Here is a 54454-nt window from a genome sequence, read left to right on the forward strand (position 1 = left end):
GCACCGGCGCGCAGCAGATCCTCGGACTCGAGGGTGAGCTCACGTGCCCGGACGCGGGCGCGCGCACCGGCCAGCCCGAGCAGGGCCCGTGCCGTCACGCTCTTGCCGGAGCCGGATTCGCCCACCAGCGCGACACAGCCGCCCCGATCCACGTCGAGGTCGACCGAGCGCACCGCGGCCACCGCACCGAAGTCCACCGACAGCTCGCGCACTCGCAACAACGGTTCGCTCATTCGATGACTCCCTCCGCGCGTTCGCGCAGAGCCCGACCGGCCACGCTGATCGACATCACAGTGAGGGTGACCGCGAGCCCGGGAAACAGCGCCAGTGTCCACGCCGCGCTCAGATAGTTGCGCGACTGCGAGAGCATCGCGCCCCACTCCGGAACCTCGGTATCGGGGCCGAGCCCCAGGAAGCTGAGCGAAGAACCGATGATGATCGCGGTCCCGATATTGATCACCACCAGAACGCTCAACGGCAGCAGCACATTCGGCACGATGTGGCGCATCGTCACCCGCCACCGCGCGGTGCCCAGATCCAGAGCCGCACGGACATAAGCGAATTGGCGCACCAGGTGGGTGCGGACCCGCACCAGCCGGGCGAAACCCGGAGTCAGCGCCACGGTGATGGCCAGCACCACATTGCCGGTGCCCGGCCCGAGCACCGCCACCACCAGCAGCGCCATCAGAATCGTCGGAAACGCCAGCAGCACATCGGCCGCTCGCATACCGATCTGGTCGGCGACCCGTCCGCCCAGGGCGGAGGCCAGGCCCCACAGGGTGCCCGCCACGGTCGCCAGCAGGGTCGAGCCGATGCCCACCAGCAGCGAGGCGCGCGCGCCGTGCACAACCCTCGCGTATTCGTCGCGGCCCAGCCAGTCGGTGCCGAACAGGTGTGCCCCGCCGGGGGGACGCAGGGCGGTGCCGGGGTCGATGAGTTCGGGCGAACCGGCCAGCAGATTCGGCGCGACGACCGCGATCGCCGCCAGCAGCAGGATCAGCGCGGCGGCCACCCGGCCGAACCGCAGGGCGGACAGTCTGTCTCGCAACGAGATTCGCGCGATCGCGAGCCTGAGTGGGGAGCCGGTCATCGTGCCACCTCCCGGATGCGGGGGTCCACGAGCCGGTAGAGCTGATCGAGCACGATCGAGATGACCGCGAACACCGCGGCGGTCAACATCACCGTGCCGGTCACGACCGGATAGTCACGGCCGCGGACCGCGGTCACCAGCAGCTGGCCCAGACCGCGCCGGGCGAAGACGGTTTCGACGACCACGACGCCGCCGAGCAGGTTGCCCAGCATCCACCCCGACAGCGTCAGCACCGGCGCGGCGGCGTGGCGCAGCGCGTGCCGGACCCGCACCCGCAGTTCGGTCGCGCCCCGGGCGCGCACGCTCAGCGCGAACGGCTGCTCCAGCGCCGCTTCGAGCCCGTCGCGGGTGACCTGCGACAGCACCCCGGCCACGGCCACGGCGAGGGTCAGCCAGGGCAGGGTCAGCCCGCGCAGTCCGGTCTCGCCGACCACCGGGAACAGCTGCCAATGGAACGAGAACAGCGCCAGCAGTACGAAACCCACCCAGTAGGTGGGCATGGACAGCGCCGTGAACTCGGCCGCCCGCGCCAGCGCCCGCGTCCGCGGCCGCTGCGCGGTGCAGACCGCTACCGCGACCGAGAGCGCCAGACCGAGCACGAGCCCGCCGACGGCGAGTTCGATGGTGGGGCCCAACTGCTCGGCGATGAGTGCGCGCACCGGGCGGTGCTGCTGATACGAGGTGCCCAGATCCCCGTGCGCCAACCGGCCCAGGAACCGGGCGTACTGCACGTGGACGGGGGAATCGAGTCCGTACTCGGCCCGGATCTGCGCCAGCACCTGCGGCGAGCTGGTCGCGGCGACACCACCGGCGATGGCGCGGGCCGGATCGCCCGGAATCGCCTGCAGCCCGGCGAAAGTCAGGGTGGCGGCGGCCCAGATCACCAGCACCGCCAACGCGATCCGGCCGATCAGCCACCGCAGCGGCTCGGGCAACCGGCTCACGCCGCCAGCCACGCGTCGTAGAAGCGGGGATAGGTTTGCGCGTCGAAGCTCAACTCGTGCACCGACTTCGCGTATCCGGTCAGGCTCACCGGGGTGTAGATGGGGATGATGTACGCCTGCTTCAGAACCTCGTGCTGCACCGAGGAGTAGTCGCCCGCGGCCTGCTTCGGGTCGCTGGTGGCAGCCGCCCCGGTCACCCAGGAGTCGAGCTGCGGTGAATTCACCAGCGCCACATTGCCGCCGGCCTTGGCGTAGGTGTTGGCGGAGAAGAACGCGAAGCGCAGTACATCGGGCGTGGGCCGCGCGAAGCTCACGTCCACCAGGTCGTAGCCGCCGCCGATCAGGTACTTGTCGACATAGGTGCCGGTGTCGACGGTGGGTCGCTGAATATCGATCCCCACCGCGTGCGCCTGTGCCCGGATGCCGTCGGCGACCACGTCACGCTGTTCGCGCGTGCCATCGGGCCAGTACGGCCACACCAGTGACAGGCGTGCGCCGTCCTTGACCCGGATGCCGTCGGAATCGGTGCGATTCCAGCCCGCTTGGTCGAGCAGCCGTTTGGCGTTGTCCGGGCCGTAGCCCGTGAGGTCATTGCGGGCCGAGGCGTCGTACCCTGCGGTGACCTTGCTGATCGGATTGTCGGCGACCGGGAAATGGCCGAAATAGATGCTGTTCACCAGTTTCGCGACATCCACCGAAGCGCTCAGCGCGCGGCGGACCAGCGGATCGGTCAGCGGCCCGCGCGACTGGTTGAGGTAGACGTTGTAGTTCAGGCCCGGGGTCTCGTCCGAATGCAGGGTGAAGTCCTTGCGCTTGGACAGGTCGTCCGCCGAGACGGGCGGGACACCGCCGATGGCCTGGACCTGTCCGCTGGTGAGCGCGCCGTAGCGGGTGGCGTCCTCGTTGATGAACTGGAACACCAGCCTGCCCAGATGCGCGGGCCCGGTGTGCGTCGCGCCGGGGGCGGGCCAGCGGTAGCCGTCGAATCGGGTCAGCGTTTCGGCCTTGCCCTGCTCCCAGCTGTCGAAAGCGAAGGGGCCGGTGCCCACCGGCCGGTAGGTCGCCTCGGTGAGGGCCTTGGGGCTCTGAATGCCCAGGCTCGGCGTCGAGAGCGCTTGCAGGAACGGTGTGAACGGTTGTTTGAGAACGACTTCCACGGTGTGCGGGTCGATGATCCGCGTCTCCTGATAAGCGCTGATCAACGAGGCCGCGTACGCCGACTTGGTCTTCGGGTCCACCACGTGGTCGAGGCTGGCGCGCACCGCGTCGGCGGTGAACGGGGTGCCGTCGTGGAAGGTGACCCCGTCGCGCAGGGCGAACCGGTAGGTCTTGCCGTCGTCGGACACGGTCCAGGAGGTCGCCAGCCACGGCCCGAAGGTATCCGGACCGGTCTGCGCCACCAGGGAATCGAAGATATTGCGGTTGACCAGGCTGGTCACCGCGGTCGCCGCGACCGCCGGGTCCAGCGAGACCTGGGTGCCCGCCACCCCGTACACCAGCGTGCCGTTCTCGGCGACCGCGCCGCCGCCCGAGTCCTTGCCGGGGACCCCGGCGAACACTCCCGCCGCCACGGCCACTCCGGCCAGTACCCCGACAGTGATCCACCCGGTGCGCCGCCGGCGCGAACGGATCCGGGGCCGCGCCGCCGGACGATCGGTCTCTTCGTGAGTAGACATTTCACCCGTTCTTCGAAAGTGAGAGTTGGGCCGGAATCGACACCCCGCCGACCGATGAAAACTCAACACGCCGAATGTGTTCGGGTCAATCCTTTTGCGATCGCCTGAATTCAATTCGATCGATCGAATTCGACCATCGAAAAGGATCGGAATTTCTGATCGGACGGGCCCGGTGCGGGGCTTGCGGGCAGCAGCGCCAGTACGGTGTCGAGGCCAGCCAGTTCCAGGCCGCCGCCGCGCCGGGCGGCCAGTCTGAGCAGGCGTTGCACGGCCATGTCGAGCGGCGCGCGGATGCCGTGTTCTCTTGCCACCACGGCGATTTCACCGTTGAGGTAGTCGATCTCGTTGGAGGCCGCACCCCGGGCGAAGCTCTGCCAGGTCGACTGGCGGGCGTCCACGGGCCGGTAGTCGCCGACCGGCCCGGCCTCGGCGGTCAGGGCTGTCAAGGGATGAAACGGAATTCCGGCCGCGGTGAGCACGGCGCGTGCCTCTGCGATCAAAGCCGAACCGGCTCTGGCCTTGTCGGCTCGGTCCCCGGCGAGGACCTCGAGCGCGTTGGTGACGCTGTAGACGAGTTTGGTGGCTTTGTAAGCGGAAATATCGGCGACCTGCTCGGCCCGGAAGTTCGCGTCTCGCAGGTCTTCGGTGAGAGTCTTCGCCACGGCCTCCCCGAGGCCCGCGGCATCGGTGGCCGTCGCGGCGAACACCGCGCCGGTCTCCGCCACCGTGCCCGCACGGATTTCACCCCAATCGATTCGACTACCTGTGCGCGACGCCATGCTATGAGTCGGGTGCGGGGGAAAGAAGAGTTCGAATCAGGGGAACGAATTAGTTCTCGGATAACGATCGATAGCCGGAAACAGGGGTCGAATTCGGGTCCCGGAGATCGGAAAGGTTGTCAGAACACCTTGCCGGGATTGAACAATCCGCCCGGATCTACTGCCTGCCGGATCGTTCGCTGCAACCGCAGCGCGTCGGGTCCCAGCTCACGGGCCAGCCAGTCCCGCTTCAACAGTCCGACCCCGTGCTCGCCGGTGATCGTGCCACCCAATTCCAGTGCGGTCGCGAAGATCTCGGCGGCCGCGCCCTGTGCGCGCGCACCGGCGTCGTCATCGTCGGGGGGAATGACGATGATGGGGTGCAGGTTGCCGTCACCGGCGTGACCGAAGGTGAAGATCGTGCTGTCGTGGTCCCGGGCGATCGCGGAGATGCGGCGCACGGCCCGCGCGATCCGTGAACGCGGCACCGCGATGTCCTCGATCAGCACGCGGCCGTGCCGCTCCAACGCGGGCAAGGCGGCACGGCGCACCGCCAGCAGCGCCTCCGCGGCAGCCGGATCCTCCTCGACCGACACCCGCGAGGTGAACCGCGCGAAGCAGGCCCGCACCGCGGCGGCCTCGGCGTCCGCACCGAAACCGTCGGTCTGGGCCACCACGAACGCGCCGGCGTCGCGGCCCCGCACGCGCAATAGATCCTGAGCCTCTCGCAAGGAGCCGGCGTCGAGCAGCTCGAGCATGGCAGGCCGGACCCGGGCTGCCAGCACCGCGGCCGAAGCCGCAGCGGCGGTCTCCACTTCGTCGAAGTAGGCCGCGATCGTCACCGTCCGCACCGGGATCGGTTGCAGGCGCACCGTCGCCGAGACGATGACGCCCAGGGTGCCCTCCGACCCGGTGAACAGGCTGGTCAGATCCAGTCCCGCAACACCTTTCGCGGTTCTGCGGCCGGTGTGCACGAGGGTGCCGTCGGCCAGGACCACGCTCAGCCCCAGCACCGCGTCGCTGGTCACCCCGTATTTCACACAGCGCAGCCCGCCGGCGTTGGTCGCGATATTGCCGCCGATGGTCGAGATCGCCGCGCTCGCCGGGTCCGGAGCGTACCGCAGCCCCACCTCGGACGCGGCGGCATCCAGCGTCGTGGCCGCGACTCCGGGTTCGACCACCGCCAGCTCGTCGTCCGCGGACAGTTCCACGATCCGGTTCAATCCGCTGACGTCGAGCACCAGCGCGCCCGCGCCCGCCGCGGCCCCGCCCGCGAGCCCGGTTCCGGCACCGCGGACCACCACCGAAAGGCGTTCCCGCGCCGCGAGTCTCACCGCGTGGCGAACGTCGTCGACATCCGCGGCCCTGATCAGCAGGGCGGGATCACCGGCGACCACGTGACCGGATCTGTCTTGCGTGGCCCCGGCCGGAATATCGGGGGTGTGCAGAATCGCGCCGGTGAACGATTGCGCCGCGTGGGAAGCCACGGTCATCCCGGATTCCTCCGATTCGATGGCATGCGCCCGTCCTGATCGCGGGCGAGCCTCCATGATCTCCGGCGGCCCGCCCGGATGGCGGCGTGCAACGATCGCGATTCCGGATGCGTACCGATCGCGAATCTAGGGATGCGGGTGGATCGGGTCCACCCAGTGCACGGCTTCGGGGGCCTCCACCGGCTTGATATCGAGATTGACGACGACCGCTTCGCTGTCGCTGCGGACCAGCACGCATTCCAGCGGCTCGTCGGTGCTGGCGTTGATCTCCTGATGCGGAACGTAGGGCGGCACGAAGATGAAGTCGCCGGGCTCGGCCTCGGCGACGAACTCGAGCCGTTCGCCCCACCGCATGCGGGCGCGCCCGCGTACCACGTAGATGACGCTCTCCAGCGCACCATGGTGGTGTGCGCCGGTTTTCGCGTCCGGATGGATGGTGACCGTGCCGGCCCAGATCCGCTGTGCGCCCACCCGAGCCGCGTCGATCGCGGCAGCCCGGTCCATGCCGGGGGTCTGAGCCGTATTCGGATCGAGCTGCCCGGCCTTCACGACACGGACTCCGTGCTCACGCCATTCGGAGGTCGCGGCATCCGAATCATCCTGCTGCCCAGGCGTTGTCATAGATTGTCCTCCCTATGGGCTGGGGGTTGTGATCGGCGATGGTACGCCCGCCCTCGCTATTCTGTGCACCGCGAAGAGCCGAGTCCCGCTGCGCTGCGAGAAGTTGGGATTGCCGTGATTTCAAGGATTCATCCGGCTGGCTCGGTGGGGTTGGCTCGGACCGGAGAGGAGTCCGTGATGACCGCGATGTGGAATTGTTGGGCATCGACGGTTTGTGTCGGGACTTATCGAGGATGCGTTCATGCAAGTAGATGGCAGAACTGCCTCTGATCAGGTGTCCCCAAAAACCCACCCGAGATTATGAAGGAGATCATCGGGCGCAGCTTGAAACTGTCCTGATCGAGGGCGGTTTCCCGGCTCGACTGGCGGCCGCTGTCCCGAGACACGGTCGTCAGCGGAAAGTCGCCGCCCGGCGGCGGACCGGCGATTCCGAGGTCCGGGGCTGGTGATCGATCACTGAGGGACCAAGGACCCTCATGACCGGCGACCACCGGATCTGCCGTGCGGCGGTCGCGGCTGTGAGGCTGGAGGCACCTGTTCCAGGAGGTTCCGATGTTCTTCGAGGATCGTGCCGAGGCGGGCCGACGGCTCGCCGAACAGTTGGCTGCGCTGCGCGGCACGGATTTCGTCGTGCTGGGGCTGCCCCGGGGCGGAGTCCCGGTCGCATTCGAGGTCGCTCGCTCGCTGGATGTACCGCTGGACGTCATCGTGGTGCGCAAACTCGGTGTTCCCCACCAGCCCGAACTCGCCTTCGGTGCCATTGGTGAGGACGGGGCCCGGGTGATCAACGCCACCGTGGTGGATCGGGCGGAGCTGACCCGCGAGGAGATGTCGCGGGTGGAGCAGCGGGAGCGCACGGAACTGGAGCGTCGCGTAGTCCGCTTCCGTGCCGGGCGCTCGCGCGTCCCGCTGACCGGCCGTACCGCTGTGATCGTGGACGATGGCGTCGCGACCGGCGCCACCGCCCGTGCCGCCTGCCAGGTCGCTCGCGCGCAGGGCGCCGCGCGGGTCGTGCTGGCCGTGCCGGTCGCGTCGCGCGACGCGCTGCACATATTGCAGCGGGAGGCCGACGAGGTGATCTGCCTCGAGCAGCCGATGTTCTTCTACGCGGTCGGGCAGTGGTATCACCACTTCGGACAGACCACCGATGAGGAGGTCGTCGAATTGCTGACCCGCGCCGCTGCCGGGGCGACGCCGCAACCGGTGTCGGCCGCGGATCCGCCGCTGCGTGACGACGAGGTCCGCGTGCGAGCCGGAGATGTCGAGCTGGCAGGGCATCTCACCATTCCCGAGCATCCGATCGGTGTGGTCTTGTTCGCGCACGGCAGCGGCAGCAGCCGCCACAGTCCCCGCAACCGCTATGTCGCCGAGGTCCTGCAACAGGCCGGATTGGGCACGCTGTTGTTCGATCTGCTCACCCGCGAGGAGGAGATCAACCGTGCCAACGTGTTCGACATCGGCCTGCTCGCCGGGCGACTGGTCGATGTGACCGAATGGCTGGCCCAGCAGCAGTACGCCGCGGATCTGCCGGTCGGGTACTTCGGGGCGAGCACGGGTGCCGCCGCGGCTCTGTGTGCGGCAGCCGATCCGCGCGTGCATGTGGGTGCCGTGGTTTCGCGCGGCGGGCGACCCGATCTGGCGGGCCGCGCGCTGTCCGCGGTGCGGGCGCCGACGCTGCTCATTGTGGGCGGGCACGACTACGCGGTGATGGAATTGAATCGCCAAGCGGCCAAGGCGATGTCATGTGAAATCGCGCTTGCCGAGGTGCCCGGCGCGACTCACCTGTTCGAGGAACCGGGCACCCTGCGCAAGGCGGCGGAACTCGCGCGGGACTGGTTCACTACCCGACTGCCCGCGACCGAGTCGGCGGGCCCGGCATGACCGAGCCGACAGCCGGATACCGATATATCCCCCATCCGGCCGATCTGTGTGTCGAAGCGTGGGCCCCGACACAGAAGCAGTGCCTGGTCCAAGTGGTGGATGCGCTGGTGGACAGTTTCATCGAGCGCCCACGACCGCGAGCATCGGAGGCGATCGAGTGGGTGCTGCCCGACGACCAGACGGAGAATCTGCTCGGCACACTCCTGGAGGAGGTCATCTATCAGTTGGAGGTTCACTCCCGCATCCCGGTCGCGACGGCGATCGAGCGGGAGGAAAACGGCTGGCGCGTGCGGTTCGAGATGGCCGATCTCGACCAGGCCACGCCGTGTGGTGCGGTGCCGAAAGCGGTCTCGTTGCACGGCATGCGGTTGCGGCCCGAGGGGAACCGTTGGCGATGTGTGGTGACGATCGATGTATGAAGTGCAATCCCTGGGCGAGTTGATCGAGGAGACCCCGTTCCGGTTTCGTATTCCGCGACATGGCCGGATGCGAGTGCCCGGTGTGGTGTTCGCGTCTCGCGCCCTGCTGCCGGAGGCCGCGGGCGATAAGGCGCTCGAGCAGGTCGTGAATGTGGCCACGCTGCCCGGAATCGTGCGCGCCTCCTACGCGATGCCGGATGTGCACTGGGGCTACGGGTTTCCCATCGGGGGAGTCGCCGCCACCGACGTGGAGGCCGGCGGGGTGGTATCGCCGGGCGGGGTGGGATTCGACATCTCCTGCGGGGTGCGGCTGCTCGCCGCCGACCTCGACGGCGTGGCGCTGGCCCCGCACCTGACCGCCGTGATGGACGATCTCGACGTCGCCATTCCACGCGGCTTCCGGCACGGCGGGATCTGGCCGGTCCCGCGCGGCGTATTGCATGAGATCCTGGCGGGCGGAGCGGTTTACGCGGTAGGCCGCGGCCACGGAGTAGCCCGGGATCTGGAGCGCTGCGAGGACGGCGGCGCGGTCGCCGGAGCCGGTCCCGGCCTGGTCTCCGATCGCGCGCTCGAACGCGGTCTGGGGCAGGTGGGCAGTCTCGGATCAGGCAATCACTTCCTGGAATTGCAGACCGTCGCCGAGGTCTACGACGAGCACGCCGCGGCGGTCTTCGGGCTGCGCCACGGTCAGGTGTGCGTGATGATCCATTGCGGCTCACGCGGTCTGGGCCATCAAGTGTGCGGCGATTATGTGCGCATGATGGAAGCTGCCATGACTCGCTATGGGATCGAGGTTCCCGACCGCCAGCTCGCCTGCGCGCCCGTGGAATCGCGGCCGGGCCGGGAGTATCTGGCGGCCATGGCGGCGGCCACGAACTACGCTCGCGCCAACCGGCAACTGCTGACCGAGGCCGTCCGGAGAATCTTCGACTCCCACACCGGATCCCGCCTGGACCTGGTGTACGACGTTTCGCACAACCTCGCTGCCCTCGAGACCCACGAGATCGACGGCCGCCCACGCCGACTGTGCGTGCACCGTAAGGGCGCCACCCGCGCCCTGCCGCCCGGGCACCCGGATCTGCCCGCCGATCTGGCACCGGTCGGTCAGCCCACACTGATCCCTGGCACGATGGGCACCGCCTCCTATGTGTTGACCGGAGTCGCTCCCGGACACGCTTTCCACTCCACCTGCCACGGCGCGGGCCGCGTGTGGAGCCGCCATGCCGCAGTTCGCCAAATCAGCGGCAGGGCCCTGCAATCCGAGCTGGAACAGCACCACATCGCGGTCCGTGGCGCGTCCTGGAAAGGTCTCGCCGAGGAGGCACCGGCAGCCTACAAGGACATCACCGCGGTCATCGCCGCCAGCGAAGGCGCGGGACTGTGCCGCAAGGTGGCCCGTCTCGTACCAATCGGCGTTGTCAAAGGGTGACGGGGGTGGACGACGCGGTCCGGGTCGATGTGCGCGTTCGCCGACGGCATCCCGCGCCAAGGTCTCCTGGCCCGTATCCGTCGTTTCCTGTCGCTGTCCGCCCCTGCGGATTTGTGGGGCATCGGCGGGGGACGTGATACCGTTCATGCAGGTAGAAGGCATGAAGACCGCCTCCTGTCAGGCGGTCTCAAACTTACCTGGGATCATGAGGGAGACCATTGGCCGCAGCCTGAAGCCGGCCTGAGACAGTCGAATTCGATATCCGGTCGATGGCGCACGCGTCATCGACCGGATGTGGTTGAGGGAAGGTATTTCTCATGAGCGCTGAGCTCGTCATCCGTACGGTCGAGGACGGCATCGCCACCCTGACCCTGAATCGCCCCGAGAAGCTGAACGCGTTGACGGCGGCCTCGTTCGAGGAGCTGCGGGCGCATCTGGACGCCTTGGCCGGCGAGGATGTCCGATGCCTGATCCTGACCGGCGCGGGCCGATCCTTCTGCGCCGGGCACGATCTGGAGGCCCTCGCCGGCGGCGACGCCCTGGCCTCCCGTCATGCCGAGGCGGAAACCATCGCCCAGCTCGAGGCGTTCGCGGCCCCGGTGATCGGCAAGGTCCGCGGGCACTGCTTCACCGGTGGACTCGAATTGGCCTTGGCCTGCGACATTCTGGTCGCCGGGGAGAACGCGCAATTCGGTGATACGCACAGTCAGTGGGGTCTGGTTCCGTTGTGGGGCATGTCTGTTCGCCTGCCCGAGCGTGTGGGCATGGCCCGGGCCAAGGAGCTCAGCTTCACCGCGCGCCGGTTCAGCGGTGTCGAGGCCGCGGACATGGGACTGGTGAATCACGCCGTACCCGATGAGGGCCTGGACGAATTCGTGGCCCACCTGGCCGCCCAGATCAGCGCCAATTCCAGTGGGTCGAATCGAATCTACAAATCGCTCTACGCGAATTCGCGTGCGCTCGGCCGCGCCGAGGCGCTGCGGGCGGAGACGGATATGCCGTTCGGCATGCCGGGGGACGCCCTGGAGCGGCTGACCCGGCGCTGAGCTCGCCGCACCGAGTCGTCCCCGGCCGGGGTTGGGTCCGCCGGGTCAGTCTCGGTGGGGCGCCTCGGCGCGGGCGATGAGGAACTCGCGCTCGGTGTCATTGCGGGCGCGGGCGATCGCGGCGTGGTAAGCCCGCGCGGCTTCGGTATTCCGGCCGAGGCGGCGCAGGAGATCGGCGCGGACGGCGTGGAAGAGGTGCTGGGCGTCGAGGTCGAGCCGGTCCAGTTCGGCCGGCGCGGCCTCGGGCGTCCTGCACCGCGTCTTCGGCGATATCGATATCGCCGAAGACGCGAATCAGGGAGGCGACGGCGCGGCCGTAGTGCTCGGCGAAGACGGCAGCGACTTCGACTGTGCCGGAAGGCATATCACGCGATCTGGATCGGCCGCACCTCGATCGGCAGCCCGATGACGCGCGGTTTTCGCCAGCTCGCTCATGATCTCGTCGAGATCCGGGTTCATCCACTACACGAACGGGTGGTCGCGATCACGACACCGCCGCGGAGAATGTTCGCCGTGTCAGATCTCGAGGTTCTCCTCGATGTCGCGGAGCCGATGCCGGGCGAGTGCCAGATTGCCGCGCGTACGGTCCAGCGCGACGTACAGGAACAGTCCACGCGAGCGCCGTCCGTGCAGTGGCCGCACCAGGTGGTACTGACTGTTGAGGGTGATGAGCACGTCCTCGATCTCCTCGTTGAGCCCGAGTTGCTCGATGGTGCGCAGCTTGGCCCGCACCACCTCGGTATTGCCGGCCGCGGCGATCTCCAGGTCCAGGCTCTTCGAGCCGCCGAGCACGCCCAGGGGCATACCGCTGTTGTAGTCGACGACGGCGGCGCCGATGGCGCCGTCCAGCATCATCAGGTCCTTCAGGGCAACTTCCAAGTCCGCCATGGATTTTCCTCTCGTACGCCGTGACGGGTTGTCGCGTGCCGTGACGCTACGCCCGCACGGGATCGGCGGGAGGTGGTTTGCTGAAGAATTCCGCAAGGTATGCAATTAACAACTTACGCAATCAGATAGCGCTGTTTCGCCAAGGAAAAACAACGGGCGCAGCCATTTCCGGCGGCGCCCGCAGTCTCCCTATGCCACCCGCTCAGCCGCACAGGCTCCCCGGCGCGGTGGCCGCGTCGAGGAACAATACGGCCTCCTCCTTCTCCGCCGCCCCACCCGGAAGCTGTTCGGACAGCTGCGCCTTGGTCAGCCCCGTCGCGAGGGCATTGCAGTCGGCCTTGCCGACATCGATGGCCGCGAGCTGCTGATCCTGATCGGTCAGGAGCTCCCCGTGTGCCTGCAGGTAACTCACGAACACCTGCTCCGGTGCGGTCAGCGCCCGCTCAGCCCCGGCCACCCCCGTGGCCGCCCCCAGCAACGCGACCCCTGCAGCCACCACTCCGAAACCCGAAGCGAGACGGCTCTTTTTACCCACGAACTCTCCTTCAACATCGAACGAACCCGGCGAGCCTACCCCGCCCGCCCGTCGGTCCGCCCCGAAGCGGGCATGAGGCCACCGGAGCGCCCGGAGCGCCCGGGGCGGGCGGGGCTGGGGTCAGTCGCGTTCGAGGATGCTGGTCACCAGCATGGTGTGGTCCTCGAGCCGCCGCCGCACGGTCCAGCCGAGCTCGGCGAAGGCCTGTTCGTACTCCTGCCGTGTCCACAGCCGCACGCCGGTGACGGCGTGATAGATCTCGTAGGTGGGCGAGAACCACGGCTGCTGCGCCCAATACGGGGCCTCGAGAAGGTAGCCGTCGCCGATCACGAGGCGCCGCAGGTTGGGGAACCAGTCCATCCAGCCACGCAGGACCGCGGCGATGCCGTCGCCGTCGCTGGCCAACTGGTGCAGCAGGAAGAACGACATGGCGGTGGTGACGGCGCCGCGGTCGACGGTGGCCAGCCAGGCGGGCGGTTCCGGTTCGGGCTGCACGGATCCGGCGAGCAGGCTGATGCGGTCGTCCAGCCCTCGCTCAGCGAGTTCGGCTGCGGCCGTGGCGATCACGCCGTCCTCGATGTCCACGCCGAGGAAGCGTTCCTGCTCGGCTATCCCGGCCAGCGCCATCACCCGTCCCGCATCCGCGCAGCCGAGATCGACGGTGCAGCCCGGTGCCCCGGTCGCGAGGGCGCGCCCGATGGCCTCGAGGATCTCCGGCCGTCGCCGCGCGATATCGGTGCAGCCTCGGGCGACCTCGCCGGGTTCGGTCGCGGCGGGAATGTATTCGCGGTGCGGGCTGTCCGACAACTGCCGGAAGGTGGGCTCCCAGCCGCGCACCGCGACCCGCACGAAGCCGCGGTTCTTGCCGACGTCGTGGCCGGTGTGGGTGAGCTGATAGCGGTGCCCGCGCCGGATGAGGAAGCCGGCGCGCACCAGCCCCTCGGCGACGGTCTGCGCGATGCCGGTGGTGGGTGCGATGGTGTCGCCGCTCAGCAAGGTGGCCCACCAGCCCCAATCGTCGGCGGCGACGATGAGCTGGCCGGCGGTCTGGCCCTCGATGACATCTCGGATAGTGAAATCGCCGAGGCCGGAATGCTGCGGCACGAGTGGGGTGACTGCGGTCATGATCGATCTTCCTGAGTGGTGGCGACGGCGATCGCCTGGATTTCGATGAGCAGCCCGTCGATGGGCAGGGTGGTGACGGTGGTGATCCGCGCCGGTGCGGCCGTCGGGAAGTGCGTGCGGAAGGCGGAGTTCCAGCCGGGGAACCAGCGGCGGTCGGACAGGTGGCAGTCCAGCCTCAGGACCTGTGCGCGGCTGCTGCCTGCGGCGGCGAGGGCGGCGTCGAGCTGCCGGAACACCTCGGTGGTCTGACCCTCGAAGGACTCGGTGGTGACGGTGAGGGTTTCCGGATCGACGGCGGCCAGGCCGGAGGTGAACACAAGACCGGAAGCGCTGCGGGCCAGCGGGAACGGGCTCATGCGGCGGCCCGCGTGATTCGGGTGGCGTCGATCTCGGCGAGGGTCGCCGCACCGGACAGGATCATGAGCGTGCGCAGCTCCTCGGTGAGCAGCTCCAGCACCCGGTCCACGCCGGATTCCCCGGCCGCGGCCAGCCCGTAGATGGCCGCGCGGCCGAGGACGACCGCGTCCGCACCCAGCGCGAGCGCCAGGTACACATCACTGCCGGTGCGAATGCCGCTGTCCAGCAGGATGGGTATCTCCGGGCCCACGGCGGCGCGAATGCGCGGCAGCATGTCCAGGCTGGCCGGGGCCGGATCCACTTGGCGGCCACCGTGATTGGAGACGACCAATGCGCTCGCGCCGATGGCCAGCGCGCGCTCGGCCGCCGCCGGGGTGAGCACGCCCTTGGCGATCCACGGCAGCCCGAAACCGGCGGCGGCGGCCGCCAGCTCGGACCAATCCCACACCATGCCGCCGCGTTTGAGCAGCTGCCCGAAGACCTCCGCCACCCCGGGCGCACCGTCCTCGCCGGTCAGATTGCCCGCGAAATGCCGCTGGTCGGGATCGAAGCGATTGGCCATATTGCGGGTGCGGAACCCGCCGACCGGGCAGTCGAGGGTCACGCACAGCGCCTCGTACCCCAGCCGCGCCACCCGCGCGGCGACGGTGGCGGCATGCCCGAAGGGATGCACCTGCGCGATCCGCGCGGCGCGCGGTGCGGCCGCGCGCACCCGCTGGTAGGAGAAGCTGCCCGCCTCCGGCACGACGGACAGCGCTCCCCGGGCCTGTGCGGCCCGGGCCACGGCCGGATGCCCGTCCGGATGGAACAGCGCGTCGCCGCCGAAGGGTGCGGTGAGCAGCGGTGTCTGCAAGGGCATTCCGAGGAATTCGGTGCGGGTGGACGGTGTGCCCACTCCGCTCATGGGGGTGGGCAGGATGCGCCAGCGGTCGAAGGCGAGCAGGTTCTCCCGCAGGGTGATCTCCTTGCCCGCACCTCCTTCCACGAAGTCCAGGACCTCGGCGGGCAGTACGGCCGCGGCGGCGCGGTGGATCTCGTCGAGGGTGCCGAAGTCGACGCGAGTGGGATAGAAGCTGTCCAGCTGCGCGGTCACGCGACACCTCCGGCACTCAGGTCGGCCGGGGCTGCGACGGCCGTGCCGTGGCCGCGCCCGTAGAACAGATACAGCGCCAGTCCGGCGGCACTCCAGATCACGAACCGCAGCCAGGTCAGCGCCTCGAACGTGGTTGCCAGCCAGACACATCCGGCTATCGCGCACACCGCCACCACGGGCAGGAAAGGCGTGCGGAACGGGCGCGGGCGGTCGGGTGCGGTACGGCGCAGGACGAGCACGCCGATCGACACGATCACGAAGGCGAACAGCGCCCCGATATTGACCAGCTCGGCCACCGTGCCGATGGGCAGCAGACCGGCCACCGCCGCGATCACGACGCCCAGCACCAGGCTCAACCGGACCGGCGCGCCCCGGGAATTGGTGCGGCACAGCGTCTTCGGCAGCATTCCGTCCCTGCTCATGGCGAAGACCAGGCGGGTCTGGCCGTAGCACACCATGAGCAGGCCCTTGGTGAGTGCCACGACGGAGGCCACCAGGATCACCTTGCCGATCCAGCCCGCTCCGACGGCGGCCAGCGCGGTCGCCACCGGCGCGGCGTTGTTCAGGCTGGAATAGGGTGCGACACCGGTCAATACGCCGCTCACGGCCACGTAGAGCGCGGTGGCGAGGACGACCGACCCGATGATTCCCCAGGGCAGATTCCGGCGCGGATCGCGGGTCTCCTCGGCCGAGGTGGCCACGATATCGAAGCCGAGATACGCGAAGAAGGCCAAGGCCGCCCCGGCCGCGATGCCGTGCACTCCGAACGGCAGGAACGGCGACCAATTGCCCGGATGCAGATGCGGCGCACCGACCGCGATCACCAGCGCCAAGACGCCGATGGTCAGCGCCACCAGGGTTTTCACCACGGCGGCGGCAATCCTTACTTCGAAAATCAGGACGCCCACCAGTGCGGCGACGATGAGGACCGCCGGCAAATTGACGACACCGCCGTCACTGGGCCCGGCGGAGATCGCGTGCGGCAGCGTCGCTCCGAACAATGAATCGAGCATGGCCGAGAACAAACCCGACCATCCGATGGCGATCGCCGACGCCGCCACCGCGTATTCGAGCAGCAGATTCCAGCCGACCAGGAACGCGGGCGCCGCACCGAGCGTGTCACGGGTATAGGTATAGGCGCTGCCCGACACGGGCGTCATCGACGCGAGTTCGCTGTAGCACAGCGCCACCAGCACGCAGATGGCTCCGGCCAGGACGAACGACAGGACGATGGCCGGGCCTGCCTTGGTGGCCGCGGCAATGCCGGTGGTGACGAAAATGCCCGCGCCCACAATGGATCCGACGCCCATGGCGACGAGATCCAGGCGACCGAGACTGCGGTGGAGGGTGCCGTCGGTGACCGCCGGGATGACCGGTGCCGCGCTGACCCGAGTTGGTGCTGCCATTTCTGGAATCCATTCGGAGAGAATGTCTTTGAGGAGGATGCATTCCAGTGAAGCGACCGGAGTTTATGTGCCGGTGAACTCGAGTAACTACTTTGTTTCGCCGATTTGGAGAAATTGCTCGCGCAATGAACTGCGGACATGCGGAATTGCACACGATCTGAATTCGTGCGCGAAGAATTCCGCCGATGGATTCGAATCATCGAATATGGCGGCCGGGAAAGTTATGCGATTGTCGGGATCTGTGGAACGGGAACGGAGTCCGCGGCGTGCGCCATTGCGCGCCGGCGGACGACGGCGGTGGCCACGGCCACCAGGATCAGAACCGCCGCGGCCGCGAGCACCGCGTCGCGCATGGACGCCACCGTGGCGACGGCGCCCAAGCCGACCGTCGTGATCGCGGCGCATGCGTAGGCCACACCGGCGAATCGTGCGGCGGCCCGCGCATGCTGATCGGGGGGCGTTGCGGCGCTGACGATTCGGAGCCCGGCGCGATAGGCGATGCCCTGCCCGGATCCGGCCACCACACCCCCGCACAGCAGCAGCGCCAGGCTGGGCGTCCACGCCATCGCCGCCGCCAGGGCGACCCCGGCGATGATGATCCACTGTGCCGAAACCGGTTCGGCGGCAAGCCTGTTGGGCGCGATCAGGCGCTGCGCCAGCCAGGCGCTCACCAGATACAGCGTCACCGGCAGGGCCAGCAGGGCGAGGTTCGTCGTGCCCAGCAGCTCCGCGCCGTAACTCGGCAGCAGCGCGACGACCAGTCCCGCCGACACCCAGGCGGCAATGCCGCTGAGGTAGCCGGTGATTCGTGATTCGGCAGCGGCCGCGGTCGCGGATGTCGGATCGGCGATCGCCGCCGGGCGTACGGCTCGATCGCTCACCACCGCCATCGCGATGACCCCGAGCAGCACTGCGTGTCCGAGGTACACGGTCACCCCCGGCGCGGGTAGATACTCCGCCACGACCGCGGCCGCGAGGGTCCCCAGCGCCGAGCCGAGGACGGTCGCCACCGCCATGGCCGTGCGCCCGCGTTCGCCGGTGCGCTCCAGGATCAATCCGGCCAGTGATCCGGTCACCAGCCCCACCGACAATCCGGCGCAGATCCGTGCCACGACCACCGGTTCCGGCGAATCCGCCACGGCCATGGCGAGATCCGCGACGATGCCGAACCCGCTGCCCACCCCGATGCGCCACCACCAGGCCCGCCGGGTGGGCGGCGTGCCCACCAGCGATAGCGCCGGGGTCAGCGCGAACAGGTAGGCGGCGAAGATCGCGGTGATGAGCAGCGGCGCCAGCGTCCATGCGTGGCGGTAGTACGGCATCATGCCGGTCGCCATATTCGGCTGCGCCATGATCAGCATGAGCAGCGCACCCGGTGCGGCTGTCCGCATCCCGGCCTCCTAATTGAGGAGATCTTCTCTATTGCAGAATACGAAACTGAGAAGAACTTCTCTACTCGAGCGCCGCGCCGCGATTTCCGGCCGTACTCGCGCAGGATGGGAGGCGTGCCCGTGAACACCCGCAGTGACGCCCAGCGCAGCCGAGTGCTGCTGGTCGACGCGGTCCAGAGCCTGCTGGAAGCCGGCCGGATCGGCTTCTCCATCCCGGAACTCGCCGCCGCGGCCGGCGTTGGCGTGGCCACCGCGTACCGGCATTTCCCGACCCCGCAGGACGCGCTGCAGGCCTTCCATCGCCGTGCCATCGAGCATCTGGTGGAGGCGCTGGCCGCCGTCGACGCCGGACCCGATCCGGTGGACCGCTTTCACCGCTGCTGCCGCACCTGGGTCGACCAGGCCGTGCAGTGGGGTCCGGCCGTGCGCTACATCCGCAGCTCCAAGGGCTTCATCGAACGGCTCGCCGCGGGAGACGAATCCATCACCGCCCTGCACGACATGCTCGCCGAAGTGCTCAACGCCCTTGCGCTGCAGGGCAAGACCGCCGAATACGATGTCACCTACGCGGTGCTGCTGTGGATCACCATCTTCGACGAACGCGTGGTCTACGACCTCACCGAGCATCGCCGGTGGAGTACCGCCGAGGTGACCGATCACCTCACCGGCGCCGTCGCCGGGGCGCTGGGCATCACTGTCTGACGCCTCAGCCGACCGGCCGGCCCGCCAGGGCCGCCGCCACTCCGCACCACCGGGCCGGGTGTGATCTGGCCGAGTGCAACGGCATTCAGGAATTGCGCACCGGTCATCCAGCAGTAGCGGTCGACGGCGTCGGCCTGCGTGAGCGGAATGATCACGAAGCCGCCACCGTGGGACAGGGCGCCCACCTTCAAGGCCACCCAGGACAGGGCGGGTACGCGGGTCGTCGACAGGCCGCCGCGTACCCCGACCTCCAGCAGACCGGACCCGATCAGAACCAGCACGAGCCATGGCCCGAACAGTGCGGCCAAGGCGACTCCCAGGGCGGCATAGGCGATTCAACGGGCCCGCGCTGCCCGGATGTCCCCGGCGCGCGCCCAGCTCGCCGGAATCAGGCCGGTGGCCGCGTGCGCGGCGACGGCCGCGACCGCCGCGCCCGCGCCGGCCGCCGCTCCGTGCACCCACCGGGGGCTGCCCGCCGCCAGCGTCGCCGCCGGGGTCAGTGCAGGGTGGCGTGCAGCAGGGCCACCCCGGCCGTGAGCGCCGCGCCCGCTACCGACCAGCTGGTGCCCGCGGGCTGCGTGGACAGCACCACCACCGCGTACCGGTACGGCTGATCGGGGGAGGGTCCGACCAGACCGGTGGTGTCCAGCGTGATCGAGGAATCCAGGTCCATCCAGCCCTGTTTGACCGCCCAGTTCGCGCCGGCGAGGGCGTCGGGAATGCCGAAGTACTGATCGGTGCCGTCCGCGGCGGTCTCGGAGGTGTCGTGCAGCGCGCCGAGGATCAGGTCGCGGGCCGAGGCCGGGACCGCGGTGGTGATGTAGTGAAAGATGGAGACGACATCCCTTGGCGTGGTGAGGGTTTCGCCCCACTGGGCGATGTCGTCGGGCGCGGTGGTCGCCGACAGTCCGATGGTGGAGACCATGCGGTCGATGATGGCGTTGTTCCCGCCCGCGTCCCAGAGCCCGTCGGCGATATCGTCATCGCTGGTGGACAGCATCTGGGTGATCTCCGCGGCGGTGTCCGGGTCCGGTTGCCAGCCCTGCGTTTTCAGCTGGTCCAGGGCGATGAGCAGTTTCACCACCGAGGCCGTGTAGAACTGCTGATCGGCGTTGAGGCTGGCGATGGCCGCCCCGGTGGTGGTGTCCACCACGTCGATGCCGACGGTACTGCCGGGCGAGGCCGCCTGGATGGCGGTCTGCATCTGCTGCGCGATGGCCGTTACCGAGATCGGGTGCGCGGCGATGACAGTCGTGCTGGGAGCCGTGGTCTCGGGGACCTGGCCGACACCGACCTGATCGTGAGACGTGGCGAGCGCTTCGGGCGCGCTGAGGGCTGCCAGGGAGATCACGGCGACGATACTGCCGGCCGCGATCCAGAACCACCGTGCGCGCGGTGAACCGGCCTGAATCGAGGTCATAGTCCATTACATCGACACGAACCCCGAGACATTTCCAGTCGAAACCTGTCAATTTCCTGTCAACTGTGGATGATCCGATCCCGGTTCGGGGGGCGGTTGGGGTCAGCTATTTGACCGCGAACTAAGATCGTGGTCGGGCGGGGGCCCATCCCCAGTGGAGACAGCAATGGGTGCAAGTCGTGAGATCATCCGAAATGTCCTTGTAAAAAGCCTCGTTCCCCTCGGGCTCGGGGTGCTGGTGACGTTCGTCCCAATGCCCGCTCATGCTGACGCGGACTACGGAACGGGCTGTGTCCTGTTCTCTGACAACACATCAGCAACCGTGGCCTCCTTGCGGTTCAGATGCTCGCCCGGTCAGTTGGACGCCCTCTACCGCGCCGCCCCGCGCGGCGACGTGCCCGTCGGCGTGAAGAACGGCTGGGTCGCCTCGCCCCGGGAGATGCAGTCTTGGGTGCCTCTGGTGTGGAGTGGCAAGGACTTCTATACCGGCCCCGAGGGCGGATACCTGATGAACCGTCTCACCACAGCCGGATTGGAGGCCTGGCCCGCCAACGTCTATGCCGGTCCGTCCGTGGTGGACGGTAAACCGACCTGGGTCCTCGACTACACGCCGTCGCCGACCCCGCGGCTCTACGACGAGATTCGCGAAGTCACGCCCGGTGTCTGGTTCGGCTACTCATGGTGGCGCGAGGACGACGAACTCATCCAGGAAGCGAGTTTCATCCTGAGCTGAGCGCACCGGAGTCGTTGCGCTCGTGGGTGGCCGGGCGGCGGCGGGGTGAGAGACCCTGCCGCCCGGCTGTTCTCATGCCCAGCGACCGCCGCCGTCGACGTGCAGGGTGGTGCCGGTCAAGAACGGATTGGTCAGCGCCAGCAGGGCCGCGGACGAGATGTCCTCCGGCGCGCCGACGCGACGCGCCGGATTCTTCGCGGCCACACCGGCGAGGAAGTCCGCCTTGCCCGGCCCGTCCCATGCGCCCGAATCCACGATTCCCGGTGAAATGGCATTCACCCGAATGGGAGCCAGCTCCACGGCGAGCGCGGCGGCCAGCGTGGCGGCGGCGGCATTGGCGGCGGCCATGACCGCGCGGCCGGGCGCGGGCCGCCAAGCGGCCACGCCGGAGAACACCAGCAGGGCACCGTCCGGGCGGAAGCGCGGCGCGAAATGCTTGGCCAGCAGCAGTGGGCCGATCACCTTGGCGTCGAAGGCCCGGTGCACGGCGGCGCGGTCGAGTTCGGTCACCGGGCCATTGGCCGGATCGGAGGCCAGCGTGACCAGGTAGTCGAGTTCGCCGACCCGCTCGGCCAGGGCCGCGATGGTGGACTCATCGGTCAGATCGACCTCCGGCCTACCCACCGAGAGCACCTGCGCGCCTGCCGCTTCCGCATCGGCCGCCAGCTGCCGTCCGATGCCGGAACCGGCCCCGATGATCACCAGTTTCTTGTTCTGCATAGTCGTCATGCCACAGGTGAGCGCGCGGAGACGCACCGATCATCCCGTCGCGATCTGAACATTTTGGATTTATTCCATAGAATTCCCGAATGCCTACCCTACGAGCCCTGGAATGCCTGGTCGCCGTGCTCGACGCCGGATCGATCACCGAAGCGGCGGCGGCATTGCATATGTCACAGCCCGCGTTGTCGCATCAACTGGCCGCGCTGGAGAAGGAGATCGGCGCACCGGTGCTGGAACGTCTGCCGCGCGGCGTGCGGGCAACCGTCGTCGGCCGGGCCGTGGCCGTGGATGCTCGCACCGCGCTGGCGGCGGCGCAGCGTGTGGTGACCACGGGCCGGGCCACCGCCCGTGGCGCGGGCGGGCATCTGAGCGTGGCCTGTGCGGAGAGCATGACCGCCGGTCTGCTCGCCCCGGTGCTGCGGACCTGGCTGCGGCGGAATCCCTTGGTGGGCTTGGGCCTCACCGAGGCCGCCAGCGCCGACGAGCTGGCCCGGCTGGTCGAATCGGGGGCGGCGGATGTGGCCATCGGCCCGCGGCCGACCCGCTGGACGGGTGGTGTCGAGGTGATCGGTGTCGAGGAGATCGTCGCGGTACTGCCGCTCGAGCATCCGCTCGCCGCCTATAAGCGAATCGGGTTCGAGCAGTTGCGGGATGAACCGCTCGTGCACTACCACCCCGACAATGGACTGGCCGGTTGGCTCGATGCCGAGGCCGCCCGTCGGGGCGTGACACTCACCGCGGCCGTGCGTACCCGCCAGGCGGTGACGGCAGCCCGATTGGCCGCGGCGGGCATCGGTGTGGCGCTGGTGCCCACGTCCGCCCTGAGCGGCGGATCGGCGGTGGTCCGCCGGTTGCGTCCCGACCTCGCACGGGACGTGGTGTGCCTCATCGGAACTCCGAGCGATGTGCTCGTCGGTCGCTTCGTCGCGGAGGTCGTGCGCCGGGGGATCCCGCTGCCCGCCGCGGTGACGGCCGCACTCGGGTAGCGGTTCGTCGTTCCGGCCGCTACCGAGAGCGCCCCATGCTGGTGGAAAACTCCCGCCTTCACGCAGGAGAGGACCTCAAACGCCGCGATAGACCGTGCGGGCGGCGGTGACCAGCGGGATCTGGAGCGGGAGGCGCAGGAGGGCAATGATTTTCAAGGGCAGGGGCCGGTTGCTACGCAGCCAGTCCCGGGCCATCTGCACATTGCCGGGGAAGACGGCGATGAAGATGAGCGCAGCCAGTCGAGCGCCGAGGCCGCGGGTTCGCGGCAGTGCCAGCAGAGCCCCGGCCGTCAGCTCGGCCGCGCCCGAAATGTGCGTATAGGTGCGGGGTTCGCCGGGAAGCTGGGGTGGGATCAGCGCGTCGAAGAACTTGGGCATGACGAAATGCAAGCTGCCCGCGCCGAGCAGTAGGGCTGTCAGGGCCAGCGCGCGGGCCCGAATTCCATTGGTGCCGACCGGTTGGATTGCCGTTGCGGAGTGCGACAGATCTGCCGTCATCGGTGCAGCATAACCGGCCGGTATGTATTGTCCGGCGGGTGGCCGAGATCCGCGTTTCCGCTCGGTGTGTCGGCACGGCGATTGGCCGATCGCCAAGGGATAACGCACAATTAGGCTGCTGTCCGGCTCGAGCAGGGGAAGTTATGAAGGCGCACAAGGGGCTTGCGATAGTCCTGATGGTCGTGAGTTTGACGGTCGGTTGCTCGAAGGAAGAGGCCAAGCATCCGGCCAACGCACCGGCACAGGCGGTTCCCCAGCCCGCGCCCAAGGAGCAGGAAGGCGCGGTTCCCGTCGGCCCGGGCCCCCAGGGCACCTATACGGTGCAGGCGCAGCCCGCGCCCGGCAGCTGCCATTACGGCAAGACCTCCGATGGGCAGCCGCTGCCCGATCACACCTGCACCCCGGGCGCGACGAATCCCAAAGTGACGGCGGCGAATCTGGCCGACACCATCTGCAGGTCGGGGTACACCGCGTCGATTCGGCCGAACACATCCATCACCGGCCCGGAGAAGACCGCCAATATCAAGTCCTATGACTACACCGGCGACCCCCGCGACGCCGAGTACGACCATCTGATCTCGCTGGAGCTGGGCGGCGACCCCAATGATCCGCGCAACCTGTGGGTCGAGCCGCCGTCGCCGGGCCACCAGTCCGGCGCGGGGCCGAACAATCCCAAGGACGGCGTCGAGTCCAAGCTGCACACCCTGATCTGCAACGGCAAGGTCGCCCTCGTCGACGCCCAGGTGGCCATCGCCGGCGACTGGACCACGGCCTTGGCGAAGGTCGGCTTCCCCAACGGCAACTAGTCCACGACGCACCGGGCGCGCGTCGCGTCCGGCGTGGCGTTCCGAAACCCCTCAGGAGCGGATACCGCGGGCCTACCATCGAACGATGTCAGCGCCGCAGGCCGCCTCGACGATGATCGAGGGCCGGGTCGTGCACGAGGTGAACAACGCTCTGAAGATCACCTTCAGTGCGGGTCCCGGTGATCGGCTGGCGACCGGGGTGCAGGGGGCGGGCAACAGTCTCGGGGCCAAGGCCGCCATCCTGCTCGGCTTCAAGACCGGCGGCGCCGGCAAGCACCGCATCACCTACGCCGACGGCTCGGTGGTCTGGGTGGAATCCAAGGACGCCGCACCCACCGTACTCAGCCGCGGGGACGGGACCGTCCTGGGCACCGTGCAGCGCGCCGACACCTCCACGGCCGTGGGATCAACGGCGGGAACGCTTTTCCACTTCGTACCCGATCCCGAGGAGGCCCGCACTCCGGAGCTGTTCCGGCTGGTGCTGCTGGACCGCATGGGGGTGCAGGTCGGCCGCCTCGATGTGGTGCGCAAAGTAGGCGGCTGGACCTCGCGCCGGTTCGTCGACGACCTCCACAACGAGCCGTTCTGGTGGGATCAGGCGGGACAGCCGCTCCCGGTCCCGATCCTGGGCACCCGGCTCTGGGTGAAACACCCGCTCGACCCGGTGGAGCGGGATGTCCTGCTGGGCGTGTGCGTGGACATCGGACTCGGCTTGCGGCCCTATATCGCGGTCATGAAGGAGGAGACCGGCTTCCGAAACTCCCGCCTGTTCGCGCGGGAGTCCCGCAAGCCCGGGCTCAGTCGGAGACCTTGATGACCAGCTTGCCCAGATTCTTGCCGGTCAGCAGACCCTGGAACGCCTCGACGGCATGGTCGAGGCCGTCGACGATGTCCTCGAGGTAGGCGAGCTTGCCCTGCGCGATCCACTGCGCCGCCGCCGAATAGAACTCACCGGCCTGATCCGCGAACTCGGAGACGATGAAGCCGCGCACGGTCAGGCTCCGGCGCAGAATGCTCGACATGAGCAGCGGCAGCCGGTCCGGGCCGGGCGGCAGGTCGGTGTCGTTGTAATTGGCGATCAAGCCGCACACCGGAATCCGGGCGAACGGGTTGAGCCGCGGCAGGATCGCGTCGAAGACAGCGCCGCCGACATTCTCGTAGTAGACGTCGATGCCGTCCGGGGTGGCGGCGGCCAGCTGCTCGGCGAAATCGGGGGCGCGGTGGTCGACGGCGGCGTCGAAGCCGAAACGCTCGCGCAGCAGCGCCACCTTCTCCGGGCCGCCCGCGATGCCGACGGCCCGCGCGCCCTTGATCTTCGCGATCTGGCCGACGGTCGCGCCGACCGGTCCGGTGGCGGCGGCGACCACCACCGTCTCACCCGGCTTCGGCTGCCCGATGGTGAGCAGGCCGCTGTACGCGGTGAGGCCTGGCATGCCCAGCACGCCCAGTGCCGTGGTGAGAGGCGCGGCATTCGGGTCCAACTTCCGCAGGGCCCGCACCTTCTCGACGGAATGGGTCTGCCAGCCGCCCCAGCCGAGCACGACATCGCCCGGGCCCAGTGCGGGATCGGTGGATTCGAGGACGCGGGAGATGGTTGCGCCGCACATGGTCTCGTCGATCTGGACCGGCGGGGCGTAGGAGGGCGCGTCGCTCATGCGGCCGCGCATGTACGGATCCAGCGACAGGTACAGCGTCTGCAACAGCGCTTCGCCCGGCTGTGGCGACTCCAACTCGACCGTCTCGGTGCGGAAATTCTCAGGCTCCGGCATGCCGATCGGGCGGGACGCCAGGACTATGCGGGTGGACTTCATCGTCGGAACGACCTTTCGATGGGCGACCCCTTCATTCTGGACATTGTGGACCAGTGTCAGGACAAGTCCACACACCAGGTCGTTACGGGCGGGCGTTCGGACCTGCGAGCGTCGGTTCGAACCAGTGTGTGAAACACCACAAGTCCACTATCTTGCCCGGTTGAGCTGCGCACCGATCCAGCCGCTGGCGGAAATAATCTCGGCCCGTTGCCCTTCCGCCCCTGCGGTGTAACCGTTTCGGCGGGTTTTCGCGGTCCGCCGGGTCTACCGTTGATCGGTATGGCGAGCAGGGACATTGTGGTGACGGTGGGCGAGGGCGACTGGCTCACGTTGAACGATGCCGCCGAGTGTGCGGGGATGAGCGTGGAGGCGTACGTCTCTTGGGGCGTGCGGGTGCTGGCGTTGCAAGCTCGGCCCGGCGGAATGAAGCAGGGTGGGTGCGTGGGTCGCCCGAAGCCGGGCAGGCGTGCGTCCAAGGCCATCGACGAATCCGAGTCGGTCGCCTGGACGGAAACATTCACCGAGCGTCTCTCGCATCGCGCCGACCGTTACCCCGGACGCTGAGCTGCGGCTGACCGGTGAGATTGTCGAATCCGGTTGGGAGACTGGGCAGTTGATTGTGAATGGACGGTGACGGTCTGCGGTGAGTCGGGCGGCTTCTGGCGGCATGAGATGCGGGCGCTGGCCGCTTGCGTGATCGCGGCGTCCACCGCGGTGGCGGGCATGTGGATCACCGTGCCGTTCGCCGTGCAGCTCATCTACGACAATGACTTCCGCGGCGTGGTCCCGCTGCTGCGGGTGGAGGTGTGCATCCTGCTCGCCACCGCCACCACGTCGTTCGTCACCCACCGCCGTCCTGCCGGTCCGGCGGGACACTGTCGGCATCATGATCGACGCGGTGATCGGGACCGCGGTGTCCGCCAACGCCCTGCCTCACCCCGCGCACCCACGGATATGGGGGCGTGGCCGCCGAATTCTGTGTCGCGCTTGGGATCTCGCGCGCACCGGACAGCTCGCGGCCCGCATGCGGCTTCGCCCGGCGCGCGTGAACCGAGGCTGTCACCGGGTGGCAGCTGAGATCGGCCACCCGGTGACGACGTGGGGTTGCGGTGAGGGCTTTACACGACCGCGGGACGCCGGGCGGCGTTTTCGGCGATGGCCTCGACGATTTCGCCGAACAGCGGAGCGGGGATGTCGTGCCCCATCGCCGCCAGCGGCAGGTAGTTCGATCCGGGGATCGCCGCGTGGGTCGCCTCGCCGCCGGCGATCTTGATCAGCGAATCCTCCGCACCGTGGACAACCAGCGTGGGCGTCTGCAAGTGATGAAGCTTCGCCGTGCGGTCGGGGGCGATGAGGGCCGCGGTCACCTGACGAGCCGCCCCCTCGGGATTGCGCGCGCGGTCGTACGCGCGGATCGCGAGCATGTAGCGGCGCTCGAGCTCGCTCTCGGCGTAGGTCTTCGACCCGATGAGGGTGTACAGGGCGACGATCTGCTCGATCGCTTCGTCGCGATCGGGCGGAAGCGGTTTCATCAGCTCTTGGAGCACGTCGCCGTCGGCCATGCCGATGCCGGCGTGCGGGGTGCTCATCATCGAGCACAGCGACTGCACCCGTGCGGCGTGCTCGATCGCGATCAGCTGGGCGACCATGCCGCCCATCGACGCGCCGACGACGTGCGCCCGCTCGATGTCGAGGTGATCGAGCAGCTCCACGCAGTCGCGCGCGATCGCTCTGAGGTAGTACTGGCTCGGAGCGATCTTCCACTCGGTCAGGCCGCTGTCGCGGTTGTCGGGACGGATGACGCGGTAGCCGCGCGCGCCGAGATCATCGACGATTTCCTGAGGCCAGTGGATCAGCTGCGAGTTGAGCCCCATGATCAGCAGCATCGGTTGCCCCGCGGGATCACCCTCGTCGCGGTAGCACATCTTGACCTCAGACAGTTCAGCGAATTGGTCGATCCCATCGCTCATGAGAAACCTCCCGAAGTTGTGGCCGACGATTGCAGACATTGAGCATGCAAGGCGTACTGCACCCGGGTGTTCATGAAACTCTCGACCGCGACAGGCCTGTTCATCGATCCGATGCCGTCGCTCGTTCATGATCTCACAACAGGCTCACCGCGGATCAAGTTCCGCGATAGCTCCACGATGGTCTCGTTCAACTCGGTGCGTGACCGGGCGAAGAACACTTCGGCCGTGGTCCGCGTTCGTGAATGGGATGCCTTCGCCGTGCGTTTCGGGATCGCTGAAGACGCGCACGACGCTCGAGACGATCCGCTACAACGGCCTCGCGCGGGACATGGTGGTCACTCCGCCCGATTCCCCACCCTCGAGGACGCGCGCGGACGTTCGGCGGTTGGGCCGCAAGGTCGGCATCCGTCGATACGCCACAGCCGCAACGAGGAAGGCCCTCTCGCTCAGCAGTTGCGCTGGTGAGAGTGGCCTTCGGAGGTGTTCGATCAGAGCGCGGAGCCCTGAACCCACTGATCCCAGCTCAGCGTCCAGTCGCCGTTCTGCCACACCTCGAGCGGCGCGCCGCCGGTGTTGTGCACCTCCACCACATCTCCGGGTTGCGCGAAGTTGAAGAACCACTGCGCATTCTCGGCATTGAGGTTGAGGCACCCGTGTGAGGTATCGGTATTGCCCTGCGCCCACACCGTGGACTCCAGCTCGTGCAGATAGATGCCATCGGTGCTGATGCGGGTGGCCCAGTTGATGGACTCCTTGTACCCGAGTCGCGAATTGATCGGCAGGCCATAGGAAGAGGAGTCCATGATGACCGGGTTGGCCTTGTCCATGACCGTATACGTGCCCGGCATGGTCCAGAACGTGAACGTCTTGCCCGCGATGGTCTCGCTGCCGCCGCGGCCCATCGAGGTCGGCATGGTGCGGATCAGCTGACCGTTCTCGAAGACCTGCACCTGATGGGTGTTGTCGTCGGCGATGGACACGTGCGACGGGCCGATGACGAAGTTGGCCTTGGAGTCCTCCTGGCCGAACAGGCCGTTGCCGACTTCGACGCCGTAGAGGTTGGCCGCCACGCTCACCTTGGTGCCGGTCTTCCAGTACTCCTTGGGCCGCCAGTGCGCGTTGCGGTTGTCCATCCAGTACCACGCGCCGTCCACTGGCGGATCGGTGGTGACCACCAGACGCTTCTGCGCCGCGGCCCGGTCAGGGATGTCCTCGTCGAAGTGCGCGACGATGACCATGCCCACGCCGTAGCTGTTGCCGTCGACGATCGCCTGCCCGCCGGTGGTGTTCAGATACACCTTGGTCTGATTCTTGGGGGCGATGGTCGTGAAGGTGGATGTGACCGGACCGGTGGGACCGGTCACATCCATCCCGGAGGCTTTCAGCGTGTACGTGCGTCCGTAGCCCAGCTGATCGTTCGGCTTCCAGGCCGTCTTGTCGGGCGTGAAGGTGCCGTCGATGACCCTGCCGTCCTCATTGGTGAGCGACACATCGGTCAGCACACCGCTGGAGGTGCTCACCTTCACCGGAGCCGACGGATCCACCTTGTCCGTGCCCTGGGCCGGGGCGACGGTGATGGTCTGCGCTACCGGAGTGCGCGGACCGACCTTCCCGCTCGGAAGATTGGACGAGCAGGCCGCCAGCACCAGCATTAGCGCGGCCAACACGCTCGCTGCGGCGTTCGTCCGAAAACGGCGGGGTGGCATAGCTTCCCTCCTGTAATCGCCGTGCGCCGCACTGCTGCACAGCATCTTGTTACTGCTCAGCGTAGTAGATTACCCTTCCCTTTCGATCTGCCATCGCCAGGTCATGCTGTCGAAATGACAACGATGTGAGACGAGCGTGCGACACACCGTTCGGCAGTGGTCATTTCAGCGTTTGTTCTTTGATAGCGAGCTGCTGTTGACCCCTCTGATACGTGACCTCGCGAATACCCAAGGCGTCGTGTAACTTGCCCGCGGGCAGCGTCACCGGCTTGGGCGCGGGGCCATCACCCGGCTTGGGTAGCGGGTAGGCGGTGGTGGTGCCGCTGTAGAAGGTCACATTGCCCTCGGTCTTCGTGAACAGCTGGTGCACATGGCCATTGAGGCAGGTGACCGACGAGAACCGCTTCAGGTAGCTCAGCGCTTGGGCGGCATCGTCTGTGCCCCAGCCCCATTGGGGGTACATCGCGAACAGCGGGATGTGGCTGAAAACGATGATCGGTGTGTCACTGGATAATCCGGCCACGTCCTTCTGTACGAAGTCCAACTGGTCCTGCCCGAGATGACCGAGGTCCGCGAGATTGAGCGTATTGACCAGTCCGATCACATGGACGCCCGCGATATCGAAGCTGTACCAGCCGTCCCCGCGGGTGCCGTCACCGAAGGTCGTCCGGTACCGGGAACCGCCGTCATCGCTCGAATCATGTTCTCCCGGAACGGTGAACACGTGCGGAGTCTTCAACCCCCGCATCATCTGCTTGACCTGATCGAACTGCTCGGGCGTGGCCAGATGGGTGAGATCGCCGGTGTGGATGACGAAATCGGGCTCGTAGCCCAGCGAGTTCACCTGTGAGATGGCCTCGGCGAAGGTGTCGGTCACACTGGTGTTGGCGGTGCCGGTGAAGCCGATGTGACTGTCACTGACCTGCGCGAATCGCAGGGTGGGCCGGGCGGGAGCGGCCAGCGCGGTGCCGGCCACGTGCGAGACCACCTCGCCGCCCACCACCGCCAGGCCCACCGCCGCGCCGAACCAGGCGCTGTGCCGCATGAGCTGGCGGCGGGTCATCCGCTGCGGGTCCCGGGCGGCGTCCTCGTCCTCGAAGTCCGCGTACCTATCGTCGGGATTGCGGGTGATCATCGGGTCACCACCACGGTCGCGTGCATGAAGGGATGAATCGAGCAGACGTAGGCGAAGGTGCCCGCCTTGGCGAAGGTGAAGGTATAGGTCGCGTTGTCGCCCAGCGTCGGCGAGCGGAAGCTGCCGTCATCGGCGACCACGGTGTGCGGTTCCTCGTCGTGATTGGTCCAGGTCACCGTGGCGCCGACCTTGACGGTCAGGGAGCTGGGCCCGAAGGCGAAATTGTCGATGGCGACGGCATCGGGTCCGGCCGGTGCCGCGGCCGCCGAGGCGGAGGTGGCCGCCGTCGAGGTCATGCCGGGCATGGCCGGACCCGCGCCGTCCGGCACCATGCCGGGCGTTGCGATGCCGGAAGCGAAGGTGAAGCCGGGAGCGGCAGTGTCCGTGGCTCTGCCGCCGCCGCTCGAGCTGCATGCGCTCGCCGTCAGCAGGGTTGTCGCGGCGACGGTGGCGGCGACGGCTACGCGCCGCCGGCTGCGGGTGGGTCTCATGGGGTCCGGGCCTCCGTCCGGGATGGTTCCGTTCGCTGCCGCGAACCGGTCATCCATGGATAGGGGCAGGGGTTACACGAGACGGAAACCGCTGTGCGCGAAAACTATCGGAAGCTATGCGGGCTCGGTCGGCGCGAAAACCTCGATGGTGCCGTTGTTCTCGCGGACCTGGACGGTGGGCAGCGGCGCGGGCGCCACCGGCAGTTGATGTGTGACCACCTGGCCCTCGATGGAGAAGGAGGTGGAATGGCAGGGGCAGCGCAGCCGTCGGGCCGGAGCGTCCAGCCACAGCTTGCAACCCTGATGCGTGCACACGCCGGAAACCGCGACCGGACTTCCCTTGTCGCGGCGGACGAATCCGTTGACCGCGCCGACATCGAAGGCGATCGTTGCGCCCTCCGGCAGATCCGAGGAGCGGGCGATCGGCAGCCACACACCGGTATTGGGGTTCAGTGGCGCCTGCCGGGCGGCGGGCGGGGAACCCTGCTGCCCGTGGCCGATCAGGGTGCGGTCCACCACCGCGCCGACCGTCGCGGCGGCCGCGGCGGCGGAGGTGCCGATCAGCAGGTTCCGGCGGCGGTAGCCGTTCGCCGGACGGGATTCGGCCGGCTCGTCGTCCATCTCGGCCGCGAGGCGTCGCTGCAGATTGCCGAGGAACTCCTCGCTGGGGGTGTCGCTGCCCAGACGCGCGGCGCGCAGTTCGATGGCCGCGCGCATTTCCTCGGCCTCGGCCTCGTCGGGCCGGAAGCCCGTGGGCTTCTTGCCGGCCAGTAGTTCGTCGACGAACCGCCGCACTTCCCGCCCGCTCACCGCACACCTCGCTCATTCAGCCGGGACGCCATCCGCAACGCCCGATGCTGCAACACCTTCGCATTCGCCACCGTCACACCGAGGCTCTGCGCCGCCTCCCGGACCGAGAGTCCTTGCAGGAAGCGCAGTTCCAGAATGCGCCGGTAGCGGTCGGGGAGTTCGGCCAGCACTTCCTTCGCTCGGGTCTCGGCCCCGGAGTCGTGGAACTCTTCGGGCGGGTCATCGCGGATATCGCCCTCGATGGTGGTGATCTCCCGGCCCATGCGCGCCTTCCAGTGCGCGGCCAGCACCGTGCGCGCGGTGGCGCGTAGGTAGGCCCGCACCTCGGGGGCGCTCGCTGTGATGCGCAGCGGTTTGAGTGCTGCCGTGAACACTTCGGCGGTGAGATCCTCGGCGTCGGGCCGATTGCCGACCTTGCCGAACATCAACCCGTACACCCAGGTGACATTGTCCCGGTACACCGCTTCCCAGCTGGCGTAGCTGTCACCGGGCACCAGCCGCAACTCCCGACCCGAGCTGGAACTCGTGACCGTATGCGCCCGGCGCTCGGATTCGACCCGTCGCACCATGAACCGCCGCTTCCCGCATCCACCGAATACACCGACGCGTGTTCACGTCTGTCAGTAAATAGCGGATGGGGTTACGGTGCGAGCGTTTCGGCGGTTCGGGCGGTCCGCACGGCGCACGCACGTGCAGGTGGGCATACGGACGTTTAAACTGTCTGGGACGTCTCCGAAAGTTGTCGAGAGGTTGACAGGGGATGCGTGCTCAGACCGTCGTCGCCGATGTCGCGGACGAGCTCGCTCGCCGCGTCGCGACGGGCGAGTACCCGCCCGGTGATCTGATGCCGTCGGTCCGCCAGGTCGCCGGCGAATTCGATATGAATCGGGCCACCGCGCAATTGGTGCTGGGTCGCCTGGAGTCCTACGGCTTCGTGGACGCGCATCGCGGTCGCGGATTCACCGTCCGGGATGTGCGCCACGCCGGCGGCGTGGACGTGTACCGGCGGCTGTTCCGGCTGTCCAGGCACGAGCCCGGGGTGGCCTCGGAGATGTTCGGCAATATCGTGGCCGCCGGGCGCGCCATCGTGCTGGAGGCCCTGCTCGACTACACCGCCGCCGAGCGCGGTATCGAGCCAGCGGTGCTCTCCGCCGTGGTCGACGAACTCGAAACCGAGGCCCGCAGTGCCGAACCCGATCACGACCGCATGCTCGCGCTCGAGGTCGGTCTGGTGCGGGCGGTGCTCACCGACCTCGGCCGCACCATGCAGCGCGCGGTGCTGAACTCGGTGGGGGAGATGCTGTTCGAGGTGCCGGAGGCGGTGGCGGCCTACTTCGCGATCTCGGCCGATCGGCACGTGCTGGTGTGGCGGGCACTGCTCGCGGTGTGGGAGTCGACCGCCGGTCCGTCGCAGGCGCAATTGGCCATGTTCGAGGACCTGTTCGCCATGTATCACGAGAAGGTGCGGGCCAGATTCGACGAATTGGTCGGCATGGACGCCGGTTCCGACGTGCGTCGGCACAGTGCGACGGCCTGAATTCGGCGGAGGTGCTGTGCCGTCCACCGATTGGGCAGGTGTCCGAGTCTGTTCGGGTTCCGCGGGATGCCCGGATGCCGAGGGCCGCGTCCTCGGGCTGGTCGAGGAGCGGTCCCCGGCTATCGCGTCGCGGGCGAGACCGCCTGATCAGCCGGCAGCGGCCATGGCCGCCGCCACCAGCGCGCTGATGATGGCCAGCGCCAGCACCGCCAGGATCACCAGGTTGCCCTTGGTGGGCGGCTCGGCGGGTGGGTGATCGGCCATGGTGCTGTCTCCTCATCGGTGTGGATGGTGCTGGTGGGTCATCGTATTCCGGCGGCTCCCAATATGTTTGGGGTCCCCGACATTGGCGCGCAAACTCGGCCACTTCCCGGGTCGCGCCGAGGAACCGGGGGGTCGATAGCGAAACGCACCACCCGCTCCACCTCGGGTCCGCTCGACACCGACATGAGCGCCCGGCTGATGCGGGGGAAGGCACGGGTCGCCGGTAGGCCGCCGGGATTCCATGCGCTACGGCAGTAGGGCGGGCGGCGCAGGCGCCTCGGCCCGCGTGCCCCGCGGAGCGTGCCGAGCCGGATCGAGGACGACGGGGCCCGCGGACCGGAGGGCGGTCAGTAGCGGCCGAACAGCACCGCGGCATTGTGGCCGCCGAAGCCGAACGAATTGTTCATCGCGAACTCGACATCGGTGTGGCGGGGCTTGGTGTGGACCACGTCCAGGTCCACCTCGGGGTCCTGGTTCTCCAGGTTCAGCGTCGGCGGGATCACCTGATCGCGCAGGGTGAGCACGGAGATGATGGCCTCCAGCGCGCCTACCGCGCCCACCGAGTGCCCCAGCGCGGATTTGGGCGCGTATACCGACGGATGCGTGCCGATGGCTGCGGCAATGCCCTTGGCCTCGGCCAGATCTCCGATACTGGTACCGGTGGCATGCGCGTTCACGTGGTCCACCTCGGAGGGACTGACCCCGGCGGATTCGATGGCACGTCGCATGGCGCGGGCACAGCCCAGGCCCTCGGGATCCGGGGCGACCATGTGGTAGCCGTCGGCGGTGAGCCCGGCCCCGAGCAGTCGGGCGAGCGGCTTGGCGCCGCGGGCCCGCGCATGGTCCTCGGACTCGACCATCAGTAGCGCGGCGGCCTCGCCGAAGACGAAGCCGTCGCGGTCGCGGTCGAAGGGCCGGGAGGCGCGCTCGGGTTCATCGAGGCGGGTGCTGAGGGCGCGCGCCATGGAGAATCCAGCGAGGGCAACGGGATTGATGTAGCCCTCGACGCCGCCGGCCACGATCATGTCGGCCTCGCCCAGCACGATGGATCGCCAGGCGTGCACCAGCGCCTCGTTGCCGGACGCGCACGCCGAGACCGGTGTGACCAGGGCGGCGCGCGCCCCGATCTCGAGCCCGACCACGCCGGAGACGCCATTGGGCATGGACATGGGCACCGCGAACGGCGACACCTTGCGGTAACCGTGATCGCGCATCGCGTCATTGGCGTCCACGATGCTGTCCGCGCCGCCGAGGCCGGTGCCGATGCACACACCCAGCCGGTCCTTGTCGACCTCGGGTTCGCCCGCGGTGGCCCACAGTCGTTTTCCCATCACATACGACATCTGCTGCACGTAACACATGCGGCGCTTCTTGATTCGATCGAGTTCGTCGGTCGGATCGGCGGTGAGTTTGCCGCCGATGGTGACCGGGAGATCGAGCCGGGTGATGTCCGGGTCGGTGAGAGTCTTGATGCCGCTGGCTCCGGACAGCAGTCCCTGCCAGGTGCCTTCCGTGTCGGGCGCGATCGAGGTGGTCATCTCGACCGCGGTGACCACGACATTGCGGAATCCGCCGTTGCGGGTGGAGAAGTCTGCGAGGCTATTCACTTTCGTATCCTTCTTTTCGACCAATTGGCAAGTCCTGCAGAGATTTCGCGATCGCTTGCGAGGCTAACCCGAAATTGACGGTAGAACAGGACGACACTCAGGTACGAGACGCCGATCCTCGAGCGCGATCGCGAGAAAAACCGGACGAAGGGCGCTGTCCAGCGCGGTGGCAGGGAGGTCCCGATCCCCGGCCGGATGGCGATTGTCCAGGTCAGCGTGGTGCCGGCGAAGTGTTTCGGCGACCGATGGTCCTCGCGGCGGATTCGACGGCGAATGGAATCGAGATTCTCGTGCCAGCGGCGAGCCGCTTGTCCTCTGCGATTGTGACGACCTTTTCCATATAGGACGACCGCATTCCGTCCAAGGTGCGCGCGGTGCCGTCGCGGCGATAGTCGTCGCGACAGCGGATGCCGTCGATGAGCGGCATCCAGGAGAAGGCGCCGTCGATTTGAAGCGCATTTCAGACTTGGTCGGCGGAAAGGGATTCGCGTCGCCCGTGCGAAATGTCGTGCCCTGCGTGGGAATTCCTACTGCGGCCCGGCCTTCGGGGCCTTCGGGTACCCGTGCCGAGCCCTGCGAAACCCTCTCGCCTACAGCCGATTCCAGGCGCGCCGACTATGGGAGCTCAGCGAGAGACTGACCGGCATCGAACATCGGTGGTCCTGACCACACCTCGCGTTACGACGGGTAGACGGCGATCTCGATGAGATTGCCGTCCAGGTCACGGCAGTAGTGGGAGATCATTTCGCCCAGTGCCCCGATCTTCACCACCGGGCCGTTGACGATATCGACTCCGCACGCGGTCAGATGTTCCGCCACCTCCGTCGGAGTGGCGGTGGTGACGAAGCAAAGGTCCTGCGTTCCGGCCGCTTCGGTGGCCGCGGTGGTCCAGTTCGGGTCGGTGTCGAGGGCGCCGACCGGCCGCAGATTGATCTTCTGAGTGCCGAAGGTGAGCGCGAGCCGACCGGCGGGGCCGAACCGCTCCACGCCCATGCCCAGTACGCGGGCGTACCAGTCGGCCGTCGCTATCGGGTCGTGGCAGTTGATGACCACGTGATCGAATCGCTCCACGGTGAATCCCATGTCCGCATTCTCCGTGGCGAGCAGACCGAGATCAACGTCGGCGCAACAGCATTCCGCGGATGTAGGCAGCCTGGCCGGAGTGCTGGATATCATCGTCGATGACGCTGATCAGGCGGACGCCGAGGGTCACCGGGGGATCCCAGCGAGTGTCGACAATGCGCGGGAGGTCGGCGTCGGTGAGGGCGGTCACGTAGCCGATGGTCTGATCATGGACGGCGTCGAAATAGCCGAGCAGCAGGTCGGCGGAAACACCGTCCAGCTGAGCCACTTCGGCGGAGCTGTGGGCGTATCCGGTGGCGGAGTCGTCGAAGGGCAGCGCGAATCGCTCGGCCCAGCCCTGCGCGGTCCACACCTGGTCGAGGCCCGCCACGTCCGCGATATGGTCGTCCTGGACGCGGGTGAGGTGCCAGATCAGCCAGGCGATGGAGTTGGAATCCCCGTCGGGTCGCGTCGTGAGCTCCGCCTGGGTGAGCCCGGCCACCGCGCCGTGCACGTTCTCCTTGATTCGTCCGAAGGCGTCCACCAGCAAGTCAGCGCTCGTCATGCCTCCATCCAATCATCGGTGACCCGAGGTTATTCCGAGGCGCGCCACCGATCCGGAGTCCAGGCGCCGGTTCGGTGAAGGAGAGCCTCGAGATGCCTGTGACGAGCGCGTTTCGTACAACATCCGGTTGTGGCTCGCGGGCGGTCCGGTTGTTTGATCCCGTCGTCGGCGGTCTGCTTCGATCTGGCGGAACAACGGTGATGGACGACAAGAGGCGGACGGGTATGGCGGGCAGAACGTCGCTGGGGCGAGAATTCGGTTGGTTGTGGGCGGCCTTCGCGGTCAGCACCGCGGGTACGTGGCTGGCCTTCGATGCCGTTCCCCTGATCGCCGTGCTCGTTCTGCATACGGGTCCAGGCCAGGTGTCGCTGCTGGCCGCCGCCGGGCTGGCGGTGGGTGCGGTGGTGGCGGTGCCGCTGGGGCCGTGGATGGAATTCCGGCGCAAGCGGCCGGTCATGATCGCCACCGATGTGCTGCGATTCGCGGTGGTGCTGAGCGTGCCACTGGCTTTCGTGGCGGGTGTCCTGAGTTTCCCGCAGCTACTGGTGGTTTCGGTGGTCGTGGCGGCGTCGGACCTCGCGTTCAAGGCCGCCTCGGGGGCATATCTGAAATCGCTGGTGGCCAAGGAGGATCTGCTCCTCGCGAACGGGCGGTTCGAGTCGACGATGTGGACGGCCGCGGTGCTGGGGCCTCCGCTCGGGGGTGCGGCGATCGGGATATTCGGGCCGGTGACCACGGTCGCGGCGAACGCGGTCAGTTTTCTGCTGTCCGCGTTGGGCATTCGGGCGATCGGCGGCAAGGAGGAGCGTCCCGAGCCGAGCAGGAGCAGCGGATTCCGGATGAGCGACATGGTGGAGGGCTGGCGATACATCCTGACCCACCGCGAGCTGCGCCCCTTGTTCTTCAACTCCATTCTGGTCAATGCGCTGATCATGGCGACCTCGCCATTGCTCGCCGTCATCATGCTGGGTGAACTCGGTTTCACGCCGTGGCAATACGGCTTGGCGTTCGGAATCCCTTGTCTCGGTGGCCTGATCGGCTCGCGGCTGGCCGCGCCCCTGGCAACTCGATTCGGTCAGCGCAGGGCGCTGGTCGCAGCCGGTGTCGCACGGGTCTGCTGGGTGCCCGCCCTGGCGTTCATCGGCCCCGGCTTCGGCGGCCTGCTCCTGGTGATCCTGGTGGAATTCGGCCTCATCACCTGCTGCGGCGTGTTCAACCCGGTATACGCCACATTCCGCCTGGAACACACCGCACCCGACCGCATCACCCGCACCCTGTCCGCTTGGTCGATCACCAGCAACGCGAACACCGCCGCCCTCACAGCCCTGTGGGGCCTGCTCGCCGCTTTCACCGGCCCCCGCACAGCCATCGGCCTGGCCGGGCTCCTCATGCTCGCGACCATTCCTTTATTGCGCTCGAACCGTTTGCCCGAGCCCGAATACACCGAAGAGCTGGCCTCCGCGAATCCGAGCTGAATATCGGCGACAGTCCCGGGCCCTTTCTATTTCCCCAGGCTGAATGCGATCGCGCGCAGGACCAGTACCGCGATGAATACGACGGTGAAGGCGAGGTCGATGGAGACGCCGCCGAGCCGAACCGGCTTCAGCACTTTTCGGACGGGTGCGATCACGGGTTCGGTGAGGCGATGGACGACGTCTCGCGCTCTGCGCAACGCGGGCGGGGTATCTCCGAGCACACCGATCCAGTCGATGATCAGGCGCGCGAGCAGCAGCAGCATGAACAACGTCAGGGCGAGCCCGAGCAGAGAACCGAGGAATGACATGGCGAACTCCTTCGTCGTGGCCGCCTTACGCAGATCAACGCTTCAACGCCGGCGAAAGTGCCTGACGCTCGACCATGGTCGCCAGGTTGGGCGGCGGGCTCGCCCTGGCCGTGCGAGAATTTGGGCTGCTGTTCGCCCAGCTCACCCCGAGATCGCACAAGGAGTCGTCGTGAGCAAGAAGTATCTGGTCGGCCTGCCTCTGGCCGTCTTCGCGATGTCACCGGCGCTGGCGGCTGTCGGTGCGCCTGCTCGAGCCTCCGTACCGACCTATACCTGCAATGCGCAGACGTGGGCCGGGGAGCGGTTGCCGACGCTCACCATCGAGGCCAAGCACGGGAAGAGTCAGGCGCAGGGCGTCGCGCAGACCACCTGGGGTGGAGTCGCCAAGTTCGCGACCATCGATTGCACGCTCAACAAGTGATTCCGGAACGGCCGCGCGCTCAGATCGCGCGGCGGTGGTTCAGGTAGGCGAAGGAGGCGAGGCCCAGCGGGATCTGGCACCAGAAGGTGAGGAGCCGGAATCCCAGGGCCGCGCCGATCGCCACCCCGCCGGTCAGGCCCGCGACAGCGGTGAGCCCCGCCGCGATGGTGATCTCCTTGGTGGCGACCCCATTGGGGGAGGGCAGTAGCGGGGCCAGGGCCACGGTCACCAGTTCGACGACGAACGTATCGGGGAGACTCAGGTTCGCCCCGACCGCGTGTAGCACCGCCCACAGGGCTACCACCATGAGCAGCGGCTGAATCAGGGCGCAGATCCACAGGGCGGCCGCGCGACGTGGACGGACGGCGGTCGCGGCCACCGATTTCCAGGCCAGCTCGGCATCGGAGCGTGCGTGCCGCAGGCGCGCGGGGAGATGCCGCCACCCGCCGTGCGCGCCTACCCTGCGGTGCAGGATCCGGCCGCAGACGACGATGACCGAGCCGCCCACGAAAAGCGCGACAGTCACGATTCCGGCTGTGCGCCAAGGGTTCTCGCCGATGAGGTGATGCCACCAGCCCGAAGTGCGGGCCCCGAGGTCGTGCCACGGCGGTTGCGCGCCATTGCGGCTCATCAGGCCGGGCGCGGCGAGCGCGGCGATCACCACCAGCGGAACCCGCACCATGAGCGCGGCGAATCCCATCAGGGCCATGGACGCGACCGCGCCGGTGTGGCTGAGCCCGGTGCGGCGCAGGAAACGCAGCCGCAGCAGCAGCGAGGCCGCGGGCACCAAACCGATCGCCGGCACGGCGAGCTGGAGCGCGAAGAGCTGCCGGGCAGAGGTCTCGGCCGGGATCGAACCGCGCAGCATGTACACCGAGGTGGGCCAGAGTGCGAGGGTGGCGAGCCCGGCCACGACCAGCCAGCGCGGGTCGGCTCCGGCGAGGGCGTGGACTCCGGTCAGCACCGCATCCCGTTGCCATACGGCCGCGGCCGCCACCAGGACGGTGAAAACTACGGTGGGTAGTGCCTTTCTCGCAGATGCGGGAACGGCCGCCATCCGCCCTCCTCAGGTATCGCAGATATTTTCCCGGGTGAATCGCTTACGCGCAGATCGCCATTGATGCGATCGGACGTGCGTCGACCCACGTTGCCCGAAGAGTCCTGTGGGCATACGCCTGGCGTCCCGCCTCTTGATCCGGACCGCGGCGCGGGACCAATCGTAGATTCGAGCCGATGGCTATGGGATTGCCGGGTTCATTCAACACGATGTGAAGATCGAAATCGAGTGGCGTGCCGAACACGGGCAACTCGCCTACCATATCTGCCCCATATCTGCCCCATATCTGCCGCCGTATCCGGGGCGAAGCAGCCGGCTGCCGACTGTGAGGCGGCCGACGCCGGCGCTCGCGAGCCGTCGGCTGCCCGACCTGGGGGTCGCTCGGCCAGATCAGCATCGGTCGGCCCTCTCGGGTGCGCGAGCGGCGTCGGGGCGGCCGCTCCGGTCCTTCGGCGAGGTCGCGGTGAATCGTCGAGGGCGTCCGAATATTCGAGGATCGTTAGTACCGACAGGTCTTCGTGTGCCGCGAATGAATTTCCATCGATTTCGTATTCAGCCCCGCTCGATTCGGGATTGCAATCGTTTCGCCCATTGCGGCGCCCACCAGTAGTGGTCACCCGGGAATTCGCATAACGAGGACCGGATTCGAAAGTCCGAATGCTTCGACACCATGATCGATACCAATGCCGTCGCGATAATGGTCCCGCGGTGCCGCACCGAATTACCTGCGGCCCGCGCCGCCCGTGACCCACGGCTGTGTCTCGCGGGTTCGTTCTGGGGCCGCCGCCGCGGCTACGGAACGGTCGTCTTCCAAGAGCGGCACGGCGACTCGCCGGATATCCGGGTAGGCTCGCGGACGGATGGCGGCCGGAGACGGCCATGATCGAGGCAAGTCGTCATCAGGGGAACACGTGGCGAAATCCATGACTCCAACAGCATTGCTGGCAGCACTCGAACCGGTCGCGGAAGCGAATCTGGACCGGCACCTCTCACTGGCCAAGGAATGGCACCCGCACGATTACGTGCCCTGGGACGAGGGCCGCAACTTCGCGGCCATGGGCGGAATCGACTGGGCGCCCGGACAGTCCCGGCTCGGTGAGGTGGCGCGGGCCGCCATGGTCACCAACCTCCTCACCGAGGACAACCTGCCCTCCTATCACCGGCTCATCTCCGAATCGTTCTCGCGCGACGGCGCCTGGGGCACCTGGGTGGACCGCTGGACTGCCGAGGAGAACCGGCACGGCATCGCCATGCGCGACTACCTGGTGGTCACCCGCGGCGTCGACCCGGTGGCGCTGGAGCGGGCCCGCATGATCTGCGTCGGCCAGGGCGTCGACGACCCCACCGGCACCGGCGATCACGCCGTCCTGCACGGCGTCGCGTACGTGACCTTCCAGGAACTGGCCACCCGTGTCTCCCACCGCAATACCGGCAAGGTCTGCCAGGACCCGGTCGCCGACCGGATGCTCGCCCGCATCGCCGCCGACGAGAACCTGCACATGGTCTTCTACCGCAATATCTGCGGCGCGGCTTTGGATCTGGTTCCCGACGATGCTCTGGAAGCCATCGTCGCGGTCATCGAGAACTTCCGCATGCCCGGCGCCGGCATGCCCGACTTCCGCCGCAACAGCGTCCTCCTCGCCAAACACGGCATCTACGATCTGCGCCAGCACCTCGACGAGGTCATCCTCCCGGTACTGCGCAAGTGGAATATCTTCGACCGCACGGACTTCACGCCGCGGGGTGAGCGGATCCGCGAGAACCTCGCGACCTTCCTGGAGAAGCTCGGCAAGGACGTGGTCCGCTTCGAAGAACACCGCGACCGTGCCCTGGCACGCGAGACCGCGCGCCGCGGCTGACCACCGCCTCACCCACATGTGAACACCCATCGAACTGTCCACACGCCCCGATTTCTCGCCGAGCCCCCGCGCTCCACCCTCGCTAGGGTGTGGAGCACGACGAAGGGGGAGGCATGTCAGACATGTTGCGCGCCGACATCATGGCGCTCCGAATCATGGCGGCGGGCATCCGCGCCGAAGCCGACGCCATCACCGCGATCGACCCGATCGACCTCATTGCGAAAGTCGGCCGGGCCATGCCCAATTCGGCCATCGGCGCCGCCGCCGTCACGGTCGGCGAACCTCTGTTGACGGTCGTGCGCCGCCTGGCCACCCACCTTCGAACCTTCGCCGACACCACCGACCATGGCGTGACCACCTACGAGGCCACCGAACTAGCCCTGAGAACCCAGTTGGACGGCTATCTGCACAGCACGTCCTGACGTCGGCGTGATTGCGCGCCGACTTCCCGAGGTGTGCACCACGACGCGAGGGAGGGCCGATGGCGCGAGCGAGATTCTCGCAGGTGCGAGGGTGGGATCCCGGGACCGCGACCCGGGCCGGTTCGGCTGTGGCAGCGGCTGATTCGGCCTTCTCGGCGGCGATGGCGCGGGTGGGGCGTGCGGTCGACACGGCGGTTTCGGGATGGCGGGGAGCGGCCGGAACAGCGGCGGCACTGCGGGCGCTCGAATCGCAACTGGCAGCCAACCACATCGGCGCGGCACTGCTGGATATCGCGGACGCGTTCGCCGAGGCGGGGGCGCTCGAGCGAGTGCGCGTGCTGGTCGGGCAGATCGGGGACGAGGCTCGCGCCAGCGGCTGCCGGATCGCGGAGGACGGTACGGTGTCCGCGCCGCGCTCGGATACCGGGAACCTGGCGCTGGACTTGATCTTTCAGGCGGGATTCGACGCGAAGGCGAAGGAGCTGCAGGCGCGGCTGGTGCCGCTGCTCGATTCGGCTGGGGAGATCGACGAGCGGGCCGGGGCGCGGCTCGACGCGGCTGTGCGCGCCCTGGCCGGGTTGAACGCGGACCCGACCGGTGGTGGTCCGAGTTTTCGGGTCGCAGGGTTGCTCGACGGGACCGCGCTCTTGCCGGAGGATCCGAAAGCTCTTTGTGCACTGTGGAAATCGCTGCCACCCGCGGATCAGGACGCGCTGTTCGCGGCCGACCCCTTGATCGGGGATCACGACGGGATACCCGTCCTCGCCCGGGATCACTACAACCGACTCGCGATGCGACGCTTGCGGGCCGACGCCGCCGCGGACGATCAGCGGCTGGCCGATCAGCACCGCGATTGGCTGCGAGGTGAGAACCTTCCGGCCACCGGCGACGGCTGGGTTCGGCTGCGGGCGTGGGAAGCCGCCCGAGGCGAGGCACTGACGCGGGCTGCCGGGTATGCGGCGCTGGAGGAACAGGCCGGGGACGCGGCCGCTGGGCGGTTGTTGCTGGCGGTGGACGGGAATGGGCATGGCGCTGTCGCGCTGAATAATCCGGACACCGCCGTCAATGTCGCGACCTTCGTTCCGGGCACGGGCTCGTCGCTCACCGACATCGGGCGCGGGATGGATCGGGCCGCCGCGCTGCTCGCCGCGGCGGAGCGGGCCGATCCGGGCGCGCGGACATCGGTCATCGCCTGGTACGGATACGACGCGCCGCCGAATCTGGCCGAGGCCGCGCGGGATCGGCGAGCCCGGGCGGGAGCGCCCGCACTGGACCGGTTCGAGTCCGGGCTGCGGGCCACGCACCCGGGGCCGGCGGCCCATCAGACGGTCATCGGGCACAGCTACGGGAGCACGCTGATCGGAGCGGCGGCCAGCGGAGCGAACTCTCTCGAGGCAGACGATGTGGTGTTCGTGGGAAGCCCGGGAGTGGATGTTCGCGACGTTTCGGAATTGCGGTTGTCGGGTATTCCTGCGGGCCACAACGGTGCGCATGTCTTCGCGACCGCCGACCCCGCGGATCCCGTCCCGAGGTTCGGTCAGTTTCTGCACGGGGTCGATCCGGTCGATCGCGAATTTTCCGCAACGGTTTTCACATCTTCGGGCGACAGTATCGGGCTTCCGGTGTTGAGCGCCATGCCGTTCGACGTCTCGTCTCACGGAAACTACTGGGAACCTGGCAATCCGGGCCTGTGGCATCAGGGCGAAATCATCGCCGGACGCTATGTCAGATGATGCCGAACGGGCGGTTCGTTGCGTCGTGATAGCCGTAACCGCTGGTAGCGGATTCGTTGCTGAAGCTCACGTGCCGCTACCCTGAGCGGCCGACCAAACTGGTTTGAAACGGTCTGGTTCATGCTAGGGTGCCGTGAGGTTGGATTGGGAAGTCGGAGACAAATGCGCACTGAGAACATCAATAGGAAGTTCAAACTGCATGACGAGCGCAGGATTGCCGCCCAACTTCCAGAGCAACTTCATGGTTTGGATGTCATCGGTTTTGGGAAGTTAGAAGAGTTTCCGGGTGAGTTGCTGAACTCCTTCGGGGAATTCGCGAACGGCTCGGTGTCTCCGCGCTCGCGCATCTATCGCAATGCTCAGCCGAACCTGATCGACGCCTGGCTGCTGGAGTTGTTGCGCGGCGCGCGCATCGGCGACCGCTTCTACCTACGTACCGGGCTCGAGTACTTCCCCTGGGCGGACTGCCGGGTCCTCGACCACCGCTGGCTGGAGTCCCTGCGCCGCGTGATGGGCACGAACCAGGGTTACATCGCGCACGACAAGAATTCGGCCGTCATGACCCTCGGCACACAGTACGAGGTGCTCGGCTTCGTCACCGGCTCCGATCTGCCGAGCGCGTCCGACCTCGCGCCGGTCGAGGAGACCCCCACCCGCCGCATCGTCCACGCTCCCGCCGGATCGCCCGATCAGGTGACCACCGTGCTGAGCGACGACCTGCGGGCCCGTCGCCTGGCGTCCCTGACCTCGGACGCGCCCGCTGCCCGCGATCAGAACCCGGCCTCGGCGCCGATGTCCATGCCGGACCCGCCCGCGACCCCCTCCCAGGACGGATCGGCCCCCGAGATCGTCGAGGTGCGCCCGGCTCCAGAGCCGGACGCGGCCACCGCTCCCGAGGACTCGACGCCGGAGCCTGCCGTGCCGGAGACCGCCGAGCCCGTCGCCGCGGAACCGGTGGCCCTGGCCGACGAGGCGCCCACCCAGCTGATCACCCGCATCAAGGACTGACTGTCGCGCCACCCATGACCGTCCAGCGAACTCGCCGAACGATCGTGGGTCCAGAGCGAACCGGCAGGGCCCGGCCTACGTTGTTCTGATACGCCGGGCTTCGTTCGCCGAGTTCGAAAGAGCCGATATGTCGACATTCAATGGGCTGCCCGCCCATGTCCTACTCGTGCACGTGATTGTCGTGCTGGTCCCGCTGACCGCGGCACTGCTGATCCTGTGCGCATTGTGGCCCGCGGCCCGCGGCCGGTTGATCTGGCCCGTGGTCGGGCTGGCGGTGCTGGTCACGGCCCTGACGCCGGTGACCGTGGAGGCGGGGGAGTGGTTCCAGCGTCAGCTCGGCATGCCGCCGGTGGTGGACGAGCACGCCAGGCTCGGGCATCAGATGCTGTATTTCGTTCCGCCGCTGCTGATTTCGGCTGTGGTACTCGCGTTCGCGCATCTGCGGCAGGAGCGCGGGAAAGCGGTGGGCCGGGCGGCGGTGGCGGTGATCGCGCTGCTGGCGATCGCGACCGGTGCGGCGGCCGTGTGGCAGACCTACCGGGTCGGGGATTCAGGAGCGCACGCGGTCTGGAACGGCGTACTCAACCACTAGCGACGATGACTGTCGTGACCCGGCGGCCGGTCTGCGGGGCGGTCGCCGGGTCACGACAGCGCGGGCACGGTCAGATCTTGCGGATGACCGTGACGACCTTGCCGAGAATCTGGGCGTCATTGCCCGGAATCGGCTCGAACAGGGGATTGTGCGGCATCAGCCACACCTGGGAACCGGTGCGCTTGAAGGTCTTCACGGTGGCCTCGCCCTCGATCATGGCGGCCACGATGTCACCGTTGTCGGCCACGTTCTGCTGGCGCACGACCACCCAGTCGCCGTCGCAGATGGCGGCGTCGATCATGGACTGACCGACGACCTTCAGTAGGAAAAGCGAACCCTCGCCGACCAGTTCACGCGGCAGCGGGAAGACATCCTCGACGGCCTGCTCGGCCAGGATCGGACCACCGGCGGCGATCCGGCCCAGCACCGGAACATAGGTCGGGATGGGGTGCTCGTCGGAGGACTCGGTCTCGGCATTGACCGCGCGCAGCTGCGACACCCCGGCGGTGGCGCGCACCGCCGTCTCGTCCAGACCCCGGACGTCCACGGCGCGTGGACGATTCGGGTCGCGGCGTAGATAACCCTTGCGCTCGAGCGCTCGGAGCTGGTGCGCCACCGAGGAAGTCGAGGTGAGGCCGACGGCATCACCGATTTCGCGGATGCTGGGCGGATAGCCACGATCGTGCACCGAGGTGCGGATGACCTCCAGCACCTTGCGTTGGCGCACGGTCAGATCGGCGCCGGCGCCGGATGATTCGGACAGGGGGTCGTCACCGTCGGGACCAAGGGGTCCGTTCTCACCGTCCACGCCGCCGTGTTCGCTCACCGCCGCCGTCCTCCGTTCACTGCTGTCGCTCACCGGAATTCGTTCCCGAACACGGTCGGTCGTGCGTCCGGGGAACTCGTGTCTCGACTGTAGTCCGTGTGACGCGTGTGATCAAACATCTGTTCGACGCATGTCGGGGAAATCAGTGACATTGTCGGTGCGTCGTGGTAGAACTTCGAACATCAGTTCTTCGAACACATGATCGAGTCAGTCGTCCAGCATCATTCGGTCCGCCCTACCTTGGAGGTTTCTTCGATGCGCGCCGTGGTCAGCGAAATCGACACTCTCGGAAGTGATCTGGGATTCGACAGCATCCCCTGGGGGCTGCGTTCCGACCGGTCTCCGGACCGCATGACGGAGGTCGCGACACATCCCGTGGCGGACCGCCGCCCCTGTCGCGCCCGGGTGCGGCCCACGGCTCGCCAGAGTGTTCGGCCCGACCACCTCGTGGCGCGACACGCCGCCCGGCGCGCCCGGGGCATGCATCCACTGGAGCGGGTGCGGCGCGCCCAGATCGGCCTCGCGGCGCTGGCCGTTTCCGCGCTGGTGAGCGCGCTGGCCGTGGCCGCCCTGATCGGCCTGGCGCAACTGCGTTCCGGCGACTTCGATTCGCAGACCGCTCCGCCCTCGGTGCGGATGGTCCAGGCGCCGGCGCGGTAGCGGCGCCGATGCTCCACTGGTTGCCGCGTCGTAACCATTGTGCGAGATAGGGATCAACGGTCATCGTCGTGGCCGAAAATGCAGATTGAAAACTGAGACGCGTTGCTAGCCTCCCCCTGAATGTGACGCAGGCTACATCCGCGCGGATCGGCATCCGACCCGCGCGCACAGCGACAGGGGGCGTGATGCCGAGAGTTCGGGGGCTGGTTCGGGTGGCCGGTGTCCTCATCGGCCTGATGATCGGGCTGGTGACCACACCGGCGGCACACGGGGAATCCGCCTATGCCGCGTATCTTGACCTGCCGTCGGTCAATGGTGACGGTGCGGGCGGCGGCGGATTGAATCCCGCCTTGCCCCTCGAACCGGACACGCTGCGCGCCGCGCTCGACGAGGCGCGTGCCGCGGGTGTCGAGCCGCGGCATTATGCGACGCTGTTGCACCAGTACTGGCTCGTGACCGCCACCCGTAATGCCGATATCGATCTGGCCGGGTGGGATCCCGCGCGCGGCGTCGCGGCCAATACCCGCACCTTCACCCAGGTGTACGTGAATTACCTGCGGCTCAACAATGCTCATCCGGACTACTGGTGGACCGGGCTGGCCGGACTGGCGGGCGGTTCGTTCGCCTCGGGGTTTTTCGATATGGGCGATGCGTCGGCCATCGTCAGCGTGCCGGGCGTCCATCAACTCGGCGGTGGTGTGGCCGATCTGCTGCGCGACACCCCGCCGCAGCTGCTGGACCAGCTGCCGGGCGACATCCGAACCCTCGTCACCGAGGGCGAGCGGCTCACCGCCGAGGATCTGTCGTGGTATCAGACCCGGCTGATGATCATGCAGAAGCACATTTTCATCGATCAGGTGCCCATGCACGAGGCGTACGCGGCCGCGGGCCTGGCCGGGGTCGAGGAGATGTACCGGGCCGGCGTGCTCGATGAGAATGCCATCACGGCTTGGCGGGAGATCGACGCGGGCACCGCCGACGGGCTGGCCGATGCCGCGTTGCGCATGACCGACCGGGAACAGAACCAGATCATCGCCGACCAGTGGGACCTCACCTCGCAGGGGCGCGGGTCCATGGGCCGGGTCATGACCTATGTGAGCACCATCGCCGGCAAGGCCGCCGTCCCCGGCGTGCGTGCGCCGGGCGTCTTCGCACCCACCACGCTCACCTCGGGCACGATGTCGCTGCGCGCCCCGCTGCCGGACTTCAACTGGGCCGACCGCGACACGCGGTGGAACTACATCGTCCATGATCTGCTGCCGCGCTATCTGGAGCTGTGCGCGAATCCGGCCGCCGCGAGACCGGTTCTGGCCGTACCGTTCTCGGTCATGCTGGCCAAGGGCAGGCTGATGCAGCGGCTGCCGGACCTGCTCGCGGACATGACCGCGCAATGGCAGCTGACCACCTGATCGGGGCCTGGTGACACGGGCGGACGCCGCCGACCGCATCCGCCACGGTATCCTCGAGATTGCTCGAGGTTGCTGTGGAGCCCAGGCATCGACGAAGGATCCCGGATGCATTGCCCGTACTGTCGTCATCCCGATTCGAGGGTGGTCGACTCGCGTGAAGCCGAGGAAGGCACCGCCATCAGGAGGCGACGTGCCTGTCCGGAGTGTGGGCGCAGGTTCACCACCGTCGAGACCGCGATCCTGTCGGTGGTGAAGCGCAGCGGCGTCACCGAGCCGTTCAGCCGTGAGAAGGTCATCCGCGGCGTCAGCCGCGCCTGTCAGGGCCGCGAGGTCGACTCCGATGCCCTGAACCTCCTGGCCCAGCAGGTGGAGGATGCCGTGCGCGCCAAGGGTTCCCCCGAGGTGCCCAGCCATGAGGTCGGCCTCGCCATCCTCGGCCCGCTGCGCGACCTCGACGAGGTCGCCTACCTCCGCTTCGCCTCGGTCTACCGTTCCTTCAGCTCCGCCGAGGATTTCGAACGCGAGATCGCGGACCTGCGCAAGCACCGCGCCGAGCACGCGGTCGGCGCGGTCACGAAGTAATCCCGGCGACCGCTACCAATGGTCACCACCCAGATCGATTACGGTCCGGCCCTGAGTAATTAGGAGCCGGACCGCTTCATGTCCGTCCGTCGTATGCCCTGTCCGATGCTCGGATGTCCTCGGCCGCGTTCGGTCGAAATCGGCCGGGTGCCGCGGTGCGCGGCGCGGACAAATCCAGCCGGGCGTCATTCGCCGCCGATCGGACGATCCGCGCTCAGAGGTGACGCAACGCCGGGCAAGCAGGTGCACAGTGCATGCTCATGAGGTCCAGCGGCCGGTATCGGGCCGCGATCGGGTGCGCGCCGGTCAACGCCGCTGCTGAGGCGGGCGGCGGGCGGTGTCGATGGCCCTCTCGATGCGTTTGGCCGAGACAGGGTAGGGGGTGCCGAGTTGCTGGGCGAACAGGCTCACCCGGAGTTCTTCGATCATCCACCAGATTTCGACGATGTCGCGGCCGCCCCGGCGGGATTCGGGGAGGCTGCTGACGAGGCGGTCGTAGGCGGCGTGAACGCGATCGAGGTCGGCCATGCCCGCGCGGTCGCGATTGGCGGAGGCGGGTAGCGCTTCCAGGCGGAGGCGGGCGGCCTCCAGATAGCGTGGGAGTTCCCGCAAGCGGGCGCTGCCCCATTCGGAGATGAAGCCGGGGAAGATCAGGTCGTCGAGTTGGTGGGCGACATCGTCGGTCGCGTCGGGGTCGCGGGACTCGGCGAGGACGGCGCGCAGGCGATGCGCCTCGGCGAGGACCGGGACCACTGAGCGGACGATTGTCGCTACGGCCGTGGTGAATTGCGGGCGCACCTTTTCCACCAACGCCCGGAACTGCTCCGGACTCCGCACCGGTCCGCCATGGGCGGCGATGAGTTCGTCGGCGGCGCAGGCGCGGCAGTCCTCGACCAGGGCGTCGAGGGAGCCGTACGGATTCTGGCTCAGTGCAAGCCGATCGGTGGGTGGCAAGCCAGCGGTGACCGCACGGGTATTGGTGGTGATCGCGCCCAGCAGCAGGGCACGGGTGCCGGTGCGCATGGCGGTGGCCTGGGCGGCGGGTGAGCTGAGCACGCGCACCGCCACGCCCTCCGGCTCGGCGACCAGCGCCGGGTATCCGGTAATGGTCTGGCCGCCGACCTGGCGCTTCACCGCGGGCGGCAGGGTGCCCAGCGATTCCGAGGTCCACACCGTGGACGGGGCTCGCTCGGCGGCGGTATTGGCGCGGGCCACCGACTTCGAGACCTGATCGGCCAGCGTGGTTTTCAACTCGGCCAGGCTCTTGTTGCGGGCGACGATCCGGCCCGACGGATCCGTGGCCGCGAAGGTCATGCGCAGGTGGTCGGGCAGGCCCGCCGGATCCAGATTGGCGGCGGCGATGGTCACCGAACCGAGCTGGGACAACTCCCGGGCCAAGCCGGTGCGCAGTGGTTCGGCGCGCGGGGTGAGGCGGTCGAGTGCCGCCTTGGCGAAGTCCGGGGCCGGAACCACGGTGCGGCGCAACTGTTTCGGTAGCGTCTTGATGAACGCGGCCGCCAGCTCCTCGCGCATGCCGGGGACCAGCCAGTCGAAGCCGACCGAGCGCACATGCGCCAGCTGAGCGATCGGAATGTGCACGGTGACACCGTCATCGGCCTGACCTGGCTCGAACTGGTAGGTGAGCGGGAAGGTCAGCTCCCCCTGCCGCCAGCTGTCGGGGTAGGCGGTCGGATCGAGCAGCGCCGCATCCTCGTTCACCACCGTCGACGCGGTGAAGTCCAGCAGGTTGGGGTCCTTGCGCTGGGTCTTGCGCCACCAGCTGTCGAAGTGCCGCACCGACACGATGTCGGACGGAATTCGCTGATCGTAGAAGTCGAACAGCACCTGATCGTCGACCAGGATGTCGCGCCGCCGCGCCCGATGCTCCAGATCCGCGACGTCGTCGAGCAGTTCGCGATTCCGCGCGAAGAAATCGTGCTTGGTCTGCCACTCGCCCTGCACCAGCGCGTGCCGGATGAACAGCTCCCGCGACAGCTCCGGATCGATCCGCCCGAAGTCCACCCGTCGCTGCGTCACCAGCGGAACGCCATAGAGCGTGACCCGCTCGTAGGCCGCCGCCGCACCCCGCTTGGCCGACCAATGTGGTTCGGAGTAGGTGCGTTTCACCAGGTCGCCCGCCAGTCGCTCGGCCCACTCCGGCTCGATCCGCGCCGCCGTCCGGCCCCACAACCGTGAGGTCTCCACCAACTCCGCCGCCATCACCCATCGTGGCGGCTTCTTGGCCAGCGACGACCCCGGGAAGATCATGAACCTGGCATTGCGAGCGCCCAGGAATTCCCGAGTCTCGGCCTCCCGCAGCCCGATGTGCGACAGCATGCCCGCCAGCAGCGCCTGATGAATCGACGTCACATCCCAAGGCAGCGAATCTCTGTCCTGTCCCGCCTTCGCCGCGAGCGATTCGGCGAGCCCGGACGCACCGCCGGAACGGGCGCCACGCCCGGATCCCGTGCCACGCCGCGCCGATGACCCGCGACCCGCGTCGCCGCCGCGGCCCGGCTGCCCAGCGACATTGGTGCGGCCCGTGTCACCCGCGGTCGGACCGCGGCGGTTACGACCGCTGGCACCGCCGTCGGAAGTCGCCGCGGTGCGGTCGAATTGGGCGTCGGAGCCCCCGGTGTTCCAGCCGAGGCCGCGGGTGATGGTGCGGAGTTGGCCGTGCAGGTCCTGCCATTCGCGAATGCGGAGGTAATGAAGGAATTCGTCGCGGCACAGGCGGCGGAACTGGTTGGAGGACAGGGCGTTCCGCTGTTCGCGGAGGTAATCCCAGAGGCGCAGGTAGGCCAGGAAGTCGGAGCCCTCGACGGTGAAGCGCGCGTGTTTGGCGTCGGCGGCCTGCTGGTGTTCGACGGGGCGTTCGCGGACGTCCTGAATGGACAGCGCCGCGACGATGATGAGGACCTCGGCGAGGCAGCCGCCGCGATTGGCCTCGACCAGCATGCGCGCCATGCGGGGATCGACCGGAATCTGTGCCATTTCGCGGCCGATGGGGGTCAGGATCAGGCCGGCGTCGGGGAGGTCGCCGCGCACATCGGCTGCGGCACGGCCCAGCGCGCCGAGCTCCTCGAGCAGTGCGATGCCGTCGCGAATGGCGCGATTGTCGGGCGCCTCCACGAACGGGAAGCTCTCGATATCCCCGAGCCCGAGCGCCGTCATCTGGAGAATGACCGCGGCCAGATTGGTGCGCAGGATCTCCGGTTCGGTGAACTGCGGCCGGGATTCGAAGTCGTCCTCGGAGTACAGCCGGATGGCGATGCCGTCCGCCACCCGGCCACAGCGGCCCGACCGCTGCCGCGCCGACGCCTGCGAGATGGACTCGATGGGCAGTCGTTGCACCTTGGTGCGCATGGAGTAGCGCGAAATGCGTGCGGTACCAGGGTCGATCACGTACCGGATGCCCGGCACCGTCAACGAGGTCTCGGCCACGTTGGTGGCCAGCACCACGCGTCGCCCGGTGTGCGATTCGAAGACTCTGTGCTGCTCGGCCGCCGACAGCCGCGCGTACAGCGGAAGGATCTCGGTGCGCGGCAGGCGCATATCCCGCAGCGAGTCGGCGGTGTCGCGGATCTCGCGTTCACCGGACAGGAAGACCAGGATGTCGCCGTCGCCCTCGGCCTGCAGTTCCCGCACCGCGTCGCCGATGGCGTCGGTGGGGTCGCGGTCGACGATCTCGGTGTCCTCGTCGTCGGGATCCTCGGAGGTGACCGGCAGCTCCAGTGACAGTGGCCGATACCGGACCTCCACCGGATACGAGCGACCCGACACCTCGACAATCGGTGCGGGCGTGCCGTTCTCGTCGCTGAAGTGCCGCGCGAACAGCTCTGGATCGATGGTCGCCGAGGTGATGACGATCTTCAGATCCGGTCGCGCGGGCAGCAGTTGCTTGAGATAACCCAGCAGGAAGTCGATATTGAGGCTGCGCTCGTGCGCCTCGTCGATGATGATCGTGTCGTAGCGGCGCAGCAGCCGGTCGCGTTGGATCTCGGCGAGCAGGATGCCGTCGGTCATGAGTTTGACCAGCGTGCGGTCCGACGCCTGATCGGTGAAACGGACCGTATAACCCACCACATCGCCCAGTTCGGTGCCCAGCTCCTCGGCAATGCGCTCGGCGACCGTGCGCGCGGCAAGTCGGCGCGGCTGCGTGTGGCCGATGGTGCCGCGGATCCCGCGCCCGAGCTCGAGGCAGATCTTGGGTAGCTGGGTGGTCTTGCCGGAGCCGGTCTCGCCGGCCACGATCACGACCTGGTGTTCGGCAATGGCCTTGGCGATGTCGTCGCGGCGCGCGGAGACCGGTAGCTGCTCGGGATACCGGATGATCGGGACTGCCGCGCGGCGGGCATCCACCCGGCGCTGGGCGGCGTCGATATCGGCTTCGAGGTGGGTGAGATCGTCGCCGCGGGCCTTGTCGAGCCTGCGACGCAATCGGTGCTCGTCGCGGATCGAGAGATCGGCCAGGCGGGAACGAAGCTCGCGAGAAGTGGCGGCGGTCCTGGTCATTGCACCGTCAACGATAGCGAAGAGTCGGTCCGGGCCGGTCGGCGCGGTGCCTGCGGGCTGATCGAGGGCTTGCCGGAAGCGCGCCGCATCGGCGTATCGTCCGGATTCATCGGAGCGCGCGGGTCATGAACACACTGTGCGGATCCTCGGTGTACTCCGCGAACGGCCCGCAGCGTTCGAACCCGTACCGCTCGTACAACCGCACCGCGGGCAGATAGAACTCCGATGATCCGGTCTCCAGGCTCACCCGGTCGTACCCGCGCCCGGCGGCCTCGGCGAGGATGTGCCGCAACACCTGTGACGCCACCCCGCGCCCCCGGTAGGCGGCCGCGGTCCGCATGGACTTGATCTCCCCGTGCTTCGGGTCCAACTCCGCGAGGGCTCCGCATCCGGCCAGCGCGTCGCCCTCCCACGCCGACCAGAAGGTGATCGCAGGCTTCCGTAACGCCGCCACGTCGAGTGCGTGCATGCTCTCCTCCGGCGAGTTCTCGAGCATCTCCGCCACGTGGGTCGCGAGCAGCTCGATCACCTCGGCCCCGGTCAGATCGTCGACCATGATGCGCATGCCGCCAGGCTAGCCAGCGATCTCGATAGCATGACCGCACGGGG

The 54454-nt window shown here is 68.0% G+C and carries 58 protein-coding genes and 1 pseudogene (1 of these 59 only partly in view); 23 read left to right on the top strand and 36 right to left on the bottom strand.

From position 1 onward, the window contains the following. The 7 genes from GLP40_RS12395 to GLP40_RS12425 all read right to left on the bottom strand — a co-directional run. Positions 1-233 carry the beginning of a dipeptide ABC transporter ATP-binding protein gene (locus GLP40_RS12395; RefSeq protein WP_154788008.1) on the bottom strand. It extends 1591 nt beyond the left edge of the window, so only the first 233 of its 1824 coding nucleotides appear in the window; it begins with the start codon at positions 231-233; its stop codon lies off the left edge, out of view. After that, complete coding sequence (locus GLP40_RS12400) at positions 230-1090, bottom strand: ABC transporter permease (RefSeq protein ID WP_154788009.1); 861 nt, start codon at positions 1088-1090, stop codon at positions 230-232. The genes GLP40_RS12395 and GLP40_RS12400 overlap by 4 nt, the downstream gene beginning before the upstream one ends. Continuing rightward, complete coding sequence (locus GLP40_RS12405; protein WP_328290052.1) at positions 1087-2034, bottom strand: ABC transporter permease; 948 nt, start codon at positions 2032-2034, stop codon at positions 1087-1089. The genes GLP40_RS12400 and GLP40_RS12405 overlap by 4 nt, the downstream gene beginning before the upstream one ends. Continuing rightward, positions 2031-3710 carry an ABC transporter substrate-binding protein gene (locus GLP40_RS12410; protein WP_154788010.1) on the bottom strand — a complete coding sequence of 560 codons (1680 nt, stop codon included), beginning with the start codon at positions 3708-3710 and terminating at the stop codon, positions 2031-2033. The genes GLP40_RS12405 and GLP40_RS12410 overlap by 4 nt, the downstream gene beginning before the upstream one ends. A 110-nt stretch (positions 3711-3820) precedes the next feature. Continuing rightward, positions 3821-4489 (bottom strand): ketopantoate reductase family protein, encoded by a 669-nt coding sequence (locus GLP40_RS12415; RefSeq protein ID WP_154788011.1) that lies wholly within the window; start codon positions 4487-4489, stop codon positions 3821-3823. A 119-nt stretch (positions 4490-4608) separates the two neighbouring features. Then, on the bottom strand, positions 4609-5961 hold the full coding sequence (locus GLP40_RS12420) for an FAD-binding oxidoreductase (RefSeq protein WP_154788012.1): 1353 nt from the start codon (positions 5959-5961) through the stop codon (positions 4609-4611). A gap of 126 nt (positions 5962-6087) precedes the next feature. Beyond that, complete coding sequence (locus GLP40_RS12425; RefSeq protein WP_154788013.1) at positions 6088-6582, bottom strand: cupin domain-containing protein; 495 nt, start codon at positions 6580-6582, stop codon at positions 6088-6090. 552 nt (positions 6583-7134) lie between these two features. On the opposite strand from GLP40_RS12425, the gene GLP40_RS12430 reads away from it, so the two are divergent. The 4 genes from GLP40_RS12430 (at position 7135) to GLP40_RS12445 (ending at position 11357) form a co-directional block, all read left to right on the top strand. Beyond that, entirely contained in the window at positions 7135-8463 is a 1329-nt protein-coding gene (locus GLP40_RS12430; RefSeq protein WP_154788014.1) for a phosphoribosyltransferase family protein, read from the top strand. Next, on the top strand, positions 8460-8882 hold the full coding sequence (locus GLP40_RS12435) for an archease (protein WP_154788015.1): 423 nt from the start codon (positions 8460-8462) through the stop codon (positions 8880-8882). Before GLP40_RS12430 ends, GLP40_RS12435 begins: the two co-directional genes overlap by 4 nt. Continuing rightward, positions 8875-10311 carry an RtcB family protein gene (locus GLP40_RS12440; RefSeq protein WP_154788016.1) on the top strand — a complete coding sequence of 479 codons (1437 nt, stop codon included), beginning with the start codon at positions 8875-8877 and terminating at the stop codon, positions 10309-10311. The genes GLP40_RS12435 and GLP40_RS12440 overlap by 8 nt, the downstream gene beginning before the upstream one ends. 317 nt (positions 10312-10628) lie before the next feature. Next, positions 10629-11357: an enoyl-CoA hydratase/isomerase family protein gene (locus GLP40_RS12445; RefSeq protein ID WP_154788017.1), complete on the top strand. Its 729-nt coding sequence runs from the start codon at positions 10629-10631 to the stop codon at positions 11355-11357. A gap of 45 nt (positions 11358-11402) precedes the next feature. Here the strand turns inward: GLP40_RS12445 and GLP40_RS35075 are convergent. The 8 genes and pseudogenes from GLP40_RS35075 to GLP40_RS12480 form a co-directional block, all read right to left on the bottom strand. Next, positions 11403-11609 (bottom strand): annotated as a pseudogene (locus GLP40_RS35075) (hypothetical protein); the annotation flags it as partial. 264 nt (positions 11610-11873) lie between these two features. After that, a complete protein-coding gene (locus GLP40_RS12450; RefSeq protein WP_154788018.1) occupies positions 11874-12245 on the bottom strand; it encodes a hypothetical protein in 372 nt (123 codons plus the stop codon). A 202-nt stretch (positions 12246-12447) separates the two neighbouring features. Continuing rightward, positions 12448-12780, bottom strand: a complete 333-nt coding sequence (locus GLP40_RS12455) for a DUF732 domain-containing protein (protein ID WP_154788019.1) — start codon at positions 12778-12780, stop codon at positions 12448-12450. A gap of 120 nt (positions 12781-12900) precedes the next feature. Continuing rightward, a complete protein-coding gene (locus GLP40_RS12460; RefSeq protein WP_154788020.1) occupies positions 12901-13905 on the bottom strand; it encodes a hypothetical protein in 1005 nt (334 codons plus the stop codon). Continuing rightward, positions 13902-14261: a RidA family protein gene (locus GLP40_RS12465; RefSeq protein WP_154788021.1), complete on the bottom strand. Its 360-nt coding sequence runs from the start codon at positions 14259-14261 to the stop codon at positions 13902-13904. The genes GLP40_RS12460 and GLP40_RS12465 overlap by 4 nt, the downstream gene beginning before the upstream one ends. Continuing rightward, a complete protein-coding gene (locus tag GLP40_RS12470) occupies positions 14258-15355 on the bottom strand; it encodes an alpha-hydroxy acid oxidase (protein ID WP_328290053.1) in 1098 nt (365 codons plus the stop codon). The genes GLP40_RS12465 and GLP40_RS12470 overlap by 4 nt, the downstream gene beginning before the upstream one ends. Next, a complete protein-coding gene (locus tag GLP40_RS12475) occupies positions 15352-16761 on the bottom strand; it encodes an amino acid permease (RefSeq protein ID WP_154788022.1) in 1410 nt (469 codons plus the stop codon). The genes GLP40_RS12470 and GLP40_RS12475 overlap by 4 nt, the downstream gene beginning before the upstream one ends. A gap of 221 nt (positions 16762-16982) precedes the next feature. Further along, complete coding sequence (locus GLP40_RS12480; RefSeq protein ID WP_154788023.1) at positions 16983-18152, bottom strand: MFS transporter; 1170 nt, start codon at positions 18150-18152, stop codon at positions 16983-16985. 114 nt (positions 18153-18266) lie between these two features. Here GLP40_RS12480 and GLP40_RS12485 point away from each other — a divergent pair, with 114 nt between their 5' ends. Next, entirely contained in the window at positions 18267-18854 is a 588-nt protein-coding gene (locus GLP40_RS12485) for a TetR/AcrR family transcriptional regulator (protein WP_196054640.1), read from the top strand. On the opposite strand, the gene GLP40_RS33770 is transcribed toward GLP40_RS12485, so the two are convergent. Genes GLP40_RS33770 through GLP40_RS33775 form a run of 3 tightly spaced genes read right to left on the bottom strand, consistent with a single transcriptional unit; the run spans position 18809 to position 20274 of the window. After that, positions 18809-19162, bottom strand: a complete 354-nt coding sequence (locus GLP40_RS33770; RefSeq protein WP_230329491.1) for a chromate transporter — start codon at positions 19160-19162, stop codon at positions 18809-18811. The two genes, GLP40_RS12485 and GLP40_RS33770, sit on opposite strands and share 46 nt — an antisense overlap. A 27-nt stretch (positions 19163-19189) precedes the next feature. Beyond that, positions 19190-19312 carry a hypothetical protein gene (locus GLP40_RS34445; RefSeq protein WP_268867106.1) on the bottom strand — a complete coding sequence of 41 codons (123 nt, stop codon included), beginning with the start codon at positions 19310-19312 and terminating at the stop codon, positions 19190-19192. Positions 19313-19350: 38 nt separating this feature from the next. Continuing rightward, the gene (locus GLP40_RS33775) at positions 19351-20274 is read right to left on the bottom strand and encodes a serine hydrolase (RefSeq protein ID WP_230329492.1); all 924 of its coding nucleotides are present in this window, start codon (positions 20272-20274) and stop codon (positions 19351-19353) included. A gap of 331 nt (positions 20275-20605) precedes the next feature. Between GLP40_RS33775 and GLP40_RS12495 the strand changes: the two genes are divergently transcribed. Beyond that, entirely contained in the window at positions 20606-21007 is a 402-nt protein-coding gene (locus GLP40_RS12495) for a hypothetical protein (RefSeq protein ID WP_230329493.1), read from the top strand. A gap of 72 nt (positions 21008-21079) precedes the next feature. On the opposite strand, the gene GLP40_RS12500 is transcribed toward GLP40_RS12495, so the two are convergent. After that, positions 21080-21727 carry an SDR family oxidoreductase gene (locus tag GLP40_RS12500; RefSeq protein ID WP_328290054.1) on the bottom strand — a complete coding sequence of 216 codons (648 nt, stop codon included), beginning with the start codon at positions 21725-21727 and terminating at the stop codon, positions 21080-21082. Between the two features lie 89 nt (positions 21728-21816). On the opposite strand from GLP40_RS12500, the gene GLP40_RS12505 reads away from it, so the two are divergent. Further along, positions 21817-22716 carry a LysR family transcriptional regulator gene (locus GLP40_RS12505; RefSeq protein ID WP_154788027.1) on the top strand — a complete coding sequence of 300 codons (900 nt, stop codon included), beginning with the start codon at positions 21817-21819 and terminating at the stop codon, positions 22714-22716. A gap of 75 nt (positions 22717-22791) precedes the next feature. Here GLP40_RS12505 and GLP40_RS12510 read toward each other — a convergent pair whose 3' ends face one another. Beyond that, entirely contained in the window at positions 22792-23214 is a 423-nt protein-coding gene (locus GLP40_RS12510; protein WP_230329494.1) for a DoxX family protein, read from the bottom strand. 176 nt (positions 23215-23390) lie between these two features. Between GLP40_RS12510 and GLP40_RS12515 the strand changes: the two genes are divergently transcribed. Together GLP40_RS12515 and GLP40_RS12520 are read left to right on the top strand one after the other, a co-directional pair. After that, positions 23391-24020 carry a hypothetical protein gene (locus tag GLP40_RS12515; protein ID WP_230329495.1) on the top strand — a complete coding sequence of 210 codons (630 nt, stop codon included), beginning with the start codon at positions 23391-23393 and terminating at the stop codon, positions 24018-24020. A gap of 85 nt (positions 24021-24105) precedes the next feature. Continuing rightward, the gene (locus GLP40_RS12520) at positions 24106-24834 is read left to right on the top strand and encodes a hypothetical protein (RefSeq protein WP_154788028.1); all 729 of its coding nucleotides are present in this window, start codon (positions 24106-24108) and stop codon (positions 24832-24834) included. Here GLP40_RS12520 and GLP40_RS12525 read toward each other — a convergent pair. After that, positions 24818-25831: an NADP-dependent oxidoreductase gene (locus GLP40_RS12525; protein ID WP_154788029.1), complete on the bottom strand. Its 1014-nt coding sequence runs from the start codon at positions 25829-25831 to the stop codon at positions 24818-24820. The two genes, GLP40_RS12520 and GLP40_RS12525, sit on opposite strands and share 17 nt — an antisense overlap. 279 nt (positions 25832-26110) lie before the next feature. Here GLP40_RS12525 and GLP40_RS12530 point away from each other — a divergent pair, with 279 nt between their 5' ends. Then, positions 26111-26395: a hypothetical protein gene (locus tag GLP40_RS12530; protein WP_154788030.1), complete on the top strand. Its 285-nt coding sequence runs from the start codon at positions 26111-26113 to the stop codon at positions 26393-26395. 66 nt (positions 26396-26461) lie between these two features. Then, positions 26462-26908 (top strand): hypothetical protein, encoded by a 447-nt coding sequence (locus GLP40_RS12535; RefSeq protein ID WP_154788031.1) that lies wholly within the window; start codon positions 26462-26464, stop codon positions 26906-26908. A gap of 41 nt (positions 26909-26949) precedes the next feature. Here GLP40_RS12535 and GLP40_RS12540 read toward each other — a convergent pair whose 3' ends face one another. Beyond that, the gene (locus GLP40_RS12540) at positions 26950-27801 is read right to left on the bottom strand and encodes an alpha/beta fold hydrolase (RefSeq protein WP_154788032.1); all 852 of its coding nucleotides are present in this window, start codon (positions 27799-27801) and stop codon (positions 26950-26952) included. Positions 27802-27873: 72 nt separating this feature from the next. Between GLP40_RS12540 and GLP40_RS12545 the strand changes: the two genes are divergently transcribed. Continuing rightward, positions 27874-28266 (top strand): hypothetical protein, encoded by a 393-nt coding sequence (locus tag GLP40_RS12545; protein WP_154788033.1) that lies wholly within the window; start codon positions 27874-27876, stop codon positions 28264-28266. Between the two features lie 23 nt (positions 28267-28289). On the opposite strand, the gene GLP40_RS12550 is transcribed toward GLP40_RS12545, so the two are convergent. The 5 genes from GLP40_RS12550 to GLP40_RS12570 form a co-directional block, all read right to left on the bottom strand. Then, complete coding sequence (locus GLP40_RS12550) at positions 28290-29507, bottom strand: L,D-transpeptidase (RefSeq protein WP_154788034.1); 1218 nt, start codon at positions 29505-29507, stop codon at positions 28290-28292. Between the two features lie 160 nt (positions 29508-29667). After that, positions 29668-30570, bottom strand: a complete 903-nt coding sequence (locus GLP40_RS12555) for a metallophosphoesterase family protein (protein WP_196054650.1) — start codon at positions 30568-30570, stop codon at positions 29668-29670. A gap of 68 nt (positions 30571-30638) precedes the next feature. Next, positions 30639-31133 (bottom strand): cupredoxin domain-containing protein, encoded by a 495-nt coding sequence (locus GLP40_RS12560; protein ID WP_154788036.1) that lies wholly within the window; start codon positions 31131-31133, stop codon positions 30639-30641. Positions 31134-31247: 114 nt separating this feature from the next. Further along, a complete protein-coding gene (locus tag GLP40_RS12565; protein WP_328290055.1) occupies positions 31248-31943 on the bottom strand; it encodes a Rieske (2Fe-2S) protein in 696 nt (231 codons plus the stop codon). Continuing rightward, entirely contained in the window at positions 31940-32512 is a 573-nt protein-coding gene (locus GLP40_RS12570; RefSeq protein WP_154788037.1) for an RNA polymerase sigma factor, read from the bottom strand. The genes GLP40_RS12565 and GLP40_RS12570 overlap by 4 nt, the downstream gene beginning before the upstream one ends. Positions 32513-32703: 191 nt before the next feature. Here GLP40_RS12570 and GLP40_RS12575 point away from each other — a divergent pair, with 191 nt between their 5' ends. Beyond that, entirely contained in the window at positions 32704-33480 is a 777-nt protein-coding gene (locus GLP40_RS12575; RefSeq protein ID WP_154788038.1) for a GntR family transcriptional regulator, read from the top strand. Between the two features lie 611 nt (positions 33481-34091). Here the strand turns inward: GLP40_RS12575 and GLP40_RS12580 are convergent. The 4 genes from GLP40_RS12580 to GLP40_RS12595 form a co-directional block, all read right to left on the bottom strand. Then, positions 34092-35351, bottom strand: coding sequence for a KasA/KasB family beta-ketoacyl-ACP synthase (locus GLP40_RS12580; protein ID WP_328290056.1), 1260 nt, complete (start codon positions 35349-35351; stop codon positions 34092-34094). Positions 35352-35562: 211 nt separating this feature from the next. Beyond that, positions 35563-35778: a hypothetical protein gene (locus GLP40_RS12585; protein ID WP_154788040.1), complete on the bottom strand. Its 216-nt coding sequence runs from the start codon at positions 35776-35778 to the stop codon at positions 35563-35565. 251 nt (positions 35779-36029) lie between these two features. Then, positions 36030-36434: a VOC family protein gene (locus tag GLP40_RS12590; protein WP_154788041.1), complete on the bottom strand. Its 405-nt coding sequence runs from the start codon at positions 36432-36434 to the stop codon at positions 36030-36032. Positions 36435-36465: 31 nt separating this feature from the next. After that, positions 36466-36978 (bottom strand): mycothiol transferase, encoded by a 513-nt coding sequence (locus tag GLP40_RS12595; RefSeq protein WP_154788042.1) that lies wholly within the window; start codon positions 36976-36978, stop codon positions 36466-36468. Between the two features lie 224 nt (positions 36979-37202). Here GLP40_RS12595 and GLP40_RS12600 point away from each other — a divergent pair, with 224 nt between their 5' ends. Further along, positions 37203-38453, top strand: coding sequence for an MFS transporter (locus GLP40_RS12600; RefSeq protein ID WP_154788043.1), 1251 nt, complete (start codon positions 37203-37205; stop codon positions 38451-38453). Between the two features lie 26 nt (positions 38454-38479). Here the strand turns inward: GLP40_RS12600 and GLP40_RS12605 are convergent, their stop codons facing one another. Further along, positions 38480-38761 (bottom strand): YggT family protein, encoded by a 282-nt coding sequence (locus GLP40_RS12605; protein WP_154788044.1) that lies wholly within the window; start codon positions 38759-38761, stop codon positions 38480-38482. 169 nt (positions 38762-38930) lie between these two features. Here GLP40_RS12605 and GLP40_RS12610 point away from each other — a divergent pair, with 169 nt between their 5' ends. Continuing rightward, complete coding sequence (locus GLP40_RS12610) at positions 38931-39182, top strand: hypothetical protein (RefSeq protein ID WP_154788045.1); 252 nt, start codon at positions 38931-38933, stop codon at positions 39180-39182. Positions 39183-39201: 19 nt separating this feature from the next. Here GLP40_RS12610 and GLP40_RS12615 read toward each other — a convergent pair whose 3' ends face one another. Further along, entirely contained in the window at positions 39202-40239 is a 1038-nt protein-coding gene (locus GLP40_RS12615) for a lysylphosphatidylglycerol synthase transmembrane domain-containing protein (RefSeq protein WP_154788046.1), read from the bottom strand. Between the two features lie 923 nt (positions 40240-41162). Here GLP40_RS12615 and GLP40_RS12620 point away from each other — a divergent pair. The 5 genes from GLP40_RS12620 to GLP40_RS12640 all read left to right on the top strand — a co-directional run bounded on the left by GLP40_RS12620 (position 41163) and on the right by GLP40_RS12640 (position 45853). After that, positions 41163-42098 carry an acyl-ACP desaturase gene (locus GLP40_RS12620; protein ID WP_230329496.1) on the top strand — a complete coding sequence of 312 codons (936 nt, stop codon included), beginning with the start codon at positions 41163-41165 and terminating at the stop codon, positions 42096-42098. 113 nt (positions 42099-42211) lie between these two features. Then, on the top strand, positions 42212-42520 hold the full coding sequence (locus GLP40_RS12625; RefSeq protein ID WP_154788048.1) for a hypothetical protein: 309 nt from the start codon (positions 42212-42214) through the stop codon (positions 42518-42520). A 59-nt stretch (positions 42521-42579) separates the two neighbouring features. Next, positions 42580-44253 carry an alpha/beta hydrolase gene (locus GLP40_RS12630; RefSeq protein WP_154788049.1) on the top strand — a complete coding sequence of 558 codons (1674 nt, stop codon included), beginning with the start codon at positions 42580-42582 and terminating at the stop codon, positions 44251-44253. 162 nt (positions 44254-44415) lie between these two features. Continuing rightward, a complete protein-coding gene (locus tag GLP40_RS12635; RefSeq protein ID WP_154788050.1) occupies positions 44416-45261 on the top strand; it encodes a hypothetical protein in 846 nt (281 codons plus the stop codon). Positions 45262-45388: 127 nt separating this feature from the next. Continuing rightward, entirely contained in the window at positions 45389-45853 is a 465-nt protein-coding gene (locus tag GLP40_RS12640; protein ID WP_154788051.1) for a DUF2231 domain-containing protein, read from the top strand. Between the two features lie 70 nt (positions 45854-45923). On the opposite strand, the gene lexA is transcribed toward GLP40_RS12640, so the two are convergent. Then, complete coding sequence (gene lexA / locus GLP40_RS12645) at positions 45924-46712, bottom strand: transcriptional repressor LexA (RefSeq protein ID WP_407671578.1); 789 nt, start codon at positions 46710-46712, stop codon at positions 45924-45926. A gap of 222 nt (positions 46713-46934) precedes the next feature. On the opposite strand from lexA, the gene GLP40_RS12650 reads away from it, so the two are divergent. The 3 genes from GLP40_RS12650 to nrdR all read left to right on the top strand — a co-directional run bounded on the left by GLP40_RS12650 (position 46935) and on the right by nrdR (position 49330). Next, positions 46935-47339 carry a hypothetical protein gene (locus GLP40_RS12650; protein ID WP_154788052.1) on the top strand — a complete coding sequence of 135 codons (405 nt, stop codon included), beginning with the start codon at positions 46935-46937 and terminating at the stop codon, positions 47337-47339. A 185-nt stretch (positions 47340-47524) separates the two neighbouring features. Beyond that, the gene (locus tag GLP40_RS12655) at positions 47525-48748 is read left to right on the top strand and encodes a hypothetical protein (protein WP_154788053.1); all 1224 of its coding nucleotides are present in this window, start codon (positions 47525-47527) and stop codon (positions 48746-48748) included. 105 nt (positions 48749-48853) lie between these two features. Continuing rightward, entirely contained in the window at positions 48854-49330 is a 477-nt protein-coding gene (nrdR, locus tag GLP40_RS12660; RefSeq protein WP_154788054.1) for a transcriptional regulator NrdR, read from the top strand. A 306-nt stretch (positions 49331-49636) separates the two neighbouring features. On the opposite strand, the gene hrpA is transcribed toward nrdR, so the two are convergent. After that, entirely contained in the window at positions 49637-53845 is a 4209-nt protein-coding gene (gene hrpA, locus GLP40_RS12665; protein ID WP_154788055.1) for an ATP-dependent RNA helicase HrpA, read from the bottom strand. Positions 53846-53951: 106 nt separating this feature from the next. After that, entirely contained in the window at positions 53952-54410 is a 459-nt protein-coding gene (locus GLP40_RS12670) for a GNAT family N-acetyltransferase (RefSeq protein WP_154788056.1), read from the bottom strand. Between the last annotated feature and the right edge of the window lie 44 nt (positions 54411-54454).

It is taken from the genome of Nocardia aurantiaca (assembly GCF_009708175.1).
Taxonomy (GTDB): Bacteria; Actinomycetota; Actinomycetes; order Mycobacteriales; family Mycobacteriaceae; genus Nocardia; species Nocardia aurantiaca.

What these genes read in the sequence shown, in the direction of transcription:
- GLP40_RS12400 (WP_154788009.1), bottom strand. Translation starts at nt 1,090, where the DNA reads ATGACCGGCTCCCCACTCAGGCTCGCGATCGCGCGAATCTCGTTGCGA.
- GLP40_RS12410 (WP_154788010.1), bottom strand. Translation starts at nt 3,710, where the DNA reads ATGTCTACTCACGAAGAGACCGATCGTCCGGCGGCGCGGCCCCGGATC.
- GLP40_RS12415 (WP_154788011.1), bottom strand. Translation starts at nt 4,489, where the DNA reads ATGGCGTCGCGCACAGGTAGTCGAATCGATTGGGGTGAAATCCGTGCG.
- GLP40_RS12420 (WP_154788012.1), bottom strand. Translation starts at nt 5,961, where the DNA reads ATGACCGTGGCTTCCCACGCGGCGCAATCGTTCACCGGCGCGATTCTG.
- GLP40_RS12425 (WP_154788013.1), bottom strand. Translation starts at nt 6,582, where the DNA reads ATGACAACGCCTGGGCAGCAGGATGATTCGGATGCCGCGACCTCCGAA.
- GLP40_RS12430 (WP_154788014.1), top strand. Translation starts at nt 7,135, where the DNA reads ATGTTCTTCGAGGATCGTGCCGAGGCGGGCCGACGGCTCGCCGAACAG.
- GLP40_RS12435 (WP_154788015.1), top strand. Translation starts at nt 8,460, where the DNA reads ATGACCGAGCCGACAGCCGGATACCGATATATCCCCCATCCGGCCGAT.
- GLP40_RS12440 (WP_154788016.1), top strand. Translation starts at nt 8,875, where the DNA reads ATGTATGAAGTGCAATCCCTGGGCGAGTTGATCGAGGAGACCCCGTTC.
- GLP40_RS12445 (WP_154788017.1), top strand. Translation starts at nt 10,629, where the DNA reads ATGAGCGCTGAGCTCGTCATCCGTACGGTCGAGGACGGCATCGCCACC.
- GLP40_RS12450 (WP_154788018.1), bottom strand. Translation starts at nt 12,245, where the DNA reads ATGGCGGACTTGGAAGTTGCCCTGAAGGACCTGATGATGCTGGACGGC.
- GLP40_RS12460 (WP_154788020.1), bottom strand. Translation starts at nt 13,905, where the DNA reads ATGACCGCAGTCACCCCACTCGTGCCGCAGCATTCCGGCCTCGGCGAT.
- GLP40_RS12465 (WP_154788021.1), bottom strand. Translation starts at nt 14,261, where the DNA reads ATGAGCCCGTTCCCGCTGGCCCGCAGCGCTTCCGGTCTTGTGTTCACC.
- GLP40_RS12475 (WP_154788022.1), bottom strand. Translation starts at nt 16,761, where the DNA reads ATGGCAGCACCAACTCGGGTCAGCGCGGCACCGGTCATCCCGGCGGTC.
- GLP40_RS12480 (WP_154788023.1), bottom strand. Translation starts at nt 18,152, where the DNA reads ATGCGGACAGCCGCACCGGGTGCGCTGCTCATGCTGATCATGGCGCAG.
- GLP40_RS33775 (WP_230329492.1), bottom strand. Translation starts at nt 20,274, where the DNA reads ATGACCTCGATTCAGGCCGGTTCACCGCGCGCACGGTGGTTCTGGATC.
- GLP40_RS12500 (WP_328290054.1), bottom strand. Translation starts at nt 21,727, where the DNA reads ATGCAGAACAAGAAACTGGTGATCATCGGGGCCGGTTCCGGCATCGGA.
- GLP40_RS12505 (WP_154788027.1), top strand. Translation starts at nt 21,817, where the DNA reads ATGCCTACCCTACGAGCCCTGGAATGCCTGGTCGCCGTGCTCGACGCC.
- GLP40_RS12510 (WP_230329494.1), bottom strand. Translation starts at nt 23,214, where the DNA reads ATGACGGCAGATCTGTCGCACTCCGCAACGGCAATCCAACCGGTCGGC.
- GLP40_RS12515 (WP_230329495.1), top strand. Translation starts at nt 23,391, where the DNA reads ATGGTCGTGAGTTTGACGGTCGGTTGCTCGAAGGAAGAGGCCAAGCAT.
- GLP40_RS12520 (WP_154788028.1), top strand. Translation starts at nt 24,106, where the DNA reads ATGTCAGCGCCGCAGGCCGCCTCGACGATGATCGAGGGCCGGGTCGTG.
- GLP40_RS12525 (WP_154788029.1), bottom strand. Translation starts at nt 25,831, where the DNA reads ATGAAGTCCACCCGCATAGTCCTGGCGTCCCGCCCGATCGGCATGCCG.
- GLP40_RS12530 (WP_154788030.1), top strand. Translation starts at nt 26,111, where the DNA reads ATGGCGAGCAGGGACATTGTGGTGACGGTGGGCGAGGGCGACTGGCTC.
- GLP40_RS12540 (WP_154788032.1), bottom strand. Translation starts at nt 27,801, where the DNA reads ATGAGCGATGGGATCGACCAATTCGCTGAACTGTCTGAGGTCAAGATG.
- GLP40_RS12545 (WP_154788033.1), top strand. Translation starts at nt 27,874, where the DNA reads ATGAAACTCTCGACCGCGACAGGCCTGTTCATCGATCCGATGCCGTCG.
- GLP40_RS12550 (WP_154788034.1), bottom strand. Translation starts at nt 29,507, where the DNA reads ATGCCACCCCGCCGTTTTCGGACGAACGCCGCAGCGAGCGTGTTGGCC.
- GLP40_RS12555 (WP_196054650.1), bottom strand. Translation starts at nt 30,570, where the DNA reads ATGACCCGCCGCCAGCTCATGCGGCACAGCGCCTGGTTCGGCGCGGCG.
- GLP40_RS12560 (WP_154788036.1), bottom strand. Translation starts at nt 31,133, where the DNA reads ATGAGACCCACCCGCAGCCGGCGGCGCGTAGCCGTCGCCGCCACCGTC.
- GLP40_RS12570 (WP_154788037.1), bottom strand. Translation starts at nt 32,512, where the DNA reads ATGGTGCGACGGGTCGAATCCGAGCGCCGGGCGCATACGGTCACGAGT.
- GLP40_RS12575 (WP_154788038.1), top strand. Translation starts at nt 32,704, where the DNA reads ATGCGTGCTCAGACCGTCGTCGCCGATGTCGCGGACGAGCTCGCTCGC.
- GLP40_RS12585 (WP_154788040.1), bottom strand. Translation starts at nt 35,778, where the DNA reads ATGCCGCTCATCGACGGCATCCGCTGTCGCGACGACTATCGCCGCGAC.
- GLP40_RS12590 (WP_154788041.1), bottom strand. Translation starts at nt 36,434, where the DNA reads ATGGGATTCACCGTGGAGCGATTCGATCACGTGGTCATCAACTGCCAC.
- GLP40_RS12595 (WP_154788042.1), bottom strand. Translation starts at nt 36,978, where the DNA reads ATGACGAGCGCTGACTTGCTGGTGGACGCCTTCGGACGAATCAAGGAG.
- GLP40_RS12600 (WP_154788043.1), top strand. Translation starts at nt 37,203, where the DNA reads ATGGCGGGCAGAACGTCGCTGGGGCGAGAATTCGGTTGGTTGTGGGCG.
- GLP40_RS12605 (WP_154788044.1), bottom strand. Translation starts at nt 38,761, where the DNA reads ATGTCATTCCTCGGTTCTCTGCTCGGGCTCGCCCTGACGTTGTTCATG.
- GLP40_RS12615 (WP_154788046.1), bottom strand. Translation starts at nt 40,239, where the DNA reads ATGGCGGCCGTTCCCGCATCTGCGAGAAAGGCACTACCCACCGTAGTT.
- GLP40_RS12620 (WP_230329496.1), top strand. Translation starts at nt 41,163, where the DNA reads ATGACTCCAACAGCATTGCTGGCAGCACTCGAACCGGTCGCGGAAGCG.
- GLP40_RS12625 (WP_154788048.1), top strand. Translation starts at nt 42,212, where the DNA reads ATGTCAGACATGTTGCGCGCCGACATCATGGCGCTCCGAATCATGGCG.
- GLP40_RS12630 (WP_154788049.1), top strand. Translation starts at nt 42,580, where the DNA reads ATGGCGCGAGCGAGATTCTCGCAGGTGCGAGGGTGGGATCCCGGGACC.
- GLP40_RS12635 (WP_154788050.1), top strand. Translation starts at nt 44,416, where the DNA reads ATGCGCACTGAGAACATCAATAGGAAGTTCAAACTGCATGACGAGCGC.
- GLP40_RS12640 (WP_154788051.1), top strand. Translation starts at nt 45,389, where the DNA reads ATGTCGACATTCAATGGGCTGCCCGCCCATGTCCTACTCGTGCACGTG.
- GLP40_RS12650 (WP_154788052.1), top strand. Translation starts at nt 46,935, where the DNA reads ATGCGCGCCGTGGTCAGCGAAATCGACACTCTCGGAAGTGATCTGGGA.
- GLP40_RS12655 (WP_154788053.1), top strand. Translation starts at nt 47,525, where the DNA reads ATGCCGAGAGTTCGGGGGCTGGTTCGGGTGGCCGGTGTCCTCATCGGC.
- nrdR (WP_154788054.1), top strand. Translation starts at nt 48,854, where the DNA reads ATGCATTGCCCGTACTGTCGTCATCCCGATTCGAGGGTGGTCGACTCG.
- hrpA (WP_154788055.1), bottom strand. Translation starts at nt 53,845, where the DNA reads ATGACCAGGACCGCCGCCACTTCTCGCGAGCTTCGTTCCCGCCTGGCC.
- GLP40_RS12670 (WP_154788056.1), bottom strand. Translation starts at nt 54,410, where the DNA reads ATGCGCATCATGGTCGACGATCTGACCGGGGCCGAGGTGATCGAGCTG.